General features: G+C 47.7%; 51 protein-coding genes and 2 tRNA genes (2 of these 53 cut by a window edge). 43 read left to right on the top strand and 10 right to left on the bottom strand.

All coding sequences use genetic code 11. The annotated features are described in order from the left end of the window. The 12 genes from Q8L79_RS01850 to Q8L79_RS01795 all read left to right on the top strand — a co-directional run. Positions 1–144, top strand: the end of a protein-coding gene (locus Q8L79_RS01850) for an efflux RND transporter periplasmic adaptor subunit (protein ID WP_305267524.1). Its footprint begins 942 nt before the window's first position; the window shows 144 of its 1086 coding nt (coding positions 943–1086); its start codon lies off the left edge, out of view; the stop codon is at positions 142–144. Further along, a complete protein-coding gene (locus Q8L79_RS01845) occupies positions 144–3389 on the top strand; it encodes an efflux RND transporter permease subunit (protein WP_305267522.1) in 3246 nt (1081 codons plus the stop codon). The genes Q8L79_RS01850 and Q8L79_RS01845 overlap by 1 nt, the downstream gene beginning before the upstream one ends. 282 nt (positions 3390–3671) lie before the next feature. Then, the gene (gene sdhC, locus Q8L79_RS01840; protein WP_305267519.1) at positions 3672–4061 is read left to right on the top strand and encodes a succinate dehydrogenase, cytochrome b556 subunit; all 390 of its coding nucleotides are present in this window, start codon (positions 3672–3674) and stop codon (positions 4059–4061) included. After that, complete coding sequence (sdhD, locus tag Q8L79_RS01835; protein WP_305267517.1) at positions 4051–4431, top strand: succinate dehydrogenase, hydrophobic membrane anchor protein; 381 nt, start codon at positions 4051–4053, stop codon at positions 4429–4431. Before sdhC ends, sdhD begins: the two co-directional genes overlap by 11 nt. 3 nt (positions 4432–4434) lie before the next feature. After that, positions 4435–6219 carry a succinate dehydrogenase flavoprotein subunit gene (sdhA, locus tag Q8L79_RS01830; RefSeq protein ID WP_305267516.1) on the top strand — a complete coding sequence of 595 codons (1785 nt, stop codon included), beginning with the start codon at positions 4435–4437 and terminating at the stop codon, positions 6217–6219. Further along, positions 6219–7004 (top strand): succinate dehydrogenase iron-sulfur subunit, encoded by a 786-nt coding sequence (locus Q8L79_RS01825; RefSeq protein ID WP_305267514.1) that lies wholly within the window; start codon positions 6219–6221, stop codon positions 7002–7004. The genes sdhA and Q8L79_RS01825 overlap by 1 nt, the downstream gene beginning before the upstream one ends. Then, positions 7004–7234 carry a succinate dehydrogenase assembly factor 2 gene (locus tag Q8L79_RS01820; RefSeq protein ID WP_305267512.1) on the top strand — a complete coding sequence of 77 codons (231 nt, stop codon included), beginning with the start codon at positions 7004–7006 and terminating at the stop codon, positions 7232–7234. The genes Q8L79_RS01825 and Q8L79_RS01820 overlap by 1 nt, the downstream gene beginning before the upstream one ends. A 237-nt stretch (positions 7235–7471) precedes the next feature. After that, positions 7472–8056, top strand: coding sequence for a transposase (locus tag Q8L79_RS01815; protein WP_305267510.1), 585 nt, complete (start codon positions 7472–7474; stop codon positions 8054–8056). 97 nt (positions 8057–8153) lie between these two features. Next, positions 8154–8411, top strand: a complete 258-nt coding sequence (locus tag Q8L79_RS01810; RefSeq protein ID WP_305267508.1) for a hypothetical protein — start codon at positions 8154–8156, stop codon at positions 8409–8411. Between the two features lie 205 nt (positions 8412–8616). Beyond that, positions 8617–8895, top strand: coding sequence for a hypothetical protein (locus Q8L79_RS01805; RefSeq protein WP_305267506.1), 279 nt, complete (start codon positions 8617–8619; stop codon positions 8893–8895). Positions 8896–9034: 139 nt separating this feature from the next. After that, on the top strand, positions 9035–9568 hold the full coding sequence (locus Q8L79_RS01800; protein WP_305267503.1) for a copper resistance protein NlpE: 534 nt from the start codon (positions 9035–9037) through the stop codon (positions 9566–9568). Between the two features lie 297 nt (positions 9569–9865). Further along, entirely contained in the window at positions 9866–10717 is an 852-nt protein-coding gene (locus Q8L79_RS01795; protein ID WP_305267501.1) for a GNAT family N-acetyltransferase, read from the top strand. Between the two features lie 80 nt (positions 10718–10797). Here the strand turns inward: Q8L79_RS01795 and Q8L79_RS01790 are convergent, their stop codons facing one another. Beyond that, the gene (locus Q8L79_RS01790; protein WP_305267499.1) at positions 10798–11250 is read right to left on the bottom strand and encodes a hypothetical protein; all 453 of its coding nucleotides are present in this window, start codon (positions 11248–11250) and stop codon (positions 10798–10800) included. A gap of 444 nt (positions 11251–11694) precedes the next feature. On the opposite strand from Q8L79_RS01790, the gene Q8L79_RS01785 reads away from it, so the two are divergent. The 6 genes from Q8L79_RS01785 (at position 11695) to Q8L79_RS01760 (ending at position 19544) form a co-directional block, all read left to right on the top strand. Continuing rightward, positions 11695–12216 (top strand): DUF421 domain-containing protein, encoded by a 522-nt coding sequence (locus Q8L79_RS01785; RefSeq protein WP_305267497.1) that lies wholly within the window; start codon positions 11695–11697, stop codon positions 12214–12216. Between the two features lie 378 nt (positions 12217–12594). Beyond that, positions 12595–13323 carry an EF-hand domain-containing protein gene (locus Q8L79_RS01780; RefSeq protein WP_305267495.1) on the top strand — a complete coding sequence of 243 codons (729 nt, stop codon included), beginning with the start codon at positions 12595–12597 and terminating at the stop codon, positions 13321–13323. A 464-nt stretch (positions 13324–13787) separates the two neighbouring features. Beyond that, a complete protein-coding gene (locus Q8L79_RS01775) occupies positions 13788–15584 on the top strand; it encodes a bifunctional diguanylate cyclase/phosphodiesterase (RefSeq protein ID WP_305267493.1) in 1797 nt (598 codons plus the stop codon). A gap of 85 nt (positions 15585–15669) precedes the next feature. Further along, on the top strand, positions 15670–18060 hold the full coding sequence (locus Q8L79_RS01770) for a methyl-accepting chemotaxis protein (protein WP_305267491.1): 2391 nt from the start codon (positions 15670–15672) through the stop codon (positions 18058–18060). Between the two features lie 488 nt (positions 18061–18548). Then, on the top strand, positions 18549–18845 hold the full coding sequence (locus Q8L79_RS01765) for a hypothetical protein (protein ID WP_305267489.1): 297 nt from the start codon (positions 18549–18551) through the stop codon (positions 18843–18845). A gap of 177 nt (positions 18846–19022) precedes the next feature. Further along, the gene (locus Q8L79_RS01760; protein WP_305267487.1) at positions 19023–19544 is read left to right on the top strand and encodes a hypothetical protein; all 522 of its coding nucleotides are present in this window, start codon (positions 19023–19025) and stop codon (positions 19542–19544) included. An 83-nt stretch (positions 19545–19627) separates the two neighbouring features. Here the strand turns inward: Q8L79_RS01760 and Q8L79_RS01755 are convergent, their stop codons facing one another. Next, on the bottom strand, positions 19628–20272 hold the full coding sequence (locus Q8L79_RS01755; protein ID WP_305267486.1) for a response regulator transcription factor: 645 nt from the start codon (positions 20270–20272) through the stop codon (positions 19628–19630). Then, positions 20269–21615, bottom strand: a complete 1347-nt coding sequence (locus Q8L79_RS01750; RefSeq protein WP_305267484.1) for a histidine kinase — start codon at positions 21613–21615, stop codon at positions 20269–20271. The genes Q8L79_RS01755 and Q8L79_RS01750 overlap by 4 nt, the downstream gene beginning before the upstream one ends. Positions 21616–22140: 525 nt before the next feature. On the opposite strand from Q8L79_RS01750, the gene Q8L79_RS01745 reads away from it, so the two are divergent. From Q8L79_RS01745 to hypA, 7 genes are all read left to right on the top strand, one after another. Then, positions 22141–22217, top strand: a tRNA-Arg gene (locus tag Q8L79_RS01745). Between the two features lie 17 nt (positions 22218–22234). After that, positions 22235–22310 (top strand) — tRNA-Asn (locus Q8L79_RS01740). Between the two features lie 847 nt (positions 22311–23157). Then, positions 23158–24099 (top strand): NADH:ubiquinone oxidoreductase, encoded by a 942-nt coding sequence (locus Q8L79_RS01735; RefSeq protein WP_305267482.1) that lies wholly within the window; start codon positions 23158–23160, stop codon positions 24097–24099. A gap of 2 nt (positions 24100–24101) precedes the next feature. Continuing rightward, positions 24102–25640: a nickel-dependent hydrogenase large subunit gene (locus tag Q8L79_RS01730; RefSeq protein WP_305267480.1), complete on the top strand. Its 1539-nt coding sequence runs from the start codon at positions 24102–24104 to the stop codon at positions 25638–25640. Positions 25641–25643: 3 nt separating this feature from the next. Next, positions 25644–26096 carry a hydrogenase maturation protease gene (locus Q8L79_RS01725; RefSeq protein WP_305267478.1) on the top strand — a complete coding sequence of 151 codons (453 nt, stop codon included), beginning with the start codon at positions 25644–25646 and terminating at the stop codon, positions 26094–26096. Next, the gene (locus Q8L79_RS01720) at positions 26093–28717 is read left to right on the top strand and encodes an EAL domain-containing protein (RefSeq protein ID WP_305267476.1); all 2625 of its coding nucleotides are present in this window, start codon (positions 26093–26095) and stop codon (positions 28715–28717) included. The genes Q8L79_RS01725 and Q8L79_RS01720 overlap by 4 nt, the downstream gene beginning before the upstream one ends. Before the next feature lie 255 nt (positions 28718–28972). Further along, positions 28973–29314, top strand: coding sequence for a hydrogenase maturation nickel metallochaperone HypA (gene hypA, locus Q8L79_RS01715; protein WP_305267474.1), 342 nt, complete (start codon positions 28973–28975; stop codon positions 29312–29314). A gap of 287 nt (positions 29315–29601) precedes the next feature. Here the strand turns inward: hypA and Q8L79_RS01710 are convergent, their stop codons facing one another. After that, the gene (locus tag Q8L79_RS01710) at positions 29602–30429 is read right to left on the bottom strand and encodes an undecaprenyl-diphosphate phosphatase (protein WP_305267472.1); all 828 of its coding nucleotides are present in this window, start codon (positions 30427–30429) and stop codon (positions 29602–29604) included. Between the two features lie 430 nt (positions 30430–30859). Between Q8L79_RS01710 and aceE the strand changes: the two genes are divergently transcribed. The 4 genes from aceE to Q8L79_RS01690 all read left to right on the top strand — a co-directional run bounded on the left by aceE (position 30860) and on the right by Q8L79_RS01690 (position 39310). Beyond that, positions 30860–33538, top strand: a complete 2679-nt coding sequence (aceE, locus tag Q8L79_RS01705) for a pyruvate dehydrogenase (acetyl-transferring), homodimeric type (protein WP_305267470.1) — start codon at positions 30860–30862, stop codon at positions 33536–33538. Between the two features lie 15 nt (positions 33539–33553). Further along, positions 33554–34837 carry a dihydrolipoyllysine-residue acetyltransferase gene (aceF, locus tag Q8L79_RS01700; protein WP_305267468.1) on the top strand — a complete coding sequence of 428 codons (1284 nt, stop codon included), beginning with the start codon at positions 33554–33556 and terminating at the stop codon, positions 34835–34837. 13 nt (positions 34838–34850) lie between these two features. Next, positions 34851–36284 (top strand): dihydrolipoyl dehydrogenase, encoded by a 1434-nt coding sequence (gene lpdA, locus Q8L79_RS01695; RefSeq protein ID WP_305267466.1) that lies wholly within the window; start codon positions 34851–34853, stop codon positions 36282–36284. A 392-nt stretch (positions 36285–36676) separates the two neighbouring features. Then, positions 36677–39310 (top strand): glycosyltransferase family 2 protein, encoded by a 2634-nt coding sequence (locus Q8L79_RS01690; protein WP_305267464.1) that lies wholly within the window; start codon positions 36677–36679, stop codon positions 39308–39310. A gap of 155 nt (positions 39311–39465) precedes the next feature. Here the strand turns inward: Q8L79_RS01690 and Q8L79_RS01685 are convergent, their stop codons facing one another. Beyond that, positions 39466–40119, bottom strand: a complete 654-nt coding sequence (locus tag Q8L79_RS01685) for an SOS response-associated peptidase (protein WP_305267462.1) — start codon at positions 40117–40119, stop codon at positions 39466–39468. Positions 40120–40121: 2 nt separating this feature from the next. Here Q8L79_RS01685 and Q8L79_RS01680 point away from each other — a divergent pair, with 2 nt between their 5' ends. From Q8L79_RS01680 to infA, 4 genes are all read left to right on the top strand, one after another. Further along, complete coding sequence (locus Q8L79_RS01680) at positions 40122–41063, top strand: 1-aminocyclopropane-1-carboxylate deaminase/D-cysteine desulfhydrase (protein ID WP_305267460.1); 942 nt, start codon at positions 40122–40124, stop codon at positions 41061–41063. 48 nt (positions 41064–41111) lie between these two features. Beyond that, entirely contained in the window at positions 41112–43199 is a 2088-nt protein-coding gene (ppk1, locus tag Q8L79_RS01675; RefSeq protein WP_305267458.1) for a polyphosphate kinase 1, read from the top strand. After that, positions 43196–43732, top strand: a complete 537-nt coding sequence (gene def, locus Q8L79_RS01670; RefSeq protein WP_305267456.1) for a peptide deformylase — start codon at positions 43196–43198, stop codon at positions 43730–43732. Before ppk1 ends, def begins: the two co-directional genes overlap by 4 nt. 186 nt (positions 43733–43918) lie before the next feature. Next, positions 43919–44137 carry a translation initiation factor IF-1 gene (infA, locus tag Q8L79_RS01665; RefSeq protein WP_006889822.1) on the top strand — a complete coding sequence of 73 codons (219 nt, stop codon included), beginning with the start codon at positions 43919–43921 and terminating at the stop codon, positions 44135–44137. A gap of 89 nt (positions 44138–44226) precedes the next feature. Here infA and clpA read toward each other — a convergent pair whose 3' ends face one another. Both clpA and clpS read right to left on the bottom strand, forming a co-directional pair. After that, positions 44227–46500: an ATP-dependent Clp protease ATP-binding subunit ClpA gene (gene clpA, locus Q8L79_RS01660; protein WP_305267447.1), complete on the bottom strand. Its 2274-nt coding sequence runs from the start codon at positions 46498–46500 to the stop codon at positions 44227–44229. A 12-nt stretch (positions 46501–46512) separates the two neighbouring features. Continuing rightward, entirely contained in the window at positions 46513–46836 is a 324-nt protein-coding gene (clpS, locus tag Q8L79_RS01655; protein ID WP_305267445.1) for an ATP-dependent Clp protease adapter ClpS, read from the bottom strand. A gap of 200 nt (positions 46837–47036) precedes the next feature. Between clpS and Q8L79_RS01650 the strand changes: the two genes are divergently transcribed. Genes Q8L79_RS01650 through purB form a run of 3 tightly spaced genes read left to right on the top strand, consistent with a single transcriptional unit; the run spans position 47037 to position 49977 of the window. Continuing rightward, positions 47037–47498, top strand: coding sequence for an NUDIX hydrolase (locus Q8L79_RS01650; RefSeq protein WP_305267443.1), 462 nt, complete (start codon positions 47037–47039; stop codon positions 47496–47498). Further along, positions 47491–48582: a tRNA 2-thiouridine(34) synthase MnmA gene (gene mnmA, locus Q8L79_RS01645; protein WP_305267441.1), complete on the top strand. Its 1092-nt coding sequence runs from the start codon at positions 47491–47493 to the stop codon at positions 48580–48582. The genes Q8L79_RS01650 and mnmA overlap by 8 nt, the downstream gene beginning before the upstream one ends. 30 nt (positions 48583–48612) lie before the next feature. Then, complete coding sequence (gene purB / locus Q8L79_RS01640) at positions 48613–49977, top strand: adenylosuccinate lyase (RefSeq protein WP_305267439.1); 1365 nt, start codon at positions 48613–48615, stop codon at positions 49975–49977. Between the two features lie 162 nt (positions 49978–50139). Here the strand turns inward: purB and Q8L79_RS01635 are convergent, their stop codons facing one another. Next, the gene (locus tag Q8L79_RS01635; protein ID WP_305267437.1) at positions 50140–50361 is read right to left on the bottom strand and encodes a hypothetical protein; all 222 of its coding nucleotides are present in this window, start codon (positions 50359–50361) and stop codon (positions 50140–50142) included. A 220-nt stretch (positions 50362–50581) separates the two neighbouring features. Between Q8L79_RS01635 and Q8L79_RS01630 the strand changes: the two genes are divergently transcribed. From Q8L79_RS01630 to Q8L79_RS01605, 6 genes are all read left to right on the top strand, one after another. Then, the gene (locus Q8L79_RS01630) at positions 50582–51352 is read left to right on the top strand and encodes an O-antigen ligase (RefSeq protein WP_305267435.1); all 771 of its coding nucleotides are present in this window, start codon (positions 50582–50584) and stop codon (positions 51350–51352) included. 218 nt (positions 51353–51570) lie between these two features. Further along, positions 51571–51906 (top strand): small metal-binding protein SmbP, encoded by a 336-nt coding sequence (gene smbP / locus Q8L79_RS01625; RefSeq protein ID WP_305267433.1) that lies wholly within the window; start codon positions 51571–51573, stop codon positions 51904–51906. Positions 51907–52222: 316 nt separating this feature from the next. Continuing rightward, entirely contained in the window at positions 52223–53062 is an 840-nt protein-coding gene (locus Q8L79_RS01620; RefSeq protein ID WP_305267431.1) for a dihydrofolate reductase family protein, read from the top strand. A 24-nt stretch (positions 53063–53086) separates the two neighbouring features. Next, positions 53087–53788, top strand: a complete 702-nt coding sequence (locus Q8L79_RS01615) for a rubredoxin-like domain-containing protein (protein WP_305267429.1) — start codon at positions 53087–53089, stop codon at positions 53786–53788. A gap of 30 nt (positions 53789–53818) precedes the next feature. Then, entirely contained in the window at positions 53819–54829 is a 1011-nt protein-coding gene (locus Q8L79_RS01610; RefSeq protein WP_305267427.1) for an ornithine cyclodeaminase, read from the top strand. A gap of 125 nt (positions 54830–54954) precedes the next feature. Then, positions 54955–55290: a 4a-hydroxytetrahydrobiopterin dehydratase gene (locus tag Q8L79_RS01605; protein ID WP_305267426.1), complete on the top strand. Its 336-nt coding sequence runs from the start codon at positions 54955–54957 to the stop codon at positions 55288–55290. On the opposite strand, the gene Q8L79_RS01600 is transcribed toward Q8L79_RS01605, so the two are convergent. Next, complete coding sequence (locus Q8L79_RS01600) at positions 55285–56151, bottom strand: arginase (protein ID WP_305267424.1); 867 nt, start codon at positions 56149–56151, stop codon at positions 55285–55287. The two genes, Q8L79_RS01605 and Q8L79_RS01600, sit on opposite strands and share 6 nt — an antisense overlap. A 29-nt stretch (positions 56152–56180) precedes the next feature. On the opposite strand from Q8L79_RS01600, the gene Q8L79_RS01595 reads away from it, so the two are divergent. Further along, complete coding sequence (locus tag Q8L79_RS01595; protein WP_305267421.1) at positions 56181–56552, top strand: thiol-disulfide oxidoreductase DCC family protein; 372 nt, start codon at positions 56181–56183, stop codon at positions 56550–56552. Here the strand turns inward: Q8L79_RS01595 and acnA are convergent, their stop codons facing one another. Further along, positions 56553–57671, bottom strand: partial view of an aconitate hydratase AcnA gene (acnA, locus tag Q8L79_RS01590; RefSeq protein WP_305267419.1) — the final stretch only. It continues 1683 nt past the right edge of the window; 1119 of the gene's 2802 nt are visible here — the last part of the coding sequence; the start codon falls outside the window, past its right edge; the stop codon is at positions 56553–56555. It lies immediately after the preceding gene.

Raw genomic sequence — 57671 nt, 5'->3', positions numbered from 1 at the left:
CTGGAAGTGGTCAAGGTATTATCGGAAGGCCGACAGCTGATGCGCCATATCAGAACCGGCAAAACCTTTGGCGACCGGATTGAGGTTATTTCCGGTCTGCATGCCGGTGAAACCGTCCTAATCCATCCGCAGCAGGCACAATAATGGACGACCTGCAAAACCAAAGCCCCAAGCGTGGATTGACGACCAAAATTGTCGAAATCTTTACCACCTCCCAACTGTCCATCCTGTTCCTGATCATTTCGCTGTTGGCGGGAGCGGCGGCGCTGATCCTGACGCCCCGCGAAGAAGACCCGCAGATCGTCGTGCCGGTGATGGACGTGCTGGTTGAATATCCGGGCGCTTCCAGCGAAGAAGTCGAAAAACTGGTCGCCACGCCGCTGGAAGTTTTGCTCAAACAGCTTGAAGGCGTCGAATATGTATATTCCGTCTCCAAACCCGGTGCGGCGCTTGTTACCGTGCGTTATTTCGTCGGCCAGGATTTTGAGGACAGCCTGGTCAAGACCTGGGACAGGCTGATGTCCAACCAGAACCTGATTCCGCCGGGCGTAACGCACTGGAAAGTGTCGCCGGTTGAAATCGATAACGTGCCCATCGTGTTGCTGACGCTGTCCGCGCAGAATGAATTGTACGATTCGATGGCCTTGCGTCGTATCGCCGACGAGCTGATTATCTCGCTGAGAAGTGTCGGCGATGTCGGTAAAAGCTGGGTTGTCGGCGGCGAACAGCGGCGGGTTTCTATCTATGCGAATCCGGCCGCACTGGCTGCGCACGGCGTAACCTTGCTTGAAATTACCCAGGCGCTGGCTAATGCCAACGTCAATCTGCAAGTCGGCAATATTGAACGCGGCAACCGTGAAATCCTGCTGGAAGCCGGGCCGCATTTTGAGTCGTCGGACGAAGTCGGCGCGACCGTCATTAAAAGCGTTGCAGGGCGGCCTGTTTACCTGCGCGATGTGGCGCGCATTGAAGACGGCCCGGCCGATGTCGATCATTACACCCGCATCGGCTTCGGCCCTGCGGTTGATGAGATGCCGACGATAGGCCACGCCACCGGCAACAAGCCGCAAGTCGGGCAGGAGCGGCAGATGGTCACCCTTGCCGTCGCCAAGCGTAAAGGCAGCAATGCGGTGAATGTCGCCGAAGCGGTTATCGCCACCGCAGAAAAACTGCACGGCACCTTGATCCCCGAGGATGTTTTGCTGAGCATCAGCCGCGATTACGGCGAAACCGCCAACCACAAAGTCAACGAACTGGTTAAGCATTTGAGTTTTGCGATCGTGATTATCGTGGTGCTGCTGGCATTTTCGCTGGGGCTGAAAGAGTCGTTTATCGTGTCGATCGCGGTGCCGATGACCCTGGCGCTGACCTTGTTGCTGGATTATATCTCCGGCTACACCATCAACCGGGTCACCCTGTTTGCGTTGATTCTGTCGCTGGGTCTGCTGGTCGACGACCCGATCGTCGATGTCGAAAACATCCACAGGCACTATAAATTACGCAAGGAATCGCCGCTTCAAGCACTGTTGACCGCGGTCGATGAAGTCAGGCCGCCAACCATTCTGGCTACTTTTACTGTCATAGTGTCATTTCTGCCGATGTTTTTTATTACCGGCATGATGGGGCCGTACATGGCGCCGATGGCTTTTAACGTGCCGATAGCGATGATTGTTTCCCTGATCGTTGCCTTTACCGTGACGCCTTGGGCGAGTTTCAAACTGCTGCAAAGCGAATATCACAACCACAGCGACGAAGCGCCGTTAGAGCTTAAACAGACTTTTATCTATCGGACTTATCGCGCGGCGCTCGGGCCTTTGCTGGCGACTTCGGGACGCGCCAAGTTATTCTTGCTGATCGTACTGATAGCCTTTGTCGGCTCGACCCTGCTGGCTGTTACCCGCGCCGTTCCGCTCAAGTTATTGCCGTTCGACAATAAAAACGAACTGCAAATCATGATCGATATGCCGCGCGGCTCGACGCTTGAGCAAACCGATGAAGTCGCGCACGCCTTGGGCAGCTATCTTGCCACCGTCAACGAAGTCACCGATTATCAAACCTATACCGGTTTGGCCGCGCCGATGGATTTTAACGGTATGGTTCGGCATTATTATTTGCGTAGCGGCGGCTATGTCGGTGAAGTCAGAATCAATCTATTAGCCAAAGACCGGCGTGAGCAGCAATCGCACGAAATCGCTCTGCGTATCCGGCCCGAAATAGAACGGCTCGGTAAGCAATACGGCGCAAACCTTAAAATTGTGGAGATTCCGCCGGGGCCGCCGGTGCTTTCCGATCTGGTTGCTGAAGTTTATGGGCCGCCTGAAGCCGGCATTGACAGTTTGGTCGCCGTATCCAAACGCGTCCGGGCCGATATGGAAAAAACCGAAGGCGTGGTCGATGTCGACGATTATTCCGAAGCGCAACATGACAAGGTGCATTTTCATCTGGATCGGGAGAAAGCCGCCTTGTCCGGCATCAGTGTCGCGCAAGTTGCAGAAACACTGCGCATTGCCGCCGCAGGCCAGACGGTCGGCATTGTTCATATCGACAGTGAACGCCAACCGCTGGAAATCACCCTGCAACTGCCGCGCGCGCTACGCTCGTCCGTTGCCGATTTATTGGCGTTGCGGGTTAAAACCGGGCAGGGTGATCTGATACCGTTAAGTGAAATAGGCAGCGCGAATATAGAAACCGAAGACCAGCCTATTTTTCACAAGAACCTGCAACGGGTAAATTATGTTGTTGCCGGAATGGCCGGGCGAAGCCCGGTAGAAGCGGTTTTCGATCTGAATGAGGTGCTGGCCGAGCGCCCCTTGCCGGAAGGTTATAGCGCCGAGTTAGCGGGAGAGGGCGAATGGAAAATCACCGTCGATGTATTTCGCGACCTTGGCTTGGCCTTTGCGGCCGCGTTGGTGATGATCTATGTGCTGCTGGTCGGTCAAACCGGATCATTGAGCGTGCCGTTGGTGATGATGATCGCCATCCCGCTGACCGTCATCGGCATCATGCCGGGCTTTTGGGTGCTTAATCTGTTTGCTGCGCCTGTTGCAGGCTACCCGAACCCGATCTATTTCACCGCCACGGCAATGATCGGCATGATCGCCTTGGCGGGTATCGTAGTACGCAACTCGATTATCCTGATCGATTTTATCGAACGCATCCGCGCCCGTGCCGATATGTCGCTTGCAGAAGCCCTGATTGAAGCCGGTGCGATTCGTTTGCGGCCGATATTTCTGACTGCCGGAGCGGCCATGTTCGGCGCGTTTGTGATTATCCTGGACCCGATCTTTTCAGGGCTGGCGTGGAGCTTTATCTTCGGCATTTTTGCTTCGACCTTGTTTTCATTGCTGGTGATTCCGGTGGTTTATTTTTTGATTAATAAAGAAGAGTGATTTTTTATCGCATTGTGTATTTTGAGGGGTATTAGCAATATTTTTCAGATTTACAGGTTGAATTCACCGGCTATAAATCCCGGTTTTTACCTTAGCGGGCATTTGCAATATGTGGTACAACATAATCCAGCTGATGCACGTAGTAATGTAGTTTAATAGCCTTCGTTGCCGCAACGGGCAAAGAAGGCTAAAACAAGAGCTGGAGTCTCCTCAGCGCTACGGTTATTGCATCGATTTTTGATTTGGAAGATCATTGGGTAAACACAACAACCGGATAACACTATGGCGATAAATACTAACAGACCCACATCCCCGCATCTGCAAGTCTACAGATTGCCTTTAACAGGCATTATTTCCATCACTCACCGCATGACCGGCGTTATGCTCACAGCCGGTTTGATCTTATTTGTTTATGTTATCTCGGCGCTGGCAGGCGGTGCGGATTCGTACGCCGCAATGCAGGAAGTCATGAATCTGTGGCTGCTCAAACTGGTGTGCTGGGGCTTTGTTTACGCGCTGTTTTTCCATTTGTGCCATGGCGTTCGGCATTTGATTTGGGATGCAGGCAACAGCTTTGAACTTGAAACGCTAAACCGATACGCGATGATTGAACTGGTCGCTTCACTGACACTGACTTTGATGACTTTTGTGTGGGGGTATTATGGATTATAGAACGCCTTTATCCAGGGCTAAGGGCTTGGGTTCTGCAAAAAGCGGAACCGGTCACTGGTGGATGCAGCGCGTCACTGCCGTAGCGCTGATTCCGTTGTCTTTTTGGCTGATCAAATTTCTGGGGCTGAGCTTGACGGCTCCCTATCAACAAACCTTAGATTGGCTGACATCGCCGATTAATAGTATCTGCATCGTGGTGTGGATCATCGCCGCTTTCTACCACGCCGCGTTGGGTTTGCAGGTAGTAATTGAAGATTATGTCGCCGCCGAAGGCCCCAAAATCATCTCAATCTGGGCCGTAAATCTGTTTTTTTTGTTTTTGGCGATTGCGGCTTTGCTGGCCGTGTTTCGCATTGTATCGATAGGGTGATTCATGTCCGCAGACTATAAAATTATTGAACATGCTTACGATGTGGTTGTAGTAGGCGCGGGCGGCGCAGGGTTGCGCGCTACCTTGGGGATGGCGGAAAAAGGCCTTAAAACCGCCTGTATCACCAAGGTCTTTCCAACCCGCAGCCATACTGTCGCAGCTCAAGGCGGTATCAGCGCGGCGCTGGGCAATATGGGCGAAGACGACTGGCGTTTTCACATGTACGATACGGTCAAAGGCTCCGATTGGCTGGGCGATCAGGATGCGATTGAATACATGTGCCGCGAAGCCATCCCCGCCGTGATCGAGTTGGAACATTACGGTGTGCCGTTTTCACGTACCGCCGACGGCAAAATCTATCAGCGCGCGTTCGGCGGCATGACCACACATTTCGGCAAAGGCCAAGCGCAACGCACTTGCGCGGCGGCCGACAAAACCGGTCACGCCATTTTGCATACCTTGTATCAGCAGTCGCTAAAACATAAAGCCGAATTCTTCGTTGAATACATCGCGCTGGATTTGATTATGGAGGACGGCGAATGTCGCGGGGTGTTAGCCTGGTGTCTGGATGACGGCTCCCTGCATTTATTTAAATCCCAAATGACCGTATTGGCGACCGGCGGCTACGGGCGCACGTTTTTTTCCTGCACCTCGGCGCATACCGTGACCGGCGACGGCAACGCGATGGTATTACGCGCCGGTTTGCCGTTGCAGGATATGGAGTTCATCCAGTTTCACCCGACCGGCATTTACGGCGCAGGTTGCTTGATCACCGAAGGCGTAAGAGGCGAGGGCGGTTATCTGACCAACTCGCAAGGCGAGCGTTTCATGGAACGCTATGCGCCATCCGCCAAAGACTTAGCTTCACGCGATGTGGTCAGTCGCGCAATGACCATTGAAATTCACGAAGGCCGCGGTGTAGGCCCGCTGAAAGATCACCTCTATTTGCATATCGAGCATCTTGATCCTGCCATTATTCACGAACGCTTGCCGGGGATTTCCGAAACCTCGCGGATTTTTGCCAATGTCGATGTGACCAAACAACCGATTCCGGTGCTGCCAACCGTGCATTACAACATGGGCGGCATTCCGACCAATTACAAAGCCGAAGTTGTGACCTTGAAGGGCGACGATCCCGATAGCGTAGTGCCGGGCTTGATGGCGATTGGCGAGGCGGCCTGCGTTTCCGTGCATGGCGCGAACCGCTTGGGCTCAAACTCGCTGCTCGATCTGGTGGTGTTCGGTCGTTCCGCCGCGATACGCTGTGCAGAACTGATCAAACCGGGATCAAAGCAAAAACCGCTGGCGAGCACTGCTTGCGACAAAGCCATCGCCCGTTTCGATAAAATCCGCAATGCCAACGGCAGCCGTAGTACCGCCGATATTCGCTTGGACATGCAAAAAGTCATGCAAGCCAAAGCGGCGGTGTTCAGAACCGGCGCCACGCTGACCGAAGGCGTCAACGCAATGGCGGACGTCAGAAAAACCTTTGCCGACGTCAAAGTGTCCGATAAATCGTTGATCTGGAATACCGATCTGGTCGAAACGCTGGAGCTGGATAACCTGCTCAGCCAAGCCACCGTGGCGATCAACGCGGCAGGCAACCGAACCGAGAGCCGAGGCGGCCATGCACGGGAAGATTACCCGAAGCGCGACGACGAAAACTGGCTGAAGCACACCCTGACCTGGTTAATCGACGATCAGGTTAAAATCGATTACAGGCCGGTACACATGTATACATTAACCGACGATGTTGACGTAATTCCACCAAAAGAGAGGGTGTACTAATGGCTGAATTTACCCTGCCGAAAAACTCGGTTTTAATCGAAGGAAAAACCTTTAAAGCGCCTGTCAGCGCAAAAAACATCCGCCGGTTTGAAGTGTATCGTTGGGACCCCTCCTCCTCAGAAATCCCGCGCATCGATACGTTTGAGTTGGATATGGACAGTTGCGGCCCGATGGTGCTGGACGCTATCCTGAAAATCAAAAACGAAATCGACAGCAGCTTAACCTTCCGGCGTTCTTGCCGCGAAGGGGTGTGCGGCTCCTGCGCGATGACCATCAACGGTAAAAACTCGCTGGCCTGCACCAAAGCCATCGACTCTTATACCGGCACCATCAAAATTTATCCGTTGCCGCACATGTCGGTTGTTAAGGATCTGGTGGCGGATATGACCCATTTCTTTGCTCAATACGCCTCGATCAAGCCGTGGATAGAAACCCAAACCCCGCCGCCTGCCGACGTCGAACGTCTGCAAAGCAAGGAAGACCGGGAAAAACTGGATGGATTATACGACTGTATTCTGTGCGCCTGTTGCTCAACCAGTTGTCCCAGTTATTGGTGGAACAGCGAGCGTTACCTGGGTCCTGCGGTCTTGCTGCAAGCTTACCGCTGGCTGGTCGACAGCCGCGATGAAAACACCGGCGAGAGGCTGGACGAACTGGAAGACCCGTTTAAATTGTACCGTTGCCATACGATTATGAATTGTACCGATACCTGTCCCAAGGGCTTGAATCCGGCCAAGGCGATTGCCGAAACCAAGAAACTGTTGGTTCAGAGAAAGTTGGGCTGATGGACGAGCTGGCTCGATTAAAGTGGCAATGTCGGCGGGGGACTAAGGAGCTGGATTTTCTGTTGAACCGGTATTTGGAAACGGGGTATTTGGTGGCGGATCAAGGGGAGAGGGAGTTGTTTGTTGAGTTGTTGGGGATGGAGGATGATATGTTGATCGCGATTTTGATGGGGAATTGGAAGTTGGAAGCGAAAGAAATGGAAAGTTTTGTTAATAGAATAACTAAGTAAGATGGACATGGAGCATCCTACTTGACTGCGATCTAAGCCGGGTAGGGGGCGCATCGCGCCCCATTTCGGAGCCCAATCGCACTGGGGATTTTGATTTCCAAAATGGCTTGTCCGTTGAAATGATTAAAATAACCGGGGCATTTTGTTATTTGTAAATGGGGCGCGATGCGCCCCCTACAGATGTCTCGATTATCCTGTATTTGGGTTTGTCTAAAACTACATTGGGTGGGCTGAATTATGTCGAATTACCGGCGGTGTTTTGTTCCTGGCGGCTCTTATTTCTTCACTGTGGTGACTGAACGGCGGGCAAAGATTTTGGGGAACGATCTTGCCAGGGATTTATTACGCGCGGCTTTTCAGGACTGCTTTCAACGTTGGCCGCCGTTTCAGGTGGATGCGATGGTGATGCTGCATGACCACATGCACGCCATCTGGACATTGCCGCCCGGTGACGCCGCTTATCCAAAGCGCTGGGGCGCGATTAAAAAACATTTCACTCAATCCTGGCTCACGCTGGGCGGCGCGGAACAATCCCGCTCGTCATCCCGCATTGCCCATCGTCGGCGAGGTGTCTGGCAACGTTACTATACAGAACATACCTTGCGCGATGAAACAGACTACCAACGGCATTTTGATTACATCCATTACAATCCTGTAAAACATGGCTTGGTAGAAAGTCCTCGCTATTGGCCCTATTCGACTTTCCACCGCTGGGTAAAACGTGGCGTGTATAACGCTGTAAGGCGGATTCGCGCTAACGCTGTAAGGTGGATATTTGTAGGGTGGATTCGCCGCGAGGCAATCCACCGCAACTTCGACTGACTGTCATCGGCGTTGTGCGTTGATTGGCGGTTTGCTGAAGCGAAACCGCCCTACCATGCTACGATTTACCTTTTTATCATGCTGATGCGGAGCGGGTATGCCCAACTATCGACGCAACTTTGTGGCGGGCGGTTGTTATTTTTTCACCGTTAGCCTGTTGGAACGGCAACGTACCTTACTAACCGATCATATTGACTTACTGCGCGACTCGGTACGCCGGATGCGCCGCTTGCATCCATTCCATATTGATGCCTGGGTGGTGTTGCCCGATCACATGCATTCGACTGCATGGACAGGAAATGATCCCGTCATTTCTCTGCATTCCCCACATCCCTGTGGGTTATGCAGGAGGTAGAGCAACGCAGGGCAGAAAAATGCTCCTGCATTTTCTGCATTCATTACATCCATGTAACTTAGCAGTTGCCGAGCATCTGGACATTGCCTCCAGATACGGATGATTTTCCGATGCGTTGGCGTCTGATTAAATTACTTTTCTCCAAAGGTTTACCGCCCATCGAACGCCTGTCGGCGACACGGCAACGGCGCGCCGAACGGGGCATTTGACAGCCGCCATCCATGGCAGCTGCCCTGCGGGTGCTACGCATCCAAATTCGTTCCAGACGGATTTGTGGCAACGCCGTTATTGGGAACATACCATTGTTACCGAACGAGATTATGCCCAACATATTGACTATATTCATGTGAACCCGCTCAAACATGGCTATGTGCAACGGGTTGGCGATTGGCCGCATTCAACTTTTCATCGCTATGTTGCCGATGGCATTCTGCCGGACGATTGGTGCGGCAATATTGCTGATTTATCCACTGTTTCGGAATGATTGACAAGTCGGGTAGAGGGCGCATCGCGCCTTTTTTCGCGCCAAAAAGCACCAAGTCTTGTATTATGCATTTTCGTGACCGTTCAGGTCGTTCGGCAAACATTGAACGTGAATTACGCATTAAAAAAGAGGTATTTATATGCAAACATTAAAAAAACAATTAAAACAAAATCTGACTTTGATTTTTTTCAGCATTCTGCTGTTGGCTTTACACCCTGCAATCGCAGAAACAGACCAAGCAGCTCAAGAAAAATTGCTTAGAGCGCGTGTGATGAGCAATCGGCAAAAAACAGATCACGCAGCCCATCTAACCCCCGTAGATAAGGCTCTGGAGTTTCATGGTGTTTTTTACGGTTATCTCCCTTGCAACGATTGCAATGGGATTAAAGCGACGCTGTCTTTAAAACAAAACAACAATTATCTGTTGGTGACTCAGCCGGCAAAAGAATCTTCAAAGGAGTTTTATGAAAAAGGAAAATACGGCTGGAATGATGAAAAGCATATCGTTATTTTAACACCGCGTAACGAACCCACCACACGGCAATATTATATTGAGGATGAAGGGACGCTCATTCAGCTTAACAGTGATGGATCTAGGATCGCGGGCGACGCAGATAGCTATACTTTACGCAGAAGCGATACGGTAAAGTCACGTGAGGTACATATTCACTAGGATTGATATGCTCCGGTTTTCTCGTTTCCATGCATCACCTACTATCATGCATTCGGATTTGTTCCATTAAAGCTGGTGCGCAGTCAGTCTTGTTATGTCGTGTAAAACTTGTTTAGCTCAGCGTAAATCCGCTCATCCTTCGACAGGCTCAGTACGAACGGATTTACTTTTACCCGTCAAAATAGAATTGACTGAGTACTCGATTGAATGGGCTGAACCATGTCGAATTTCCGGCTGTGTTGCGTTCCTGGGGAATAATATTTTTTACAGTGGCGATCACAGCGAGCAAGGAAAATCATGCAAAAAAGTGGCTACACAATAAGAACGATGACCCGGCAAGAAGTCAATATCGCGATCGACTGGGCAGCCGAAGAAGGCTGGAATCCTGGGTTGTACGATACGGATTGCTTTTACGCTGCCGATCCAAACGGTTTTCTTGTCGGGTTGCTTGGCGATGAGCCCATTGCAACGATTTCAGTCGTGAAATACGGCAATTCGTTTGGCTTTCTCGGGTTTTACATGGTTAAGCCGGAGTATCGCGGCAAGGGCTACGGTATTCAGATATGGAATGCCGCGATGGCATTACTTAGCGGTCGCACCATCGGTCTTGATGGTGTAGTCGCCCAACAGGATAATTACAAGAAGTCGGGGTTTACGTTAGCCTATAGCAATGTCCGGTATCAGGGGGTCGGCGGCGGGCATTATCCGGCTGATTCCGGCATCGTACCGTTGCCCATGCTGGCATTTGATGATATTTGCGCATACGACCAGCCTTTTTTTCCTGACAATCGCAGGGAGTTCTTGAGGTGCTGGATCAATCAGCCGCAAAGTACGGCATTAGGCATTTTGCGCAACAACAAGCTGGCCGGTTATGGGGTTCTGCGCGTCTGCCGCTCCGGATACAAGGTGGGGCCGTTGTTTGCAGACAGCCCGGAGTATGCTGAACAGCTTTTCCTGGCTTTAAACTCACATGCTCTGGAAGGTGCGCCTGTTTTTCTGGATATACCGGCAGTGAATGCGGCAGCAGTCGATTTGGTCAATCGGCATAATATGACTGTCTCGTTCGAGACGGCTCGCATGTATACAGGGCAAAGCCCCGATTTGCCGATAAACCGGCTATTCGGCGTGACCACTTTTGAGCTTGGATGATCGGAATTCGTTGGGCTTGGGCATTACGTAAATGCCCTTTATATTCAGCGAGTAGCCCGGAAATCGTGGAACTGGAAGCCTTAATTTTCTTCGTGTTCCGTATCTTCTTGTTTGGGAGCTTCCAGTTTAGGTACTTCCTGTTCAGGAGTCGCCTGTTCCTGGCTTTCGGCTTTGAACAGTTCGGAGATAAGCTCAAGATGGGGCGCTAATTGAGGTATTTCAGGAATGCTCCAGGCCTTTCCAGTGATACGGGCCAGTATATTGCTCAACCATATCCGGTTCGATTCCGCTTTCTGAATGATTAATTGGTAGGCTCCGTCATTGTTAATGATGGCAAAATCCTCCACCCAGACATCAATCGTCTCAACTTCACCGACAAGCTGAATTTGAACGTATGCTGTTCGCGGTTCTAGGTCAAAACTAAAATCCTTTAATTCTGCAATGCCCTTCAGCACTATATTCGCCACCCATATAACCATAAAATTGGGTGTGCATTTTATTGCCATTTTTATTAAACCGGTTTTGAAGCTCATATTTATCCTTATAAGTTATGTAGTGAATTTTCAAATCTAGTCGTTCTTTGTTTTGGCGTCATTTAAGCACAATCAAAAAAGGTTGCCAAACTCTCCTGCTCCGGAATGTCGCATCTTCTATCAAATAGCTTGTCGGTTGACTCTGGGTTTATCGGAGTTAATCATGAATTTCCGTAAAAACCGGCTATAGCCTAATCAATAATCAAAGAGCGGATATGATGCAGCATAAAAACATAGCCGGCCTTTTGTTATCTCGGCAATAATGGATCAATCGAACATAATCTGCCGTTGGCTATAGCTCAGCAGTCAGAAGGAAATAGTAAGTCCCGGCATTCAGTTTGGCAGCTGCGCTTAATTGAATGAGGCAATGTCTTGCGTTTAGGATGGGATTTTTTATGCAAGAGATAAGGGGCATCATATAGATCATCTTAAAGGAGGTGCTTTATGAATATTGATTGGAAAGCTATTTTTTTACCTGATATTCCTTTAATCGAGATCGTATTACGCGGATCGATAATGTATCTTTCGCTCTTCATTCTGTTACGTATCATTCTTAAACGACAGTCCGGAACACTCGGGATAAGCGATTTGCTTCTGATCACTCTTCTTGCCGATGCTTCACAGAATGGCATGGCTGGAGATTACAAGTCTCTTCCCAATGGCATAGCGCTGGTCGCTACGATTATTTTTTGGGATTTCGCGCTTGATTGGTTGAGTTATAAATCTCCTGGATTCCAGCGTCTTATTGAATCGCCGCCGCTTCTTCTGATAAAAAACGGTCAGTTATTGCGCAGAAACATGAGAAAGGAATTAATAACCGACGAGGATTTGATAGGGCAACTGCGTAAACAAGGAATCTCCGATATTTCAAAAGTGAAAGAGGCCTTCATGGAAAGCGATGGACAGATAAGCGTCGTTGAAAACGAGAAAAAACATCATCAAAAGGTAGAAAAAAAGAATGGTTGAAAGTTAACTGCGGCGGGCTGTTGATGTCAACCAGAGCCTGGCCCGTTGTACGAGCCATGTATCATCGGCAGTGTGGGTTGGTTGGCGCGCAGTATTCCAGCGATTGTGTGGTACCGCACCGACTTAAAACACTTTTCCTCTATATTATTAGTCCAGCTTGAATCCGCTATTTTCTGGATTCGTGCTTAAGTCGAACTCAGTTGAACGTGGCCACGATGTCGTTTTCTATCTTATCGATAATCGCATGCCATCATTAACATCCGCAAACTATGGACGTTTAATTACATTAAATAGGCAGTCAAGCAACCAGATATTAGCGCTGAACTATTTTCACAATAAAGCTGATCTTTATAACCATCCAAATATAAGGAAACCATTATGAAAATCAAAAAAAACATTTATGAAATATCTGACGTCATAAAAGTTAACCCGTTAGATCAGACAAACTTAAATTTTTTTAAAATTTTCAGTTTACCCCTTTGGCTGGTTATTATAAGTATCAGCCTTGGTTTTGCATCTAAATCGGTAAGGGCCGGAACTGAAGATGCCGATTTGTATTATCGATATGTTCCTTATCAAGGCCCGTCAAGTGCGACGGGAACCGGTAGCCAAACCCCTAAGCAATCGTCAGGGGCGAGTGAGACTGAAGTAAAAAAAGCTGAACAAGCCACAACAAGCCCAAGCGAAAAGGGTGGAGAGGCTAGCCAAGCCCCTAAGCAATCGTCAGGGGCGAGTGAGACTGAAGCAAAAAAAGCTGAACAAGCCACAACAAGCCCAGGCGAAAAGGGCGGGGAGGCTAGCCAAGCCCCTGCCGGCCAAAGTACTGAGCAATCCAACGCACCGAAGACTGAAGATTCAGCAGCAAGTGAACATAAACTTCCTGTACAAAGACCTGAAACAGGGACTGGGGAATTTCCTTCGCCAACGATTCCCTCATTTACTGAAATTGATGTCAATGGCGATCATTATGTGACTAAAGATGAATTGCAAAATTTCCCTGAATTGCTGCGAGTCTTTGACAAGATCGATGCCGGAAAAGATGGCAGGCTGGAACAGCATGAGTTCGCAAACCTGGAAATGGAAACTTCACGGGAAGGAGAAATCTAATGATCGGAGTTAGGAGAAAAAAAATTCTGAATAGCTGCAGTTGTTAAATAGCGCGAATATTATGGGGTACAAGTGAAGTTGATACCCACTCGCGCATCAACTAAAACCACGAAGATACGAAGAACGCAAAGCCTTTACCTGAATTTTTCATTATGTTCCGAGCTTTGCAATTATTAGTGTCTTTGTGGTTTTACGCCTTAAATCGATGGTCCAAAACAAGCAGCATCAAAAGTGGACAGACCTTCCCCGATTCTTGCCTTATATCATGTTGCGCCCCAATTCAAAAAGCCCGTAAACAGCGCGGAGACACTGGCGATCAGTTACCGGGCTTAAGTATCAGTCGATAGTCCAACGCAGTGCCGGCGCGTCCTGGCTGTCACATTACCATAATAAACCTGTCACATTGCTGTAACAAGATTGTCATATTCTGGTCGGAATACTTATACGGGTAGTCGGAATATTACATGTCAATCTTATACGATGAACTAACAAGAATTCTCAATGGCAAGCAATTAACGCCCCATTTTCAGCCGATTGTTTCTTTATATAAAAAGCAAATAATGGGCTACGAAGCCTTAATTCGCGGACCATCCGATAGTCCGCTGCACAGTCCGTTCAATTTGTTCGATACGGCTGAGCGTTTTGAGTTAAGCACAAAACTCGAATACATCTGTCGGGAAATCACTATAAAACGCTACGCGAGCCTGAATGTTAAAGAGAAGCTGTTTATTAACGTAAGTCCTTCGGTACTGTTGCAACCGGACTTTAAAAAAGGAGAAACGCTTAAGCTTCTGGATCAATTTGGTGTTGACCCCCGTTCTGTCGTTATCGAGTTAACAGAACATCAACCCACTGATGATTTTCAATTAATGCGCGAAGCGATCATTCACTACAGAAAGATGGGGTTTGAAATAGCAATTGATGACCTGGGTGCAGGCTATTCAGGATTAAGGCTCTGGTCGGAATTGCAGCCTGAATACGTAAAAATAGACATGCATTTTATACAAGGCATCCATAACGACCCCATCAAACTTAATTTTGTTCGCTCCATTCAAAATATTGCAAGCTCACTCAATTGCAATGTTATAGCGGAAGGCATCGAAACAGAAGATGAATTTAAAGCCGTGGAGCAACTTGGCATTACTCATGCGCAAGGCTATTACTTTGCCCGGCCAACGGCTATTCCTTTAGAGACAGTCGATAAGTCATTATTTATTTTCAGCACTCAACCCAATCAATTTAACGCGACGAAAGCAGCTCATATCGTTAAATTTATAAGCCCTGTTTCATCAGAGACCGCTATCAGCGACGTCATGAATTTGTTCCATCATGACAGTGACTTAACCATTTTGCCTTTGGTTGATAACAATGTGGCTTCAGGGATTGTTTTTCGCGACCACTTTCTATTCAAGCTGTTTTCAAGTCGCTATGGTATTGAGTTATATGGAAAGAAACCTATAAAAATGTTCGTAGACAAAACGCCGTTAAGTTTTGATCAAAACACAGCGATAGAATTAGTCAGCAAGCAGCTGACATCGACCATGCGAAATGATCAGGCTTTTATTATTACCAATGACGGGGAATATACAGGTATAGGAACGATACTGAAATTGCTCGAAGAAATCACCCGTCAGCAAATTCACAATGCCAAACACGCTAATCCTCTTACCCTGTTGCCGGGTAGTGTTCCGATCAATGATCAGATCGACCAATTATTGGCAGCCAAAGCAGCTTTCAGTTTCGGCTATTTCGATCTGGATCACTTCAAACCTTTTAATGACGTTTATGGTTACAGTGCGGGCGACGATATTATTAAAGCAGTTGCCAATACACTGACTCAGCACATTCCCGTAGAGAGCGGTCTGGTTGGTCACATCGGCGGAGATGATTTTATAGTGATTTTTACCGGCAATGACTGGTTGAAGTGCTGTGAAAATATTTTGAGCGACTTTAAAAAAGCCGTTCCAGGCTATTACAAAGATGAAGATATAAAAACAGGCGGTATTCATACTGAAAACAGAGCGGGAGAAACATGTTTTTTTCCTTTGATAAGTCTGTCAGTCGGTTTGGTAGACGCGGTTTCAACCAGTCAGTGTCAATCGCATGTCGATATAGCCGATTTAGCATCCGAAGCAAAAAAGCAGGCCAAAAAGACTGAAGGCAACAGTTTGTTTATTAACCATCGAATAGCGGCAAAAAGTCAGGAAAACCTTCAACCTTTTACTTATAGATCAGTCGCAAAGCTGCACGCGGTTAATTAACCGTTAACAGGCAGATACCCCATTTCTTCTTATTTCCACAGAACAGCGTGGAAACCGGTAAGTAATATCTAAAAAGGCTCTTAAAATGTTTGGTTATATAAGCTTCAAAGCCCGCATAATGTTCGGTTTTCTCGCCGTCATCAGTTTGATGACAGGCATTGTTGCGATAGGTTTGGTTAATTTTTCTCAGACTCAGCGCGACGTGGCGAAAGTGGATGATACTTTCCTGCCCAATGCGCTGCTGGCAGAGCGAATGGCGGTTTACACCGTACAAGTACAGCAACTTCTTACTCAAGCTTCAATCAGCCGGGATCCTGACAGCTTTCAGGATGCGGAGCGGGCTGCCGAAGACTTTAAACACGGCATCGCACAGTTCCGCGAGCGCCTGGCCGGGGAAGACGCGGCAAAAATCACCACAGAATTAGCGGCTATTAAGAACGGCCGCGTTGCAACGCTGGATAACGTCGCTTCGTCGGTAGTAAAAATGACAGAATTGACAGCGCTTGAAACCGGCTTTGACTGGTATTACAGCGAAGGCAAGCGCATGACTACGGTTTATGCTGCCGAGGGCGTCGAGGCCGGCAATCTGGTCATGAAAGATTTCAATAAATTGGCGAAAAACTTACGGACACAACTGAATCGGATTAAAAACCAGGGGGTGAACGACGCAAAAAATAACGCCCATGCCATCACCGAATCAACCAAGCGTGCGTCAATGATCATGCTGTCCATATCTTCGATCGGCATCAGTCTGGGGCTAGGCATTGCCGTCTACTTAACACGCTATCTAGACAAGCGGTTGGGCATTGATCCTTTCTTTGCGAAAGGGATTGCCATGGAAATCGCCGAAGGTAATTTGACTCGGAGTATTCAGGTTAATGAGAACGATACCAGCAGTTTGTTATATGGCATGAAGCATATGCAACAACAATTACTGGAACGCATAACGGCAGAACGCAAAGCGGCTGACGAAACCCTGCGCGTCAAGATTGCGCTGGACAATGTCAGCACCGGCGTCATGATTGCCGATAATGACCGCAATATCATTTACGCTAATCAGGAAGTGATCAATATACTCGACAAGGCCGAAATGGAAATCGGCCGCCAATTGTCAATACGCTCGATTAATAACCTGATCGGCGCCAACATGGATGATTTTCATGAAAACCCATCGCATCAGGCAAAAATGCTCACCTCTTTAACCGGCAGCTATGAGGCCGCCATGATGGTGGGTAGCCGCTCGATGATAGTGATCGCCAGTCCGGTAATTAATGAGCAAGGCCAACGATTGGGTACCGTGGCCGAATGGCACGATCGCACCGACGAGGTAATGGCTGAGAATGAAGTCGCCATCATTGTGGAAGCCGCTGCCGGAGGCGACTTCAGTATGCGTTTCGATCTGGAAGGCAAGGAAGGTTTTTTGCGTCACCTGGGAGTCGATATCAACCAGCTTATGCAAATCAGCGAAACCAGCCTCAATGAAGTCGTGCGCGTGCTCAATGCATTGTCCCGTGGCGACCTCACGGAAACCATCAGCAATGACTATTCCGGCATCTTTGGGCAACTCAAGGATGACTCCAATACCACGGTAGAAAAACTTAAAGCTATTATCAGCCAAATCAAGGATGCCATTGACGGCATTAACATCGGAACTAAAGAAATCGCTTCAGGCAATAATGACCTGTCACACCGCACCGAACAGCAGGCCGCCAGCCTGGAACAAACCGCCGCCAGCATGGAAGAGCTGACTTCCGCCGTGCAGCATAATGCCAAAAACGCCCAACAGGCCAACCAGCTCGCCGTTGATGCATCCAACATCGCGGGCAGAGGCGTTGAGGTAGTTGGGCAGGTCGTGATGACCATGGATGATATCAACAAATCGTCAAGAAAAATCGGGGACATTATCTCGGTGATTGACGACATCGCTTTCCAGACCAATATACTTGCTCTTAACGCTGCGGTAGAAGCCGCCCGCGCCGGAGAGCAAGGCCGTGGCTTTGCCGTGGTGGCCGTAGAGGTGCGCAACCTTGCGCAACGCGCGGCAACGGCTGCCGGAGAAATTAAAGACCTGATTAGCGATTCGGTAGATAAGGTTTCAGACGGCAGTAAGCTGGTAACTCAGGCAGGGCTGACGATGGAAGAAATTGTCGCCTCCATCCGCGGCGTTACCGATATGATGGCCGAAATCACCGCCGCCTCCTCTGAACAAAGTTCCGGCATAGAACAGGTTAATCAAGCTATCGCTCAAATGGACGATGTAACCCAGCAAAATGCCGCGTTAGTAGAGCAAGCCGCGGCAGCGGCGGAATCGCTGGAAGAGCAGGTGCAAAACCTGGTGGTCACAGTGAGCAGTTTTAAGGTGGATGACAGCTCAGTCAGCACTTGCCATTCTGTCCCTGGTTCGACAATACCTACAAGCAAATATAACAAGAGTCCATTGCTAACCACTGAAGCCGGTAACTGGAAGGAGTTTTAAGGAAGGATCGATAATCTCAATCTCACAAGCGCATTAACGAAACTTTATCGTATTGTTAATGGCAATAGAAAACTAACAAAAGAGTCTTGTTGGTGCAAGGTAAAGAGTGCATGCACAAGAATGAATTGCTTGTATGGGTCGAATGTAGGTAATCAAACAAGCTTGACTCAATAGCGAATACTGTAACCAATTGTAATTATTGTATAAATATTAAAAATTATTTTATTGGTTATTTGGGCGCAATATTTGCTTTAAATACAACAGGCATTCCTAAAATGAATCGCGGCAGTATGAGATTCAGCGGTTTATGAATATAAATGCGACCCGAATCGGCTATTTTTTAGAAGTGTCTTACGTTGTCATGAAATCGTCAACAAATATTCATGCCGTTGTTATATAGATAAGTTTTAATCTGTATCTGAAAACCAAAAACACCGTTTAAACGAAAATTTACGTTTTTTTACATGGTTTCTCCAGGAGAATAAAAAATGAATCTACTCAATTTTATCCAAAAAGAATTCTACGCATCATGGCATGAGGCCACCTGCCCACTATTTCCAGAGGGTTACGGTGAGAGTGATTATTTTTATACGGAACTGTCTAACTACTACCACTCAATCAAAGGCAAGACCATCGATACAAATAGCGGTGAGTCGCTATTTGCAGCCGGCAATGCTCCTTCTATTAATAGCAATCACTTGTCCATAGCTAAAGTACGGCGTCTGACTCTGCCTGAAGTATCAGTTCCGGCTGGTTTCCAGGCAAGAAATTGGAAGCCCGTTTGAATCCATAAGAATCCGGGTCTTACATTAAAGCAAGGCTCGGATTTCAGGCAAACATCAAACCTTAAGTAGGGCTATCGGTAGATGTCATGCCAAGATGTTCGTTTTACCAAGGATGGCTTGAGCGCCATAATCCAGTATACTTTGTAGCGACAACACTATGAATTAGTAGGAGGATTTATGAAGCGCACAATTTTATTTACGGCAATGCTGGCCTTGAGCAGTTTTGCAATTACCGGTTGCGAGCAAGAGAAAAAAACGGCAAAAGCGAGCCAAACCGCGGTAAAAAAATATGCCCAAGCGACTGTTTTGGAAGGCGTGGTCAGCAATGACAAAGGCGTGATTAAAACCGGCACGGTGGAAGTGAGCGATGAAAGCGGTCGTTTAATTACCCGTGCGACTGTAGACAGCGGCCATTACAGCGTCGAAGTTCCAGCCAATACCATTTTACCCATTCTGTTGACCTTTGCTTCCGAGTCGGGCACGGAGAAATTAGTCACCGCAGTCATTCATGACACGATTACGAAATATGAGATTAATCCATCAACGACGTCGATAGCTAGAGCTGCAAAAGCGATGGGCGGTTATACGCATGCCAATATGACCCGCGCGGCGGCAGACACCATACACACGCCCGATGCCAACAAGACCACAACCGGCTGGCGGGGTGATCCGACCACGCAATACGGCGGTTGGCATTAAGGGATATTTGATGAAGCCCTTCGGTCGCAATAGTTAGGTTTTGGGCGGCAGCCGCATAACGCGATGCCTATCTACCTAATTGCTCAATTCTTCATTATTCCCAGAACTATCGCAATATGTGCCAGCTCGGCGACAGTTGAGACTTTAAGTTTGCTTCTTATTTGCGTGCCGTAGTTGGCGACGGTTTTATAGCCCAGACAAAGTTCGTCGGCGATTTTATGGGCGGTTAAACCTTTTGCCAGCAGCAGGAATACGTCAAACTCTCTGGGGGACAGGGTATCGACAATGGTTTGGTAGTCGGTCTCGCTATTTTGCAGGGGCATGTTTTTCATCAAGCCCTGTTCGATATAAATCTCACCCCCGGCTATTTTCTGTATCGCTGTTACCAGAATGCCGGGAGCGCTGTTTTTGGTGATATAGCCTTTTGCGCCGGCATTCATGGCTCTATCGACATAAACCATTTCATCATGAACGCTAAATACCAGTATCTTGGCGTTACTGTCGCGGTTGCAAATGCGGCGTATGCTTTCCAGTCCGCCGATGCCGGGCATGGATAAGTCCAGCACCATCACATCCGGTTGTTGTTCCAGGTACAGCTGGCAGGCCGCTTCGCCCCGTTCGGCTTCGGCGATGACGTCAATATCGGCTTCGGTCGATAGCAGCATCCGGAAACCGGCGCGCACTACGGCATGGTCGTCAACCAGAATGACTTTTATCTTGTCTTTCATGGCAGTGGAATAGTCGCAATGATGCTCATGCCCTGGTGCGGCCGGGTCTGTATAATGAGTTCGCCGCCCAAACTGTTGATTCGTTCTCTCATACCCAATAATCCAAAACCGGTTTTGATTTTGTCGACAGCGCAACCTTGTCCGTCGTCGGTTACCTGTAGGCGTAACGCTGTTCCTGTTTTGGCCTGATGCTCGATTTCCAGGCTGATGGCGGCTTGTTTCGCTTGTGCATGACGAACAATATTGGTTAAGCATTCCTGCACGACTCTAAATATTTGAATGGTGATTTTTTGCTCCAGATAGTCGACTTCGTCAGGGCAGGTGATGGTGAGCTTTAACTCCGGGTTTCTGATCGACCAGTGGTTTAGCAGGTCCTCCATGGTTGCTTTCAGTCCGAGTTCGGTTAATACCAAGGGGTGCAGTTGATGCATCATGGAACGCACTACGGTCATTAAGTGGTCACAGACATTAATAATGGAGTCGGTCGCTTGTTTAATATCCGCCCTCGTTCCCACAGCTCCCGCTTGGGAACGCCCGGCAGTTACTGCCATGACTTTAATTGCGGTCAGCGATTGCCCCAGTTCATCATGCAATTCCTGCGAGAGTCGTTGTCGTTCGTCTTCCTGTATTTCCAGGGTGTGCTGGGTTAGTGCCCGGTTTTCCTGTTGGCTTTTATCGAGTTCACCGGTCATATGGTTGATGGCTTTGGCGATATTGTCATATTCCTGAATGGAAAAGTTGGGTAGCTTTTGCTGATACCGTCCGGTTTCAATGACTTTTAGCGCGTTAACAATGACGGCAATGGATTTAAGCGCTTTGTTAAAAGCCAGATTGACAGCCAAAAATGTAAATAGTGTCAACATAAAAAGCGAGCTAAAAAAGGCAATGCTCTCTTGCCAGACTTCAGTGATTTCATCTAGTGGGTTGGCCTGAATAATCAGGGTGATTTGTTCGCCGTTGAAGCTGGTGATTTGATGTTCAACTTTGGGATAGTGAACTGCAACCCGATTAATAAACCATTGCGGCGGTTTTTCGTCATTATTGGTTTGTTGATTTTTGTGGGCAAAACTAATTATTTGCCCTGAGGGTTCTTTGAGTTGAATACTTAAATGTCGGGTTTGATTCAGTGAATTAAACTTCGGCAACCAATCGGTTTCATTAAACGGAGTTTGTGAGGCTTGTGAAAAACCGAATGTTATTAACTGTACAGCCAGATTGATGGATGACTCGACTTCTTTATTTACCGCATCGCGTGCCTGCCAGATGGCTATCGATCCGCCCAGCATCAGGGCACATAGGGAAGAGATCAAAATTCGTATGTTGATTTGGTAACGCAGACTCATAGGTTTTGAAAACTCGGATCACTGCAACATCGGGCTGATGGTACGAAAAAACAGACCATTATTCATTCGCGCAGCATTATTCGCTATAGGAAAAATTCTTTTTTTCTGTAATATCGAAATTGTTTATTAAAAATCAGTTAATTATGCCATCTCGCTATGTTTGAGTAGCAATGATGGCTTACGGTAAGGGCAGTTATCGCCAGCACTGAAAGAGCTACCAAAATAAGCGGCACCCTCGTTGTATGCTATTCAGATACGTCGTTAACGCCGGCTTAACAAAACTATCAAGCCTGATTCTTCATGTCCGATTCTTCCGAAACTGCCAATTCGCACCGGAAGCATGACTCAATACCGTTCTGAGAAGTTTTCAATATTTAAGCCTTTTCTAAAGACTTTGGGGCTCCTATTGAGTGCTGAACGCAAAAACGAATAGCCAAAATATCCTTTCATCCAAATATTTAGAAATTGAGTAAATTTACAGTTGACAGGATGGGGAGTAAAAAGCATAATAAGCGTCTCAGTACGGCGCCTGTAGCTCAGCTGGATAGAGTACTCGGCTACGAACCGAGCGGTCGGGAGTTCGAATCTCTCCAGGCGCACCATACTGAACAAAGATTATTCCCCTGTAGCTCAGTCGGTAGAGCGGATGACTGTTAATCATTAGGTCGGCGGTTCGAGCCCGTCCGGGGGAGCCAAGTAAATAAAAGCCTTACATGTAAATGTAGGGCTTTTTTTATGCATGCTGTTTTTCAGTGGTCACTTTCAAACGGTCTACTCCAAAAGCCATTCTCAAAATTACTCTTAAGTATTGTATCGACAAAATGCGCGCTTATGATGTGTTAACACTTCAAGTTAGGCGGATTTTAGCTGCATTTCGTAGTCCACTGACGACAAATAGGTATTGGCGGAATGAAACGGCTCACGATTATAAAACACCTCGAACTACTCAAATAGATCCTGTTTAGCCTTGGCTCTGGTTTGATAGCGCTGATGATGAACCTATTCTGTTTTCAGCATATGAAAGAAGATTTCTGAGACACCATTATCCCAGCAGTTGCCTTTATGCTTTTTTTAACAAGCCACGTTTCTCTACTTTTTCCGGTAGCTCAGCTTTGCTCTTGCGTTTCAGCATGACTGGCTCGCACTTATGGGGGCCTATTCAGCGCTCATCCATCGCCCGATAGCACTACCTCATCTCTAATAATATTATAAATAGTGTTATGGAACCGCTCTGACTCAACAAGCGAATTTGACGACAACTGAAGAGATAGGGGGTAACATAGCGTCCTGCTTTTACGCCCGGACAGGGTGGTAACATCAGGGTGGCTGCTTTTGACTGTTTGATTTATCGGGGAATCAATCAGTAATATGCTTTTCTCGCAAATTGATTCCAATAGTTTATGTGTATGTTTTTGAATTATTTATTATTTTAATGCTTTCACCGGTAGCAACATGCACCGGTTAAGTGATAGCTTTCATTTAAGAGAATACGCATTTATTCAACAACATCCTCATGAGCTACGATACATCACTGAGGTTTTTATGACGACACTACTTTGGCTGCAAACCGGTTCCTGCGGCGGCGACACCATGTCGATTCTATGCGCGGACAGTCCATCACTGGAAGAACTCATTGATGAATACAGCATCGAGATGCTCTGGCAACCGTCCCTTTCCATAGAACCGACGAGCAAGCTGGATACGTTGATCGAGGCGATCATCGCGGATCAACAAGCCCTCGACATTTTATGCATTGAAGGCAGCATCATTACCGGGCCCAATGGCTCAGGCATGTACGATCCGTATCGGGGGCGTTCCAAAATGAGTCTGGTCAGTGAGCTGGTCGAAAAAGCCGGATATGTAGTCGCTCTGGGTACTTGTGCATCATACGGCGGTGTCCATGCCGCGCCGCCTAATCCGACCGACTGTCTCGGCTTGCAGTTCGATAAACAATCTCCGGGCGGATTATTACCGATCGAATGGCGATCTCGCAAAGGCCGGCCGGTCATCAATATCTCGGGTTGCCCCGCTCACCCCAATGCGATGACCAAAACCTTGGCCATGCTGGCTTCAGGGCTTCCACTGGAACTCGATCATCTTAACCGTCCCAAGGCCTTTTTTAATAGCACCGTGCATCAAGGCTGCACCCGCAACGAATATCATGAGTACGACGTGGAAGACACCGAGTTCGGCGATAAGGCCTGCATGTTCTTTAACCTGGGTTGCCAAGGGCCGGTCACGATGGCCATTTGCAATACCGAGCTCTGGAATGGCCGCAGCAGCAAGACCAGGGCAGGGGTGCCGTGTTTCGGCTGCACGTCCCCCGACTTTCCTCTGGATCAGGATCTGTTCCTCACCGAAAAAATCGGCACCATTCCGGTAAACCTGCCTCTGGGCGTAGAACGGGCCAATTACATGGCTTATAAAAGTCTGGCCCACGATGCGGCTCCCGACCGGGTGCTGAACAAGACGATGGATCCTTAACCATGACCAGAAGAACCATTCAAATCGACCTTAACCGGGTCGAGGGCGATCTCGATTTCCAATTGGAACTGGAAGACAACAAAATCGTCGATGCCCGTTGTATCGGCTCCCTCTATAGGGGGTTCGAACAAATCCTCGTGAGCCGTAAGCCCAAGGACTCGCTGGTGATCACGCCTCGTATCTGCGGGATTTGCGGCACCGCGCAATTAAATGCCGCGGTGCTTGCACTGGAACATATCGGGCAAATCCCCGTGCCGCCAACGGCCATTCGCATCCGCAATCTGTGTTTGATGGCCGAGACGGTGCAAAGCGATCTGCGGCAATCTTTTATGTTTTTCACTGCCGATTTTTGCCATTCCAAATATATTCATCGGCCGTTTTATGAAAAAGCGCGGACTGCTTTCCTGCCGTTTAAGGGCTGGGTTCATCGCGGCGCTCTTGAACATTCACGCCATGTCGTCGAAATTATCGCCCTGTTTGGCGGCCAGTGGCCGCACTCGTCTTATATGTTGCCGGGCGGAGTGACTACTCCTGCGAATAGTCGTCATATTATCGACAGCTTGTCCATCCTCAACAAGTTGACCCGATGGTTTGAACAGACCATTATCGGAACAGATCTGGATGCCTGGCTGGCGATGCAATCCGCCGACGAATTCTTTACCTGGCTGACGGCGAAGGATGCTCATGCCGACAGCGCCATCGGACTGTTTACGCTGATGAGCCGCGACATAGGCCTGCAACACGTAGGATTCGGCACTCCGCATATGATCAGCTATGGCGCTTATGACGACCCGGACGATGCCGGGACTTTTCCTCCGCATCGCAAGCATTTGTTCAGGGCTGGTTTCCTTAATGGCGATACTGGCGACATCGAGCCTTTCGAACAAGCCGAAATCACCGAGCATGTACGCTATTCATGGTTCCAGCCATATCAGGGCGGACGCCATCCGTTTCAGGGACAAACCATCCCTGATTACCAACCCCATTCAGATCGCTATACTTGGTGCAAAGCGCCCCGCTATCAGAACAAGGTCGTGCAAACCGGCCCGCTGGCAGATGCGCTAATCGACGGCGAGCCGCTGATCCGCTCGTTATATCAGGCGGAGGGGGGCAATGCCTGGCTGCGCCAGTTCGCGCGCTTACATCGCACCGCCCGGTTATTGCATAAAATGCGGGAAACGCTGCACGAACTGGCCGCACAGCCTAACGAGCCGCATATGATCTCTCCCGACGAGAAAGAAATCCCCGATGGAGAAGGCTTTGGGCTGGTAACGGCGGCGCGTGGCGCATTGGGTCATTGGGTGCAAATCACCGACGGTGTTATCAGTCGCTATCAAGTTGTTACGCCAACCGCATGGAATGCATCGCCCAAAGACAGCGAAGGCCGACACGGGCATTGGGAAAGCAGTTTGATTGGCTTGACTGTCGAGGATCCGGACGACCCGGTGGAAATCGGCCATATTATCCGCTCCCATGATCCCTGTCTGGTTTGTACCGTGCATCTACTCGACACCGGCAAACGCATCACCGTATGGCCCTAAGCTATGGGTACACGCCACATCGTTTGTTTTGGTAATGAACTGCACGGGGATGACGGCTTCGGGACCCGCATTTACGCAGAGCTTCGCCGGTTGACGTGGCCGGAAGATGTCGAAGTGTTCAATGCGGGCATCGCCGGACTCAATGCACTCCGATTTCTTGAGGATTGCAGTCAGGCGATTTTGGTCGATGCCTTGGCCAATTTCGGGAATGTCGGCGAGGTCTGCCTGCTAAGGCCGGAAGACTTGGCCGACAGGCCTGAGCAGCTCACCGGCCACGGCTTGGGAATTCCGTATTTGCTGGAGGCACTTAAAGTCATCAGGGAACCACTACCGGATATTCTGATCGTGGGTGTCGAAATAGCCGCCCTCAAACTCTTTTCTCCCGGCCTGTCCGATAAAACCGAACAGGCTGTAGCCAAAACCGTCCAATTGATACGAGGTCTTTTGTCGGAATGATCGGTCAAAGTCAAAATCTTCGCGATGCCATCGTCGAATCGGTAACATTTTTCGACTTGGCTACTCCGCCGCGCTGGAAAGGCCGCTTACGCTTACCCGGCGAGCATCATGCTATCGATATTCTGATTTTTAACATTCAGGGTGAATTTCAGGCTGTCCCGGCTCTCTGTCCTCATGAGGGTTGCGATCTGACGCATTGTCCGCTGCTCAATGAAAATATCCTTGTTTGTCCGGCGCACAGTCGACGCATCGATTTAAAAGGTTCCGAATTCCACGTCAAAGAACGCGACGGTCAATTTTTGGTATCCCTCAATGAAACCAACCTGTTTGGAGCAGCCGGGAATCGGCCTGAAATTATTTCCGGCAGCGAGGGTTCCGAAACAGTGCTTCAACTGCGGGATGAGATCGATAAGCTACGACTGGCCAATCAAAAACAGGAAAAGAAAATTCGCGTCATCACCCAAAGTATGGATGTCATGCTCAGCGAATCGGAACAGCAAAAGATAAAGCTCAAAGAAAAGGTGCTTCAGCAGCAGACCTTTAGCCGTTTTGTTGACCGCGTTATGGATACTATTGACGATCTCCTGATCGTCATTGATACGGAAGGCCGAATTCTCCAGCTGAATACGGCGGTGGAGCGCGAACTTGAGCTTACCGATGCTGAATTACTGGGAACCTGCATCGACGACTTGCTGACGGCTCTCGAACAACAGTATCTTGCGGCGCAATTGCCGGGTTTGCCCTGGCCTATCCGATCCGTGCTGCTGGAAACCATCCGGCTTAACGGACATTATACCGGGGAGCATGAGCTCTTGGGCAAAAACAGGGACAACATAAAATCCATCTATTGGTTGAAGAGCAGTTTGCTGCATTCGGAGCAGGGAAAACTGGAAGGGGCAGTTGTGACGGCCTTGAATGTCACCGAATTGAAAAACAGGGAAACTCAGCTGCAACTGAGTACCAAAGTTTTTGAAAATAGTACCGAGGCAATTTTTATCACCGATCCGCAGGGCATCATCATGGAGGTTAATGCAGCCTTCTGCGCAATTACCGGCTATGAGCGTTCCGAAGTGCTTGGCCGAAACCCCCGGATATTGAAATCAAAACTGCACGATAAGCTGTTTTACAAACACCTATGGCAATCGCTGTTAAATGAGGGGAGCTGGAAAGGGGAAATATGGGATCGCCGAAAAAATGGCGAATTCTGCCCGATGTTGCTTAGCATCAACGCCGTCACTGACAAACGGGGCCGGTTAACTCATTATGTGGCGATCTCCACGGACATCAGCCACCAGAAACAAACGGAACGGGAACTCAAACAGCTGGCGTACTACGATGTACTCACCAGTCTTCCCAACCGGTCTCTGTTCAAGGATCGGTTTGAGCACGAAATCTGTCTGGCAGAACGTAATAATACCCGTCTCGCCTTGTTTTTTCTTGATCTGGATCATTTCAAGAATGTCAACGATACGCTCGGCCATTGGGCTGGCGACTGTTTATTGCAAAGCATCGCAACGCGTATTCAAAACTGCTTACGAAAAACGGACACCGTTGCCCGAATGGGCGGAGACGAGTTTACCATCATCCTGCCCGGTTTAACCGGCATTACCGATGCCACCGAGCTTGCCCGAAAACTGATTGATGTCATGACAAAACCGGTGCAAATTAAAGACCACACGGTTTTCGTTGGCGTCAGCATCGGTATCGCCATCTTTCCCGATGACGGCAATGATTTCTATACTCTGACCAAGCATGCGGATACTGCCATGTATGCCTCCAAAGCAAAAGGCCGAGGCCTGTTTCAGTACTATGAAGCTGGCATGAACGAGGCGGCACATCAGAGACTATCACTGGAAAACGCATTGCGATTGGCCATAGAACAGGAAGAGTTCCAGCTTTATTACCAGCCCAAAGCCGACAGCCATTTAAGCCGGATAACCGGTGCCGAAGCGCTGATCCGCTGGAAGCGCCCCGGTTTCGGAATTATACCTCCGGACCGCTTCATCTCTATCGCCGAGGAAACGGCTTTAATCATTCCGTTAGGAAAATGGATACTGAAGACAGCGTGTTTGCAAGCCAAGGCCTGGGTCAATCAACTGGCAGATTTTAGAGTCGCCATTAATCTCTCGCCGCTGCAACTTCTGGCAGATGATTTTATTGTTGTTCTCGACCTTATTCTGACCGAAACCGGCACCAAGCCCGAATGGATTGAGTTGGAAGTGACCGAAGGTCTGGTCATGCTCGACATCGTAAAAGCGACCGAACGATTGCATCAAATCCGGTCGCGCGGTATCCACGTCGCGATGGACGACTTCGGTACCGGCTATTCATCTTTATCCTATTTGCAAACATTACCCATCCAGACGCTTAAAATAGACAAATCGTTCGTTCAGGCTTATACCGATGACCCCGCCTCGAACGAGGCGGCATTTATCAAGACCATCGTATCCTTGGGGCAAGTTTTGAATATGAAAGTTGTCGCCGAAGGCGTAGAAACCGAATCCCAGTTGACGCTATTACAGTCTTACGGTTGCGATGAGATTCAGGGATATTATCTCTCGCCGCCGGTGCCTGCAGATGAATTTCAGAGGCGCTGGATTGATCATGGCGTTGTTGGATGAATCAAAGAATGGAGTTCTGGCGCATTAAGTGCAGAAGGCTGGAACCGGTTCGCTGCTTTGCTTTGAATGGCTGATGTGAAACTGTGATTTATCCCTATCGTGCTGTTGACAAGCAAGGGCGGGAGGTTACTTTCCTGTTGACGGGAAAACGCGACCAGGCCGGACGGGAAATAATACCCTTGAAAAAAATCACCATTAATAACCTTGTCCCACTCATGTGGATAATAATTCGAAAAGTGGCGGGCAGGGATAGTCATGCATGAATTATCGCTACTTGAGAGTGTGCGGGAAATTCTCGAAAAAAATGCACTGAGCCAACGATTCAGTAGGGTAACCAAAGTAACCTTGGAAATAGGCAGGTTTTCCAATGTTGAGCCGGACGCATTACGTTTCTGTTTTGATGTCGTCATGAAAGATTCGTTGGCGGAAAATGCCGAGTTGATTATTTCCGAACTTAATGGGCTCGGGATTTGTCAGCAATGCCAACAGCAATCAGAAATGAAAACGTTATACGATACTTGTGTTTATTGCGGCAGTCCTTTTGTTAAAGTCATTCAGGGTTCAGAAATGAAGATTAAGGATTTAATTGTTATCTGATTTCGTGCGAAACGAAACACTCTTACAGGTTTTATTGATCCATGTGGGGTGTCAATATCTTTCCGGGCGCAGATCTTAACGCCATCTTGTAGTCCACCGGCGGCAATTCGTTTTACTGTTAATCATTCGGACCCGTCCGGGGAAGCAAGTCAATAAAAAACCTTATATGCAAATATAAGGTTTTTTATTGTTCAGACTAAGGCAAAGGAGTGTTTGAGTTGTAATCGGCTTGTCGAATACGCCAGTCGGGCTTAGTAAGAAGTCATGCCTTTTTTAAATAGCCGATATTAATCGACTGTCCATTGCACCAGACCGCTGTATGACGTGGCAATAACAAGTAAGCCAAAGACTATCCGGTACCATGCAAAAATAATGAAATCATGATGACTGATATAACGCAATAACGCCTTGATTGCCAACAGCGCGCTGATGAATGCGGCGACCAGTCCTGCGGCGAAATAGGGGGCATCGGTTGCCAAGTCTAATAAATCGCGGTGTTTATATAAATCATAAATACTGGCGACAATCAGTGTGGGAATCGCCAGAAAAAAAGAGAATTCAGTTGCGGCCTTGCGCGAAAGCCCGAATAACAAGCCGCCGATGATGGTTGCGCCGGAACGCGAAGTTCCCGGAATCAACGCGAAAGCTTGTGCGATACCCAGTTTTAACGCATCCAACGGGCTTAAATCTTCGACCTCAAGAATGCGGATTTTATGTTCCCGTTTTTCCGCCCAAATAATTACGAAAGCGCCAACGATAAACGCAAGAGCCACCGGAATAGGCTTGAATAACACGGCTTTGATGTATTTGCCGAACAGCAAGCCCAGGCTTGCTAAGGGTATGAAGGCAATCATCAGGTTAAAGGCGAATTTTTGTGCCGACTTCTGATTGGGCAGGCCCATGATAACGGTAGCGATTTTGGTACGGTATTCCCAGCATACTGCCATGATAGCGCCGACCTGAATAACAATTTCAAATAACTTACCCTTGTCATCATTAAAACTCAGCAAGTCGCCAACCAGGATCAAATGCCCGGTACTGGAAACCGGCAAAAATTCGGTCAGGCCCTCAACAATGCCAAGAATGATAGTTTTAAGCGTTAATATTAGATCCATATTTTATCTGTAAAGTGAGTGAATCGGGGATGACAGTCCGTCTGCTCTGGTTGGAGGCAGCTTTATCTATAATAAACTGCCGAGCGGCAAAAAAACAAACATCCGATCAGTAAAACTCGAATTCGTCATCCCGCTTTCAACAGCAAGATGACTAAAACGGGTGCATTGCCTCCCTGGCATTGTTTATACTATGCGCAATAATTAGAGCATTTCTGGCCTTGCTTTCACTATTTCAGTAAAATGTCAGGTTACGACTGCATGGACATATATTTGCTCCTGCAATACCTGCATTCCCCACGTCCATGTGGGTTATGCAGGATAAAGCGCCCATAGGCGGTACATGAAGCAATTGCCGATGCTACGCTCTTGTGCCCTATGGGTACAACCTACATTTTTAATCTGTGCATATCCGCCGTAACAGGATCAATCAATGACCAATAGTTTAATCTCAAAAATCACCGGACAGAATGACGTCGATCCAGCAGAAACCAGGGAGTGGATTGAAGCGCTGCAAGCCGTGTTGGAACAGGACGGCAGCGAGCGTGTACACTTCCTGATTGAGCGGTTGGTTGAGGTCACCCGACATGCGGGATTCGACATCCCTTTCAGCGCCAATACCGCCTATATCAATACTATTCCCGTTGAACAACAGGCGCAGTTTCCCGGTGACATCGATATAGAACACAATATTCGCGCTTATGTACGCTGGAATGCGATGATGATGGTGTTAAGGGCGAATAAGCACACCAACGTCGGCGGGCACATCGCCAGTTTTGCTTCGGCGGCTACTTTATATGATGTGGGTTATAACCATTTCTGGCGCGCGGCTTCCGATCAGCATGACGGCGATCTGATTTATACCCAAGGCCACTTAACGCCGGGTGATTATGCCCGCGCTTTTTTGCTGGGACGATTGACGCTGGAACAGATGGATAACTTTCGCCAGGAAGTGAACGGCAATGGTTTGCCGTCTTATCCTCATCCCTGGCTGATGCCGGATTTTTGGCAGTTCCCGACGGTTTCTATGGGGCTTGGGCCGATTATGGCTATTTATCAGGCGCGTTTTATGCGCTATTTACAGGATCGCGGTTTTGCCGATACTTCAAACCGTAAAGTCTGGAGCTTTCTTGGCGATGGTGAAACTGATGAGCCCGAATCTTTGGGCGCCATCGGTATGGCCGGACGGGAAAAGCTGGATAATCTTATTTTTGTTATCAACTGCAATCTGCAACGTCTCGATGGACCGGTGCGCGGCAATGGCAAAATCATTCAGGAACTGGAAAGTGAATTTCGCGGAGCCGGTTGGAATGTGATCAAGCTGGTTTGGGGGCAGCGTTGGGATGCATTGTTGGCTCGTGATAAAGACGGGCTGCTGGTGGCTCGTATGATGTCCTGTGTCGATGGCGATTATCAAACGTTTAAAGCTAAGAACGGCGCTTATGTGCGTGAACATTTCTTTAATACCCCGGAATTAAAAGCCATGGTTTCCGACTGGTCGGATCGTGACATCTATGAACTTAATCGCGGCGGACATGATTCGGTTAAAGTATTTGCCGCTTTCCATGCGGCGGTAAATCATCAAGGGCAACCTACCGTCATTCTGGCTAAAACTATTAAAGGTTACGGCATGGGCGATTCTGGAGAAGCCCAGAACATTTCTCATCAACAGAAAAAAATGAGCCCCAGTTCGTTGAGTAACTTCCGTAGCCGTTATGCGTTGCCGGTTAGTGATGAAGAGCTGAATGACCTGCCTTACCTCAGCTTCCCTGAAGGCTCAAAAGAATTGGCTTACATGAAGAAGCGCCGTAGCGAACTGGGCGGCCATTTGCCCGCCAGAAGGGCCAAATCTTATGCATTGGATGTGCCGGTATTGAGCGATTTCAAGCCGTTACTGGAAGCCAGCGGCGAAGGTCGGGAAACTTCCACTACCATGGCTTTTGTACGCCTGCTTAACATTCTGACTAAAGACAATAATATCGGTAAACGCATCGTACCGATTGTTCCCGACGAATCCAGAACATTCGGTATGGAAGGCATGTTCCGGCAACTGGGCATCTGGTCTCAGGTTGGGCAGTTGTATACCCCGCAAGATGCCGATCAGTTGATGTTCTACAAGGAAGACAAGCACGGACAGGTATTGCAGGAAGGCATCAACGAAGCGGGCGGTTTGTGCGACTGGATTGCGGCGGGTACCTCGTATTCAACCCATAACGTGCCGATGATTCCGTTTTTTATTTACTATTCGATGTTCGGTTTTCAGCGGGTCGGCGATTTAATCTGGGCGGCCGCCGATCAACGCACCCGAGGCTTCTTAATGGGCGGCACCGCGGGCAGAACCACGCTGAACGGCGAAGGTCTGCAACATGAAGACGGACACAGCCATTTGATGTCGGCAACCGTACCCAACTGCGTGTCCTATGATCCGACTTATGCCTATGAACTGGCGGTGATTATTCAGGACGGTTTACGGCGCATGTATGTCGAACAGGAAGATGTTTTCTATTACATCACGGTGATGAACGAAAACTACGCCCATCCTGCGATGCCTAAAGGCGTGGAGCTGGACATACTGAAAGGCATGTACAGCTTCAAGAAAGGTGCTAAAAAGAAAGCGCCGCGCGTCCAGTTGTTAGGTTCAGGAACGATTTTCCGTGAAGTCGAAGCAGCGGCCCAATTGCTGAGCAGTGACTGGGGCGTGGAAGCCGATTTATGGAGTTGCACCAGCTTTACCGAGCTGGCCAGAAACGGTCAATTCTGCGAGCGCTGGAATCGTTTGCATCCCACCGAAACGCCTAAAAAATCGCATGTCTCACACTGTCTTGCCGATGCGCAAGGTCCGGTAATAGCCGCCAGCGATTATACTCGCGCCTTTGCCGAACAGATTCGCGGTCTTATTTCCGCTCCTTATACAGTGTTGGGTACCGATGGTTTCGGCCGTTCCGATACGCGCGAAAATTTGCGCCGGTTTTTTGAGGTAGACCGCTACCATGTCACGATTGCAGCGCTAAAGAGCTTGGCAGACTTGGGGCAGTTCGATGCCGCCAAAGTGGATGTGGCTATTGCCAAATACGGCATAAACCCCGATGTAACAGCACCCTGGCTAATTTAAGGAAGGAATTGAAAAATGGCTGCTCTAATTGAAATTAAGGTTCCTGATGTCGGCAATGTTGCGGATATTGATGTAGTCGACGTATTGGTTAAACCGGGCGACGTGGTGAAACTGGAACAAACCCTGGCGGTACTTGAAACCGACAAAGCCAGTATGGATTTACCATCCAGCGCGGCGGGTACGGTGCAGGAATTGTTTATCAAGCCCGGCGATAAAGTCTCTGAAGGGACGTTGATTGCGACGGTATTGGCAAATACTGAAGTGGCTAGTGCCGTACAACCGGAACAGCCGGTACAGGAAGCAGTTGCGCCTGCACCTGCACAGGTCGAGTCCGCCAGTGAGTCGGCCGTTGTTAAACCCGAACCATTGCCGGAAATCTTGGCTGATAACGGTTCAGCAAGGGCGGCCCACGCCGCACCCGGTGTCCGGCTTTTTGCCCGAGAGCTGGGCGTTGATATACACAAAATAACAACCGGCAGCGGTCGCAAGGGACGCATTTTAAAAGACGATGTGAAAAACTTCGTCAAGAAGGTTATGGTTGAAGGCGTAGCGCAAAGCGGCGCAGGAATTCCGCCCATGCCGACTGTCGATTTTTCAAAATTCGGTGAGATAGAAGAGCAGAAACTCAACAAAATCAAGCGACTGACCGGGCAGAATTTGAGTCGAGTGTGGCTGAATCTGCCGATGGTGACGTACCATGACGAAGCGGATATTACCGAAATGGAAGCATTCCGCAATGCGCTGAATGCCGAAAAATCCAAGGATGACATTAAAATTACCGGCTTGATATTTATTATCAAGGCGCTGGTTGCCGCCCTGGAACAGTTTCCGCAATTTAACGCGTCACTGTCTTCCGATGGCGAAAAACTGATATTAAAGAAGTATTTTAATATCGGTATCGCGGTCGATACGCCCAACGGTTTAGTGGTGCCGGTGTTACGCGATGTCAACCGTAAAGGCATCAACGAATTATCCGCCGAACTGGCTGAAACAAGTAATAGAGCCCGTCTGGGCAAGTTGATGCCTGCTGAAATGCAAGGCGGATGCATCACTATTTCCAGTCTCGGCGGTATCGGAGGCACGGCTTTTACGCCTATCGTCAACGCTCCCGAAGTGGCTATACTCGGTGTCACCCGATCCAAAATGCAACCGGTATGGGACGGCAAGGAGTTTGTGCCGCGCCTGATACTGCCGCTCGATCTGACTTACGACCATCGGGTGATTGACGGTGTAGAAGGCGCGCGCTTCATGGCCGCCATTAAACAGTATTTGGGCGATATTCGCCGCTTGTTACTTTAATCAGGAGCATAATATGGAGGCTAATCCAGCGATTAACGAGTCTGTGACACATGCAGACGTTCTGGTATTGGGCGGCGGTCCCGGCGGTTATACGGCGGCATTTCGCGCTGCCGATTTAGGCAAGCAAGTGGTGTTGATCGAGCGTTATCCGGGCCTTGGCGGAGTGTGTCTTAATGTCGGCTGTATTCCGTCCAAGGCTCTGCTGCATGTTGCACAGATCATTCACGAAGTCGATGAGTTCGAACAGCACGGCCTCAATTACGGCAAGCCGACTCTTGATATAGGCAAGATTCGCGCCTGGAAAGAAAGTGTTACCAATACGCTGGTTGATGGGCTTGCCCGTTTGGTAAAGCAGCGCAAAATAACCTTGATTCAGGGTACGGGACGATTTACTACGGACCACATGGTCGAGGTGAAAACCGAAACAGGTATACAAAACGTCAGTTTTGATCAGGCGATTATTGCTGCCGGATCGCATCCTACTAAAATTCCTGTTTTCCCAAATGATGATCCGCGTTTATGGGATTCGACCGATGCGCTGGAGTTAACAGAAATCCCCAAAAAACTGTTGATAGTCGGTGGCGGCATTATAGGCTTGGAAATGGCCACGGTTTACCATGCGTTTGGGTCGGAAATCAGTGTGGTTGAACTGATGGATCAAATCATTCCGGGCTGCGATAACGACTTGGTTACCCCTTTGTACCGGCGTATTAAAAAGCAATATAAAAACATTTGGCTGGAAACTCGGGTTACCTCAATTGAAAAACACAACGACGGTCTCAACGTTTCTTTTGAAGGTAAAGGCGCGCCGGATTCGGCTATATTCGATGCGGTGTTGGTAGCCGTAGGACGTAAACCTAACGGTAAATTGATCGGTGCCGAACTGGCAGGCGTTAATGTCGATGAACTCGGTTTTATTGCTGTCGATAAGCAGCAGCGCACCAACATCCCGCATATTTTTGCCATTGGCGATATAGCCGGAAATCCCATGCTGGCTCACAAGGCTTCTCACGAAGGTAAAGTTGCCGCCGAAGTTGCATCCGGTTTAAAAGCGGGCTTCGATGCCTTAACCATTCCATCTGTTGCCTATACCGATCCGGAAGTAACCTGGATGGGTTTGACTGAGAATCAGGCTAAACAGCAGGGCATAGATTATGACAAAGCCGCTTTTCCTTGGGCGGCCAGCGGACGCTCATTAAGTCTGGGGCGCAAGGAAGGCTTGACAAAGATACTCTGTGAAAAGGAAACCGGCAGAATTCTCGGCGCAGGCATGGTCGGTCCCAATGCCGGCGAATTAATTGCCGAAGCGGTACTGGCTCTGGAAATGGGTGCCGATGCTGAAGATATCGGTTTGACTGTCCACCCACATCCAATGTTATCTGAGACTTTCGCCTTCGCCGCCGAAATGATCACCGGTTCGATTACCGATCTTTATATTAAAAAATAAGGCTTAAAAGTATTAATCCGAGGTTACTTACATGGATGTAGGTAAGGAGTTCAGGCTCTTTAATATTGAATATTGCCTTTAACAAACAGTCGGGTTTAAAGGTCGAGATAAGGCTGGATTTTCAATGGTCTTGAGAAGTAAATAAATCCTTATTGGCTTTGGAACCTGTGTAAAATATCCGCCAAGTCTGCATCTTATTGCTTAATTCTGAAAAATATGAATTCCTCTTTGCTATCGAAGTGAGAGTGATATTTTTTTGGATATATAATGCCTTGCTTACAGGATCGTAGGTAAAAGGACGTGAGCAGAAGTTTGCAGTATGAGCCGTACAAATTTTTAATCCTCAATCAAATATTATTTTTCTTAGTCCAGCGGAATAACCGAGCACCCAAATGAAAACCAAGATAGTTACTATCGTTGCACTCGCTCTACTCGTCTTCATTAATTTCAGTATTTGGAGTTATGTTAACAATCCTTTGCAATTGCAGCCTTGGACCAAAACCACTATGGGCGTCACCTTCGATCCCATGAGAAAGCAGGACACACAAAAAAGCAATACCTTTCCCAGCGAAGCCGATATTGACCATGACTTGAGCTTGCTTGAGAATAAAGTTCACGCCGTTCGTACGTATAGTGTACTTAAAGGGCTCGATAAAGTTCCTGAATTGGCCGCCAAGCATAATTTGAATACCACAGTGGGTGCGTGGCTTGATGGCAATCTTGAAAAGAATCGACAAGAAATAGAAACCTTAATTAATGTCAATCGGCAGAATAATCCCAACATCGTTCGCGTTATGGTGGGCAACGAGGTTTTACTCCGCGGCGATATGACCGCAGAACAACTGATCGAATATATCCGGGAAGTAAAGCGAAATACATGGCGGCCGGTGAGCACCTCCGAAACATGGGATATATGGCTTAAACATCCTGAGCTTGTTGGCGAAGTCGATTTTATAGCCGTGCATATTCTGCCTTATTGGGAAGGCATTGCAGCCGAAGATGCGGTTGATTATGTTTTTGACCGTTATCATGCCGTACAACAAGCATATCCTAATAAACCTATTGTCATTACCGAGGTCGGCTGGCCTTCAGACGGTCAGCCTTTTAAACACGCGACTGCATCGGTATCCAATCAGGCGAAATTTCTGCGCGAATTCCTTAATCGGGCCGATGCGGAAAAAGTCACTTATTATATTGTAGAGGCGTTTGACCAGCCCTGGAAAATGTCTTTGGAAGGTTCAGCCGGAGCTTATTGGGGGATTTTTAATGCGGATCGGCAACCTAAATATCCAATGGATAGCGATGTTATTGCTATGCCTAACTGGGAGCATTGGGCAACCGGCGCGGCCGTTTTCAGTGTCGTCTTAATGGGTTTGTTTTTATTTACCCGCAGCAGCTTAAAGTTACCTGGTTTACTGTTTTTCGGTTTGATTGCCAATCTTGCGGCATCGACGATTTTCTGGTCTGTGTCGATTGGCGCCCAGCAATATCAAACCAACCTTACCATGGTCTTTTGGGGCATCCTTATTCTGATGCAGGTCATGGCGGCAGTCATCTTGTTAATAGAAAGTCTGGAAATAGCCGAAGTCATCTGGCACCGAAAAACGGCCAGGACTTTTCAGCCGCTTAAGCCATCCCCGGACTTTAAATATCCGAAAGTGTCTTTGCATTTGCCGATCCATAATGAGCCCCCCGATATGGTGCGCATGACACTGGAAGCTTTGGACAAGGTGGATTATCCAAATCTGGAAGTGCTGGTAATGGACAATAACACCAAAGATCCGGCTGTTTGGGAGCCGGTGCGTGAGGATTGCGAACGCCTGGGACCAAAGTTTAGATTCTTCCATCTGGAAAACTGGCCGGGTTTTAAAGCGGGCGCGATCAATCATGCCCTTGATCAAACGGCTCCCGATGCCGAGATTATTGCTGTTATCGACAGCGATTACATTTTGTCGCCGGATTGGCTTAACTGCATGGTGCCTTATTTCGACAATGAAAATGTCGGTTTTATACAATCGCCTCAGGATTATCGCGACCGCGACCAAAGCGCTTTCAAGTCCTTTTGTTACTGGGAATATGCCGGTTTTTTCAATATCGGCATGGTGCAAAGAAACGAATACAACGCCATTATCCAGCATGGCACCATGACCATGATCAGAAAGTCTGCGTTGCTGGAAGTGGGTAAATGGTCGGAATGGTGTATTTGTGAAGACAGCGAGTTAGGGCTGCGTTTGTATGAAGCAGGCTATGATTCGGTTTACGTCAAGGATTCATTCGGAAAAGGCGTTATGCCCGACACTATGTCCGGCTACATGACTCAGCGCTATCGCTGGGTTTATGGTGCCATGCAAATTATCAAGGCACATTGGCGCAGCTTTTTGCCCTCTAAAAAGCCTACGCTGACACCCGCCCAGAAATATTATTTTATTGCCGGATGGCTGCCGTGGTTTTCGGATGCACTGGCGTTGCTATTTACCATCACCAGCTTGATCCTAACTGCCGTTATTCTGTACGATCCGATACACAGTGAACTTCCTGCCAATGCCTTTTTATTGCCGACGGTGGGAATATTCAGTTTTAAAATTATCCGTGGCTTATGGTTATATCAGGCCCGTGTACCGTGTTCCATCTGGCAATCATTGGGTGCATCGCTGTCAGGATTGGCTTTAACTCATACGGTCGCCAAGGGTACTGTGCAGGGGTTGTTTACCTCGGGAAAACCGTTTATGCGTACCCCCAAGTTTGAAAAGCACAGCCCTTTATTCGTTGGGTTGGTCACCATCCGGCAGGAACTGTTATTGTTGATATTATTGAGTGTGGCTATCGGGATGATGGCTTCTTTGGAGCATTTTGACAATTTTAGCGGCAAACTATGGATAGCCATTCTTTCGGTGCAAGCAGTTCCTTATGTTGCGGCTTTGCTGACATTATTAATCAGTATTGCGCCAGACTATAAATCCTATAATCCCGAGTTGATTGTCGAAGAAGCAGTTGCTAAATCCACGTCTAAAAAGAAAAAGGCTTAGTCTGTAAATAACGCCGATAATTTTTGCCGCCTGCATTGCCTATATTCGCGAGGGTAATGCAGGAGGAGGGCGCGTAGTTATTACTTGGCTCATTCTTCATGCCATCATGATGTTATGTTTTAGAATAATGATTATGGGCAATGCTTTTCTTTCACCTAACTTAAACAGCTTTTATCATTATGCAGAGGATTGTTGACTCGCGTACTGATCGGGGTAACCTGCATGTCCCGGTAGGCATCGACGGCTAAAAAATCAGTTATCTCGACACTTGCGGTTTTCTTGTCCAACCAACGACTGTAATCATCGGGTGTAACAATCATAGGCATTCTGTTGTGAATAGGCGCTATTTTGTCGTTGGCAGCGGTGGTAATGATAGTGCATGAATAAACCGTTTCCTGATCATGTTCCCAATGTTCCCAAATACCTCCAAAAGCGAACAAAGTGTTATCCGGTTTGTGTATATGGTAGGGCTGTTTACCGGTTTCGGTGGATTGCCATTCAAAGAAACCGGTAGCAGGAATCAGGCAGCGTCGATGTTGGTAAGCCTTTTTAAACGACGGTTTTTCAGTCAGGGTTTCCGCCCTGGCGTTGATCAAATGACTGGAAATTGCACGGTCTTTCGACCAAGATGGAATTAATCCCCAGTGCAGATTAACGGCTTTATTGCTGCCGTCGTCCAGTTGCACGATAGCGAGAATTTTTTGTCCCGGCGGAATGTTGTAGTCAGGATTATGTACGGGTAAACTCAGCAATCTGAAATAATCCATAATCTGCTGCCCGGTTGCGATTAAGTTATAACGTCCGCACATACATGCACCTCGAACTCATAAAGCTGGAAAAAACCTTCAATCAGTCGATTCTAACAAAGATTGATGATCCGCTGCTTGCGCAATACCAAATCGAACTGTGGATGAAACGGGATGATTTGCTGCATCCTGTGATTTCCGGCAATAAATGGCGAAAACTTAAATATAGTCTCGAGCATGCACTGTCGTTAGGCACGGATACCCTCATCAGCATGGGTGGTGCTTATTCCAATCATTTGCATGCTTTGGCTTATACAGGTAAGGTGTTGGGATTGAAAACCATCGGCTTTGTTCGCGGCGAACAACCGGAAATATTGACTCCAACTTTGCGGGATATGAAAAAGTGGGGGATGGAGTTGGAATTTGTATCCCGCGCCGATTACAGGTTGCTCAGGCAATATAAAGAGCCGCAGCTCCCGGCTGATTTGCGACATACACACGATCCCCTGCGATATTTGCCCGGCTTAAAGCCAGGGCAATACTGGTTGCCTGAAGGCGGGGCGCAGATATTGGCGTTGAAAGGCGTAGCTGAACTGGTTGTCGAAACAGGAATCCCATACGATACGCTTTGCGTACCCTGTGGAACGGGGACGACTTTGGCGGGTATTATTGAAGCAGTGCCGGAGCAAGTGTCAGTGCTGGGATTTGCGGCGTTAAAAAATGCAGGTTTCTTAACGGCGGAGGTTGAAGCCATGCTGTCACAATCCCGTAATAACTGGCAGATAAACTTGGATTACCACTTTGGCGGTTTCGCCAAAATTAATACCGAATTAAACGCATTTATTGAAGACTTTGAATTAAAGACCACAATCCCTCTTGAACCGGTCTATACCGGCAAAATGATGTACGCCATCTACGATTTAATCAAAAAACACTACTTCAGGCCCGGTGAGCGTATTATTGCAGTACATACCGGAGGTTTGCAGGGAAAAAGAGGTTTTGATTGATGAATCCAAACAAACATAATAGCCACTGACTTTGAATCTGAGCACAACATGGACATAAACGAAGCAGAAGAGATCATCGATCTTCAAAAACCGGAACTTTATATTAATCGTGAACAGAGCCTGTTGGAGTTCAACAAGCGGGTTCTGGCGCAGGCGAAAGATGAGAAAGTGCCGCTGCTTGAGAGGCTTAATTATTTGTGCATTTCCTGTTCCAATCTTGACGAGTTTTTCGAGGTTCGTGTTGCCAGTGTTATCCAGATGGCGGCCATCGATCCAAAAGCCGTCGGCCCCGATGGGTTAACGCCTAATGAGCAGCTGGAACTGATTGCCGTCCATGCTCATCAACTGGTTGATGAGCAATATAAAGTCCTTAACGAGATTTTGATTCCAAAACTGGCGGAGGAAAATATTCGTTTTATTCGCCGTAATGAATGGACCGAAGCGCAGCTAAAATGGTTGGAAGCTTATTTTAACAATGAGCTGTTGCCGATTTTAACGCCGGTTGGACTGGATTCGGCGCACCCTTTTCCGCGCATTCTCAACAAGAGTTTAAATTTTATTATTTCATTGACCGGAAAAGATGCTTTCGGCAGAAATAGCGGCCGGGCCATTTTACAAGCGCCCCGAGCGTTGCCCCGTATCATTCAATTACCTGCTGAGGAAACCGGTAGCGGGGCCTCGGATTTCGTGTTTTTATCATCAATTATTCATGCTTTTGTAGATCAGCTGTTTAATGGTATGCATGTTAAAGGCTGCTATCAATTCAGGGTCACCCGGAATAGCGATTTTTTTGTCGATGACGATGCTATTGACGATTTGTTGCTTGCTGTGGAAGGCGAGCTGGCCATGCGTAATTACGGCGATGAAGTTCGTCTGGAGATTGACGCCAAATGTCCGGATGAAACAGTCACGTTTTTACTGGATCGCTTTGAAATGAGCCGTGATCGTTTGTTTTTGGTTGATGGTCCGGTCAATCTAAACAGAATTCAGGAGATTAATGATCTGGTCGGTCGGCCGGATCTTAAGTTTCCCTCTTTTAAGCCTGTTGTCCCACAACAATTGGAACGTAGCAAAGACATATTTGCTGCGATTAGACGTCACGATATTTTACTGCATCATCCGTTTGAATCTTTTTCACCAGTCGTTGAGTTTGTTCGTCAGGCGGCGGTTTCTCCTGATGTGTTGGCTATCAAGCAAACGCTCTATCGTACCGGAGCCGATTCGCCTATTGTCGGCGCCTTAATCAAGGCGGCGAGAGCAGGCAAGGTGGTAACGGTGGTTATCGAGTTAAGGGCGCGATTTGATGAAAAAGCTAATATCGATTTGGCCTCCAAATTACAGGAAGCCGCAGTGCATGTGGTTTACGGCGTAGTAGGCTATAAAACCCACGCCAAAATGTGCCTGGTTTTAAGAAGGGAAGGTAAGGAATTGCGTAATTATGTGCATCTGGGTACCGGCAACTATCATCCCAAAACAGCGCAGATTTACACCGATTACGGTTTGTTTTCCTGTGATAAAGAATTAGGCGAAGATGTTCGGCGCGTATTTGCCCAGCTGACCAGTTTGGGCAAGGTGACCAAGTTGAACAAATTGCTGCAATCGCCGTTTACCTTGCATCGCGGCTTGATGGAGAAAATTGATCGCGAAATACGCCATGCTAAAAACGGCAAGCCGGCAAAAATCATCATCCAAGTGAATGCTGTTGTTGAGGAGCAATCTATCCGGGCGCTTTACCGTGCGTCACAGGCTGGGGTTGAAGTTAAATTAATTGTCCGGGGCGTATGCTGTTTAAAGCCTGGGGTTCCAGGCGTATCTGAAAATATAGAAGTGCGTTCCATTATCGGACGATTTTTGGAGCATGCTCGGGTATATGCGTTCGAAAATGGCGGTGATAAGGAAGTCTATGCGTCCAGCGCAGACTTAATGAATCGCAATATGTTCCGGCGCGTCGAAATCTGTTTTCCGATTGAAAACAAGAAATTGCAAAACCGGATCTTGCAGGATCTGAATTTGTATTTAAAAGACAATACTCAGGCTTGGCTCTTGCAGTCGGATGGCCGTTATCAACGGTTGCAAAAAGCCGAAGCTGAGGAACCGATTCAAGCTCAGACTGTGCTTATGCATGAATTACAATGACTATGATGCGTGAAATTGCTCAACTAGGAGCCAAGGTGCTCAGACAAAAAGCCGAAGCCGTTGCTGATGTTCACGATGTTGAAACTCGGCAAATAATCGAAGCCATGCAAAGCACCCTGGCAATGACTTCGGGCGTTGGTATTGCTGCGCCCCAGATCAGCGAATCGAAACAGATTATCATTATTGCGTCGCGGCCTACGCCCCGTTACCCATCAGCGCCACTGATGGAACCGACGGTGATGATTAATCCTTGTTTTCAGGTCTTGTCGGAAACTCAGGAAAAGGGCTGGGAAGGCTGTTTGAGTATTCCGGGGATACGCGCTTTAGTGCCGAGGTATCAGGAAATAATGATTCGCTATACCGATCAACAAGGTGGTTTGGTGGAATCAAAGTTAAGCGGGTTTGTGGCGAGAATCTTTCAGCATGAAATTGATCATCTGGAAGGTAAAACTTATTTGGACCGAGTTGAGAATAATGCGGATATTTTTGCAGAAAGTGAGTATGTTAAATTGGGTGATGACATGCATGCGTGAGAAAGTTTCAGTATCTTCGGCATTAAAGTAGCCCTGTCTCCTGCATTCAGGCTCACGGCCTTTACCGGAATTTATATAGGCGCGGTGGCCTATAAAAAACAAATGTACCATGACCCCTACACACCTCTGTTGTTAAAAACGCGATTATGTTATTATTAACCGTTTTAATTACCTGGATTATTATAAATGGCTAAAGAAGATCAAATTGAAATGGAAGGGAAGGTGATTGACACTCTTCCTAATACCATGTTTCGCGTCGAATTAGAAAATGGTCATATTGTGACGGCACATATCTCAGGAAAAATGCGCAAGCATTACATCCGTATTCTTACCGGAGACAGTGTTAAAGTTGAAATGACTCCTTACGATTTAACCAAAGGTCGTATCACATTCCGTATGCGTTAATCCTGTATCAACAGGATTAACGCAAGTTCCTTGAATTGCTAGTACGGCTCGAACGCCGTATTAAAAACCAGTCACTGCACTCTGCCGAATTAAAAATTGGCTTCAGGAACAATCAACTCAGTGCTTTCGATAGCGAAGTTTAGTTCATTGTCCTTCACGTAAATTCGCACATGTCCGCCGTGCGCCAATTCGCCAAACAGTAAGTCGTTAGCCAGAGGTTTTTTGATTTTCTCTTGAATGAGTCGCGCCATCGGTCTGGCTCCCATTTTTGGGTCGCAGCCGTTTTCAGCCAGCCACAGCCGGGCATCGGCATCCAATGCCAGCGTTACATGTTTGTCTGCCAGCAAGGCTTCCAATTCAAATATGAATTTATCAACCACGTGTCCGACAATTGAAATATCCAATGGCTTAAATTGAATGATGGCGTCCAGACGGTTACGAAATTCCGGAGAGAAGCCTTTTTCGATAACTTTCAAGCTGTCGGTGGCATGATCCTGATGGGTAAAGCCAATAGAGGCCCGGCTGCCTTCTTCCGCTCCTGCATTGGTGGTCATCACCAGAATGATGTTACGGAAGTCCGCCTTGCGGCCGTTATTATCGGTCAGTGAGCCGTGATCCATGACCTGCAATAACAGGTTAAATACATCAGGATGGGCTTTTTCCAATTCGTCCAGCAGCAATACTGCATGGGGATGTTTAGTGACCTGTTCGGTTAATAAACCGCCCTGATCAAAACCTACATAGCCCGGAGGCGCGCCTATCAGTCTGGAAACGGTGTGCCGTTCCATGTACTCGGACATGTCAAAGCGAATCAATTCAACCCCCAACACCTTGGCCAATTGCCGCGTCACTTCGGTTTTGCCTACGCCGGTAGGGCCTGCAAAAAGAAAAGAACCAATGGTTTTTTGCGTATCCCTAAGGCCTGCACGCGACAATTTTATGGCTGAAGCCAGCGCCGAAATCGCTTCGTCTTGTCCAAAAACCAGCATTTTCAGGTTTTTTTCCAGATTGCCCAGCTTTTCGACGTCGTTGGAAGATACCGATTTTGCCGGTACTCTGGCTATTTTTGAGACTATTTCTTCTATTTCGGCAACATCAATCAGCTGTTTGCGATCCGCTTCAGCGGTCATGCGTTGTTTTGCACCTGCTTCATCGATAACATCAATCGCTTTATCGGGCAAATGCCTGTCGGTAATATAGCGATCCGATAATTCCGCCGCCACGCGTAATGCCTCAGAGGAATATTTAACATCATGATGTTCTTCAAAACGTGATTTAAGCCCTTTTAGAATCAGGATAGTGTCTTCAACGGAAGGTTCAAGTACATCAACTTTTTGAAATCTCCGCGCCAAGGCGTGGTCTTTTTCAAAGACGCCGCGATATTCCTGATAGGTGGTAGACCCTATGCAGCGTAACTGCCCGGAAGCCAGTGCCGGCTTAATCAAATTGGACGCATCCATCACTCCGCCGGAAGCTGAACCAGCCCCGATAATGGTGTGAATTTCATCAATAAACAGGATCGAATCAGGTTCCTTGTTGAGTTGATTTAACAGCGCTTTAAGCCGCTTTTCAAAGTCCCCCCGATACTTCGTGCCGGCAACCAGTGCGCCCAAATCCAGCGAATAAATCACGCTATTCATCAGAACGTCCGGCACTTGCTCTTCAACAATCCGTTTCGCCAAGCCCTCTGCGATAGCCGTTTTGCCAACACCCGCTTCACCGACCAGTAAAGGATTGTTTTTGCGACGACGGCAAAGCGTCTGGATAGTGCGCTCAACCTCCATGTCTCTGCCGATTAACGGGTCGATTCGACCTTTCAAGGCTTCTTCATTGAGATTGGTGGTGTATTTATCCAGTGGACTGCCCGAAGCTTCGGCGTCAGGATTGCCTGATTCCGATGACCGGCTATTTGTCGAATCATTTTCAGGATCAATTTTTGAAATGCCGTGAGCCAGGTAATTGACCACATCCAGCCTTGAAATGTCCTGCTTATTTAACAGATAAACCGCGTGGGAATCCTGTTCACTGAATAAGGCTACAAATAAATTGGCGCCGGAAACTTCTTTCTTGTCAGATGCCTGTACATGAAAAACAGCGCGTTGAAGCACTCGCTGAAATCCCAATGTAGGTTGAGTTTCCCGCTGGATGCCCATCGGAATTAGTGATGTGGTTTCATCGATAAATTGCGTCAACTGGCCGCGCAGTGCCTTAATATCACAACCGCATGCTATCAAAATCGGCTGAGCAGACGCATTTTCGAGTAATGCCAGTAGCAAATGCTCAACCGTGATAAATTCATGCCGTTTATCATGCGCATTTTTAAAGGCATTATTTAACGTAATTTCAAGTTCTTTACTTAACATAAGCTCTCCAACCTACACTTCTTCCATCGAGCACATCAACGGATGGTGGTGCTCTCGTGAATAGTCATTAACTATATATACTTTGGTTTCAGCAACATCTTTAGAGTACATCCCGCATACGCCAACCCCTTGGGTATGTACTTGCAGCATCACCTGAGTCGCCTTTTCTTCAGACATGGCAAAAAAATCCATCAAAATCTCAATTACAAAATCCATGGGCGTAAAATCATCATTTAACAAGATAACCTTGTATAAAGGCGGTCTCTTCAGTTTGGGTTTGGCTTCCTGAGTAGCCAAACCGCCATCTCTATCTTTGAATGGATCAAAATCGGACATAAAATTGTAATAGTAAAATATTTAAGCCTCTAACATAGTGCCAATCTTGGTGAATTTCAACTCTTATGTTTACAACAAAATAAACAGGATTTATATAAAAGTTTAACAAGCCCCTTGTATCTTCCTCCCTTTGTCTTTTTTACCAGCATAATATCTCCAAATCTAGTAAAATATTAAACTTTTACAGTTGGAATTCAGTAATGGTTTGGAAACCACATGTTACAGTTGCCGCAGTTATTGAACAGGATCAGCGGTTTTTATTCGTAGAAGAAGAAACCTGCAATGGACTTCAATTCAATCAGCCGGCCGGGCATCTTGAAGAAGGCGAGGATCTGATTGCCGCTGTAAAGCGCGAAGTACTGGAAGAAACCGCCTGGCAGTTTGAGCCTGAGCACATTGTTTCCATCCAGCTTTGGCGAAAAAATCCTGACTTTCCCAGCTTTGTCAGAGTCTGTTTTTCCGGTCGCTGCCATTCGCATAATCCGACGCAACCCTTGGATGACGGTATCGTCGCCGCTCACTGGTTAACGCGCGATGAGATTGAAGCAGAGCGGCATCGTTTGCGTAGCCCATTAGTACTTATTAGTGTAGACGAATATCTCAGCGGGCAACGCTACCCCTTATCCTTGCTTAAATCATTTATCGATCTTGACCATGAGTAAAAAAGTAGTCGTTGGCATGTCCGGAGGTGTCGATTCTTCGGTAACCGCTTTGCTGCTTTTAGAGCAGGGTCATCAAGTTACCGGTTTGTTTATGAAAAACTGGGAAGAAGATGATGGTACCGAGTACTGTACGGCGATGGAAGATCTCGCTGATGCCCAGCAGGTTTGCGATAAACTGGGTATTGAATTAAAAACCGTAAATTTTGCCGCCGAATACTGGGATGAAGTATTTGAAGTATTCCTGTCTGAATTTAAAGCAGGCCGCACACCTAATCCCGATATTTTGTGCAACAAACACGTTAAATTCAAAGCTTTCCTGAATTATGCCATTGAAGATTTGGGGGCAGAATATATCGCCACGGGTCATTATGCTCAAGTAGCCGAGAAAGACGGCGAATACTTTTTGTTAAAAGGCTTAGACCCTAATAAAGAACAAAGTTATTTTCTTTACACATTGGGACAAAAACAGTTATCGCGTACTCTGTTTCCGATAGGCCATTTGCATAAACCGGAAATCCGGGCTATGGCGGATAAAGCCGGTTTCGCCAACAGCCGTAAAAAAGACAGCACCGGCATCTGTTTTATCGGCGAGCGCAAGTTCACTGAATTTCTGCAACGCTATCTGCCCACCCAACCCGGCGAAATGCGCACTCCGGAAGGCCAAACTATCGGTAAACACCACGGCTTGATGTATTACACGTTTGGTCAGCGTCAGGGTTTGGGCATTGGAGGCGTTAAAAATGCGCCGGATGAGCCGTGGTATGTGTTGGAAAAGGATTTGGAAAATAACATTCTGGTCGTTGGCCAAGGTCACGATCATCCGTTGATGTTACATAATACACTGGAAGCCAGCCAACTCGATTGGTGCAGTAACAGGCCGTTGACCAAGCCGATACGATGTAGCGCTAAAACCCGCTATCGTCAGGCAGATCAGCCTTGCTATTTGGAACCCATAGGTAACGACCGATGCAAAGCTGTTTTCGATCAACCGCAAAGGGCTATTACACCCGGACAATCAGTCGTTTTTTACGACGGTGAAATATGCCTGGGTGGCGGGATTATTGAATCCAAAGCCAACGAATAACAACATACACTAAAATACTCGGATAACCCCATGACTAATTTCGCCTTAACCGCTATTTCCCCTATCGACGGCCGCTATGCTGACAAAGTGGCTTCATTGCGTCCAATTTTCAGTGAATATGGTCTGATTCGTTTTCGCGTGCTCGTTGAAGTACGCTGGCTGCAAGCCTTGGCTAATCATCCGCTGATTATCGAGGTCAGCCCGTTCAGCGACGCAGCAACGCAACTCTTAAACAAAATAGTCAGCGATTTTTCAGAAGCTGATGCGCAACGCGTTAAAGACATAGAAAAAACCACCAATCACGATGTCAAAGCAGTCGAATACTTGCTAAAAGAAAAAATAGCCGGTTGCGCCGAGCTGGAAAAAGTCAGTGAATTCATTCATTTTGCCTGCACCTCGGAAGACATCAATAACCTGTCTTATGCGTTAATGCTTAAAGAAGGGCGCGAAGTGATCCTGTCACAAATCAGCGATTGCATCACTGCGCTAAAGACCATTGCCGTGGAAACTGCCGACCAGCCGATGTTGTCGCGAACCCATGGACAATCCGCTACGCCCACCACCACCGGCAAGGAGTTCGCCAACGTTGCCGCGCGCATGCTGCGCCAGAAAGACCAACTGCAAACCGTAGCCTTATTAGGCAAAATAAACGGCGCAGTAGGCAACTATAATGCGCATTGCGTTGCCTATCCTGATGTGGATTGGGCGGAATTTGGCCGAAACTTTGTCGAATCTCTGGGACTGCAATTTAATCCCTATACCATCCAGATTGAACCGCACGACTATATTGCCGAGTATTTCCACGCCCTGTCGCGCTTCAATACCATTTTGCTGGATTTTGACCGCGACATCTGGGGCTATATCTCTCTGGGTTACTTCAAACAAAAAACCATCGCCGGTGAAATCGGCTCTTCCACCATGCCGCACAAAGTCAACCCGATTGATTTTGAAAACTCGGAAGGCAATTTAGGCTTAGCCAATGCCATATTCGGCTTTTTAGCCGAAAAATTGCCGGTATCCCGCTGGCAGCGGGATTTAACCGATTCAACCGTATTGAGAAATATCGGCGTCGGCATCGCCCATACCAGCATCGCCATTCAGGCTAGTTTAAAAGGCATATCCAAATTGCAGATTAACGTTGAAGCGATTGAGGCAGATCTTAATGCCAATTGGGAAGTGTTGGCAGAACCCATACAAACTGTAATGCGTCGCTACGGCATTGAAAAACCTTATGAGAAATTAAAGGAACTGACCCGCGGTCAGCGCATTACCCCTGAACAAATGCAGGCGTTTATTGAAAAACTGGGAATTCCTGGTGAAGCCAAGGCGATTTTGCTGGAACTGACACCGCGCAATTACACCGGTTACGCCGAAAAACTGGCCAAAGAAATTTAGGACCCCTTTGTGAATCATCATTATGAGATAGCTTAAAACACTTGGTCATATATTTATGTAAAATCAATAGGTTAAATGTCATGGAGAGAGCGTTGAAAACAGCGAAAATATCAAGCGTAAGTATATTTATTAACTGTGGCGGTAGAGTTTAGTTATGTTGTCTTATTCAGTTATTAGCGAAAAATCGCTGACTCTTTGTCGCTGGTTGGCCATTATCACCGCCATAGCCTCGCCTATATCTACGGCTTTAACCAGCGTTGCCAGCATTGCCATGTTATTGACCTGGTTAATTTCAGGAGAACTATTCCGTAGTTTAAAAATATCCGCCGAACAGCCCACAGGTAAAATGTTGTTGTTGTTTTTTGCGTGGTTATTAATAGGCACTGTCTACGCAGATACTAATTGGATAGAAAAAATTGAGACTTTATCAAGCTGGAAAAAATTAGCTTTCACCTTCGTATTACTAGGCTTGTTTTATCAAACCCATTGGAAGCGCTTGTTTGTTGGTAGTTATTTAGCTGTCATGGCCATTGCCGGATTGGTCGCAATACCGCTATGGCTGGCTGATTTGACGGTAAGGCAGGGACGAGAGCCCGGTATTTTTATGACCAATTATGCCTCGCAAAGCATGGCTTTTATTGCAGCGATTATCTGTTGTATTTTTTTATTAAAACAGCAGCTTTCTGTAAAAAAGAAATACTTGCTTTATGGTGTCATTGCCTTATTTATATTAAATATTTTCTTTGTCAGCCCGGCGCGCAGTGGTTACATGGCATTTCCATTTGCAGTGGTATTCGCAGCCAGCTGCGTTTATGGGAATAAAAAGCTCCTGCCAATAATTGCCGTTACCGGTAGCGTAATGCTTGTGGCGATACTCTGCTCATCGACCTTACAACAACGGACACAGATGGGATTAACGGAAAAAGCCGCGTATCAAACCAGCGGAGAACTGACCTCTATAGGAGTAAGGGTTATTTTTGCAAAAAACACACTTTCGCTAATTAAAGAGCATCCTGTGTTGGGTTACGGCACTTCATCGTTTAAAAGCACCTATGGCCCTTATGCAGCCGCGCAATATTCAGATTGGCGTGGAAGTTCCACGTCAGACCCGCACAATCAATATCTGTTTGTTTGGCTGGAAAATGGGTTGATAGGATTGTTGTTATTTTTGGCCTATATTTATACTGCCATCCGTCAGGGATTGAACAATCGACCCTATGGCGCAATCGCTGCGAGTTTTCTAGTCGCCGTGTGTGCCTCCAGCTTATTTAACTCCCATTTTAAAACTTTTCCTGAAGGCAACTTGCTCGCATTTTTTGCCGGCATTCTATTGGCGCAATATAGCGCTGAATCTAAGGAAAATAGCGATTCATAGTGTTTAAGAAGATCTTTTCATAATGTCGTATTTGTTGATATTTCAACTGTTTTTTAATGCATTTGCCTGTATTAAATTTATGGGTATTGCAAAATAAATTACATGAGGTAAAAATATAAGCGTCGATCCATAAGCGTTTTTTAAAACAAAAATAAATAATTTTGAAAGCGCGGTATCGACAATAAAATATAGACAAACATTGATATGAGGAGAGAATTATGAAAAAACTAGCATCCGTATGTGCAGGCTTATTACTTCTTTTAAGTACTTCTGTTTTCGCTGAAGAAAATGCCGCTTCAGCATTGGAGCATGCCAATGCGGCGGTTGTTCACGGTAAAGCCGGGCATACGCCGATTTTGGTCGAACACGCAAAGGCGGCATTGGAAGATGCGCTGTCAGCCTCCATAATAGCCAAGGGCGTGTCAAAAAACCATTTAGAAGCCGGTGCTAAAGAGCTGCAAGAAGCTATCGATCACGGTACATTAGGTCATGCAGGCAAAGCGACTACACACGCTGAAGCCGCTGTAGAGCACCTTAAGGCCGGCAACAAATAATATCAATACAGCTTCGTAACGCTGGGAAAAGGGGCGGATAATTCCTCCCCTTTTCTTTATTACACAAGAAGCACATCAGGTTTTTATGTTTTCTTCGTTGTGAAAATTTCCTGGCTATTGCACAGCATCGGTATTTAACGCGATGGAATCCATCCGTCTTTGACAAACGGTTATTAATCGCTCTAATTAGCCAGGATTTTCTGGTAATTATTCCAAACTGATTGATATACTCATCACATATCAAAATCCGGCAGTTGGGCGGGAGCTGTTTTTGCTCTGAACTAAAACCGAATTTTCAAGCGCGAAGGGTATTTCTATGAAAAAGAACCTATTACGGTTTTATCCCGATCCCTGCGAAAAAGTCTCCATTAAAGGCCTGTATCTTGCCCATCAATTGCATAAATTGGGTAGGGCCGAATCGCCCTTTGTTTATGCCAACTTCCTGTCGAGTCTGGACGGGCGCATTGCCGTTGAAGATACTGTTCAAGGCACTACATCTATTCCCAAACATATAACAACAGCTTCCGACTTTGGCCTGTTCATGGAACTGCATGCGCAGGCAGACTGCATTATTACCCATGGCGGCTATATGCGGGCATTGGCTGAAGGACGCCTGGGCAACATATTGCAGGTTAAGGATGAAGCCCTTGTTGAATGGCGCCGGAACAACGGTTTAAAACCTCAGCCTGCCGTGATCATCGCCAGCGCCAGCCTGAATTTTCCGGTTCATGACAGTATTCAAGAGCATGCGCAAACCGTCTATATAGCTACCGGAAGCAATGCCGATCCGGACCGCATCCGATACTGGCAAGACTTGGGATACTCCCTTCTTTTTACCGGTGACGGTCAAACGGTTCGCGGCGCACCGTTGGTTCATGAATTAAGCAGCCTGGGTTATAAAGCCATTTATCTGGTTGCGGGACCGCAAATGCTGGACACTGTTATCAGGGAAAAGCAGTTATCAAGGTTATATCTGAGCATGACTCACCAGTTAATAGGCGGCAAAGATTTCCGTACCTTGCTGACCGGGTCGATGCTGGGACCGGAAGGTAACCTGATACTTGAAGCGTTGTACTACGAACAGGACTCGCCGCCCGGATCCGGCCAATTTTTCATGCAATTCGGTTTGGAGCGATTCAGTAACATAAACACTTAAATTTAATTTTTTAAGGGGGAGCACATGAAACAATGGGTCTGCACAACCTGCGGTTATAACATGATCGGCGATCCTCCCGATGTCTGCCCCTTCTGCGGAGCCCATCGCGATAAATTTCTCAGTTGGGAAGAAGCCGAAAAAGCTTATCGCGTCACCGCCACTCAAATCAATGACAGCGTTAGCCAACTGGTCTCAATGCCCAAACTGGGACTGGAACATGCGGCCTACCGGATTGAAATGGAAAACGAGGCTGTCTGGATCGACTGTCCTTCCGCATTTAACCGCACGCTGGAACCGGTGTGGAAAATATTCTTTACTCACCCACACTTTATGGGTGCATCCAATCAATACCGTGAGCTCTGGAATGCAAAAATCTACCTGCATGCCTTGGATGCAGAAAATCCTTTAATCAAAGAATTTCCGGTCGATGAACGCTTCAGCAATGACTTTACGATTGACGGGTTGGCCGCGTATCACATAGGCGGTCATACGCCGGGCTATACGCTTTATATTTACCAGGACGTGTTATTTATCTGTGATTACGCATTTCCGCCCGGACCGAAAATGCGCTTAAACCCATTCGGCCCCCAAACCGAAACTTTACAAAAAGCCGAACGGATATTGACCATTATCAGCAGCCGCTCTTTAAAAACCGTCTGCGGATATAACTATGTCTGCGACTTCAAAGACTGGTTGCCGGATTTTGAACGTGCCATTAAACATTAACACTTTCAGTTACCTAACCGATTGCAGATAATGAAAATTCTTACCGTCACTGACGTCCTGAAACTGATACAGATCATTAACCTGGAAAATTTCTTCAAGCGCGTTATTACCGCTTTAGAAGAAGATTTCGGTCGTTGGAACGAGTTTATGTTATCGCCGCGTCACGGAACCTATTATCGGGGTGGCGTCATTGAATTGATGCCCTGTGCAGACCGGCAGTTTTATACATTCAAATATGTTAACGGCTATCCCGGCAACCCGCTTAAAGGCAAACTCAACGTTGTCGCCATAGGCGTCTTAAGCGATGCCGATAGCGGTTATCCTCTGATGATCAGCGAAATGACCTTGTTAACCGCATTCAGAACAGCGGCAGCAGGTGTTCTGGCCGCAAAATATCTCGCCCGTGAAGATGCAAAAACATTAGCCATTATTGGCGCCGGAGCACAGGCTGAATTTCAGGTGTTGGCATTCGCCGGTTTTTTTAAATTGGAGAAAGTTCGCTTTTTTGATACCGATCCGCAGGCGATGATCAAATTCTCAAAAAATCTGGCCGGACAAAAATTTAACTTAATTGCTTGCAGCAATATCGTCGAAGCCGTGCGCAATGCCGATATTGTGATAACGGCCACCGCCGCCAAAAAACGGCAGTCCTTGTTTGAATTTGAGGATATTGCACCGGGCGCATATATCTATGCGATGGGCGGCGACAGTCCGGGGAAAACCGAGTTATCGGCAGCGTTTCTGAAACAGGTCAAGCTGGTGGTCGAATATAAACCCCAAAGTTTGGTAGAAGGAGAGGTGCAACAATGCGGAGCCGATCTTATCTATGCCGAATTATGGGAGCTGGTTTGTAAGCATAAGCCCGGAAGACAGAATAATCAGGAAATTACGCTTTTTGATTCGGTCGGTTTTGCGTTGGAAGATTATTCAATACTTCGGGTTGTTTATGAACTGGCCAAAGAATATCACTTGGGTACAGAGTCAGTTTTAATACCCGAACTCAATGATCCCAAAAACTTGTTTGGCTTATTGAGCTCTTAAAATATCACCTGGATTCAACTCACAGTCGCAGTGATCTCCACTCGACTGGTGGTACTACCTATTGATTCAAGATATTGCTTTCTCTAACCTGTGAACATTCAAAAAGCAGCATTTGGAAAACATCTATGACTGAACTGACCCGTAAAACATGCGAAGTATGCAGAATTGGCGCACCGTTGGCCACTCAGGCGGAAATTGACGAATTTATGCCGCAATTACAAGGCTGGGGACTTGTTGAGATAGACGGCATCAAGCGCTTACAAAAAACCTTCAAGTTCGATAACTTTGAAAATGCCTTGTCGTTTACCAACAAAATCGGCGCGCTTTGCCTGCAAGAAAACCATCATCCGGCCATTTTAACGGAATGGGGCAGGGTGACTGTAACCTGGTGGTCTCACAAGATAAAAGGATTGCACGTTAACGATTTTATTATGGCGGCCAAGACCGACGCCTTGCTATGACATTTCGCCATAGAACGCCTCGATAATAGCTTTCATCAACTGCAAGGTCTTATTTTCAGAGTCGTTTTCCGGATTAAATTCGCTGATTTCCAGACCGCATATTTTCGGGTGCCGATTAATCAACGAAAGCGCTTCGAGCAGTTCTCCGGCTTTGATACCGCCCTGAGCAGGGGTTTCAACGCCGGGAGCGTCGTCGGGATCGATAAAATCCAAATCAATGCTGATGCCGATAACCTGGCAAGACAGACTGAGCTTATCGATGGCTTTAATCAACACTTGGGCCAGTCCATCAATCTGTCTGGCAAAAACAATGTCTACCGCTGCTTGCTTTAACAGATCGTATTCCTCAGGTTCATAACTTCGGACGCCTATTAAAATGAGGTTTTCCGGTTTAATAAAATCGGAAGAGGGATACAGGGTCGCCAGTTTTTTGTCCGCTCGTCCAAGCAATGCAGCCAGCGGCATGCCATGAATATTGCCGGATGGCGACGTAGCAAAAGTATGCGCATCCATGTGTGCATCCAGCCAGATCAGGCCTAGTTTACCGGGCTGCTGCAATCCGTTCAGCACGCCGCCCCAGGTTCCCAAGGCGCAGGAATGATCGCCGCCGATGACCAGAAAAGCTTGGTTTTGCTCCGTCCAGTATTGGGTAAAGCGGCTTATCGATTGATTCAGCCGGGATAATTTTTCGTGCTTTGATCCGTTATTTTCAGGATAAACCATATGCCACTGGAGCTCCAGGCGTTTTTGTTCGGGTTGTTGCCGGGCAAATTCATCTCGCAGCATTTCTGCCGCATAGCCGCATGTACGCATCGGCCCACCCAAACATGATGCTATGCCTAAAGTTGGTAATGGTGTCATATCACTCTCGCCAATCGGAGCCAATAAACATGAATCAGGATAAAGCAAAAATTAACGTTTATTACGATGGAGCCTGTCCAAAATGCGTCAAAGACAGGTCGACCTATGAAAAACTCGCCGGTAAAGCGGGCGAAAACGTCTGCTGGATCGACATCACCGGTCGGGAAGAGCAGTTGCGTCTTATCGGCATCGATCCTCACAAGGCGCTAACCGAACTGCACGTTCAGGACGAAAATCAGCGAATTCTGTCCGAGATGGATGCCTATATCCTGCTGATGAGCAAAGTGCCTGTGTTGAAGCCGATAGCCTGGCTGATCGGCTTGCCGCTGATTCGCCCGTTGCTTGCCAAAATCTATCATTGGCAGGTTAACCGAAGGCTGCGGCGTAGCGGACGGTTATGATCAATCGACCAACTTTTTCAAAACCGTGCGCAAAATACCGCCATCCCGATAATATTGAATTTCTATCGGCGTATCGATGCGGCTGACGGCCTTAAAAGCCGTGACGGTTCCGTCAGGCGCGATCGCCGAAACGTTAATTTGCTGTTGCGGCGCTGTTGTATCGGAAATGCCGATAGCAAATGTTTCCTTTCCGGTTAATTTCAGGCTTTTAGCCGATTCACCGTCGATAAATTGCAGCGGCAAAATACCCATGCCGATCAGGTTGCTGCGGTGAATTCTTTCGTAACTCTCGGCGATGACCGCTTTTACATTTTGCATAAACGGGCCTTTTGCGGCCCAATCCCTGGATGAGCCGGAGCCGTATTCTTTACCGGCAAGAATGCACAGCGGTATGCCGGCTTCTTTGTATTTCATCGCGGCATCGAAAAACGTCATCCGTTCGCCGGTCGGATGATAAATCGTCACGTTGCCTTCGACACCGGGAACCAGCCGGTTGTGAATTTGGCTATTCGAAGGCATGTTTCCGCTCATCACTTCGTCGTTGCCGTGGCCCGGCTGGTTGGCCGTCACCTTGTCTTCGGCGCCGATAACCAGCTGGTTGCGAATTCGGATATTCGCGAACGTGCCCCGAGCCACGACTTGATCGTTGCCCCGGCGTGAGCCGTAACTGTTCCAGTCTTTTTGTTCCACGCCTTTACTCAAAAGATATAACGCAGCCGGAGAGTGTGGCGCGATCTGGCCGGCCGGTGAAATATGATCGGTGGTGACGGAATCCCCGAACAGTGCAAGCACCTGCATGCCGGTAAGAGGATGTATCTGTTGCCGAGCTGTCGTCATTCCTTCGAAAAACGGCGGTTTCCTGATATAAGTCGAGTTCTCGTCCCAGGCATACAACTCGGTACCGCTGACCTCCACCTGCTGCCAGGCTTGAGTGCCGGTGAACACATCGCGATATTTTTCCCGGAACATTTCCGGCGTCACGAACTGCCTGATGACCTCGGCTACTTCCCAGGGCGTAGGCCAAATGTCCTTCAGGTAAACCGGATTGCCGTTTTGATCTTCGCCCAGCGGCTCGCGGGTAATATCCAGCGCCGTCGATCCCGCCAACGCATAGGCAAC

The organism is Methylobacter sp., from assembly GCF_030680395.1.
Taxonomy (GTDB): Bacteria; Pseudomonadota; Gammaproteobacteria; order Methylococcales; family Methylomonadaceae; genus Methylobacter_A.
Note: the sequence above shows the minus strand (reverse complement) of the source record. Positions and strands in the feature narration are given on the sequence as shown.

Coding starts and splice junctions, on each gene's coding strand:
- Q8L79_RS01600 (WP_305267424.1), bottom strand. CDS start 56,151: ATGACACCATTACCAACTTTAGGCATAGCATCATGTTTGGGTGGGCCG.
- Q8L79_RS01710 (WP_305267472.1), bottom strand. CDS start 30,429: ATGGATCTAATATTAACGCTTAAAACTATCATTCTTGGCATTGTTGAG.
- Q8L79_RS01610 (WP_305267427.1), top strand. CDS start 53,819: ATGAAAATTCTTACCGTCACTGACGTCCTGAAACTGATACAGATCATT.
- Q8L79_RS01825 (WP_305267514.1), top strand. CDS start 6,219: ATGGCTGAATTTACCCTGCCGAAAAACTCGGTTTTAATCGAAGGAAAA.
- Q8L79_RS01620 (WP_305267431.1), top strand. CDS start 52,223: ATGAAAAAGAACCTATTACGGTTTTATCCCGATCCCTGCGAAAAAGTC.
- Q8L79_RS01820 (WP_305267512.1), top strand. CDS start 7,004: ATGGACGAGCTGGCTCGATTAAAGTGGCAATGTCGGCGGGGGACTAAG.
- Q8L79_RS01690 (WP_305267464.1), top strand. CDS start 36,677: ATGAAAACCAAGATAGTTACTATCGTTGCACTCGCTCTACTCGTCTTC.
- smbP (WP_305267433.1), top strand. CDS start 51,571: ATGAAAAAACTAGCATCCGTATGTGCAGGCTTATTACTTCTTTTAAGT.
- infA (WP_006889822.1), top strand. CDS start 43,919: ATGGCTAAAGAAGATCAAATTGAAATGGAAGGGAAGGTGATTGACACT.
- aceE (WP_305267470.1), top strand. CDS start 30,860: ATGACCAATAGTTTAATCTCAAAAATCACCGGACAGAATGACGTCGAT.
- Q8L79_RS01730 (WP_305267480.1), top strand. CDS start 24,102: ATGACCAGAAGAACCATTCAAATCGACCTTAACCGGGTCGAGGGCGAT.
- def (WP_305267456.1), top strand. CDS start 43,196: ATGACTATGATGCGTGAAATTGCTCAACTAGGAGCCAAGGTGCTCAGA.
- hypA (WP_305267474.1), top strand. CDS start 28,973: ATGCATGAATTATCGCTACTTGAGAGTGTGCGGGAAATTCTCGAAAAA.
- Q8L79_RS01800 (WP_305267503.1), top strand. CDS start 9,035: ATGCAAACATTAAAAAAACAATTAAAACAAAATCTGACTTTGATTTTT.
- Q8L79_RS01680 (WP_305267460.1), top strand. CDS start 40,122: ATGCACCTCGAACTCATAAAGCTGGAAAAAACCTTCAATCAGTCGATT.
- clpS (WP_305267445.1), bottom strand. CDS start 46,836: ATGTCCGATTTTGATCCATTCAAAGATAGAGATGGCGGTTTGGCTACT.
- mnmA (WP_305267441.1), top strand. CDS start 47,491: ATGAGTAAAAAAGTAGTCGTTGGCATGTCCGGAGGTGTCGATTCTTCG.
- sdhA (WP_305267516.1), top strand. CDS start 4,435: ATGTCCGCAGACTATAAAATTATTGAACATGCTTACGATGTGGTTGTA.
- Q8L79_RS01795 (WP_305267501.1), top strand. CDS start 9,866: ATGCAAAAAAGTGGCTACACAATAAGAACGATGACCCGGCAAGAAGTC.
- lpdA (WP_305267466.1), top strand. CDS start 34,851: ATGGAGGCTAATCCAGCGATTAACGAGTCTGTGACACATGCAGACGTT.
- Q8L79_RS01735 (WP_305267482.1), top strand. CDS start 23,158: ATGACGACACTACTTTGGCTGCAAACCGGTTCCTGCGGCGGCGACACC.
- Q8L79_RS01755 (WP_305267486.1), bottom strand. CDS start 20,272: ATGAAAGACAAGATAAAAGTCATTCTGGTTGACGACCATGCCGTAGTG.
- Q8L79_RS01785 (WP_305267497.1), top strand. CDS start 11,695: ATGAATATTGATTGGAAAGCTATTTTTTTACCTGATATTCCTTTAATC.
- Q8L79_RS01780 (WP_305267495.1), top strand. CDS start 12,595: ATGAAAATCAAAAAAAACATTTATGAAATATCTGACGTCATAAAAGTT.
- Q8L79_RS01810 (WP_305267508.1), top strand. CDS start 8,154: ATGCCCAACTATCGACGCAACTTTGTGGCGGGCGGTTGTTATTTTTTC.
- Q8L79_RS01650 (WP_305267443.1), top strand. CDS start 47,037: ATGGTTTGGAAACCACATGTTACAGTTGCCGCAGTTATTGAACAGGAT.
- Q8L79_RS01615 (WP_305267429.1), top strand. CDS start 53,087: ATGAAACAATGGGTCTGCACAACCTGCGGTTATAACATGATCGGCGAT.
- Q8L79_RS01815 (WP_305267510.1), top strand. CDS start 7,472: ATGTCGAATTACCGGCGGTGTTTTGTTCCTGGCGGCTCTTATTTCTTC.
- Q8L79_RS01750 (WP_305267484.1), bottom strand. CDS start 21,615: ATGAGTCTGCGTTACCAAATCAACATACGAATTTTGATCTCTTCCCTA.
- aceF (WP_305267468.1), top strand. CDS start 33,554: ATGGCTGCTCTAATTGAAATTAAGGTTCCTGATGTCGGCAATGTTGCG.
- Q8L79_RS01605 (WP_305267426.1), top strand. CDS start 54,955: ATGACTGAACTGACCCGTAAAACATGCGAAGTATGCAGAATTGGCGCA.
- Q8L79_RS01790 (WP_305267499.1), bottom strand. CDS start 11,250: ATGAGCTTCAAAACCGGTTTAATAAAAATGGCAATAAAATGCACACCC.
- Q8L79_RS01770 (WP_305267491.1), top strand. CDS start 15,670: ATGTTTGGTTATATAAGCTTCAAAGCCCGCATAATGTTCGGTTTTCTC.
- Q8L79_RS01760 (WP_305267487.1), top strand. CDS start 19,023: ATGAAGCGCACAATTTTATTTACGGCAATGCTGGCCTTGAGCAGTTTT.
- Q8L79_RS01685 (WP_305267462.1), bottom strand. CDS start 40,119: ATGTGCGGACGTTATAACTTAATCGCAACCGGGCAGCAGATTATGGAT.
- Q8L79_RS01765 (WP_305267489.1), top strand. CDS start 18,549: ATGAATCTACTCAATTTTATCCAAAAAGAATTCTACGCATCATGGCAT.
- Q8L79_RS01845 (WP_305267522.1), top strand. CDS start 144: ATGGACGACCTGCAAAACCAAAGCCCCAAGCGTGGATTGACGACCAAA.
- Q8L79_RS01630 (WP_305267435.1), top strand. CDS start 50,582: ATGACCAATTATGCCTCGCAAAGCATGGCTTTTATTGCAGCGATTATC.
- Q8L79_RS01595 (WP_305267421.1), top strand. CDS start 56,181: ATGAATCAGGATAAAGCAAAAATTAACGTTTATTACGATGGAGCCTGT.
- purB (WP_305267439.1), top strand. CDS start 48,613: ATGACTAATTTCGCCTTAACCGCTATTTCCCCTATCGACGGCCGCTAT.
- clpA (WP_305267447.1), bottom strand. CDS start 46,500: ATGTTAAGTAAAGAACTTGAAATTACGTTAAATAATGCCTTTAAAAAT.
- ppk1 (WP_305267458.1), top strand. CDS start 41,112: ATGGACATAAACGAAGCAGAAGAGATCATCGATCTTCAAAAACCGGAA.
- Q8L79_RS01725 (WP_305267478.1), top strand. CDS start 25,644: ATGGGTACACGCCACATCGTTTGTTTTGGTAATGAACTGCACGGGGAT.
- Q8L79_RS01720 (WP_305267476.1), top strand. CDS start 26,093: ATGATCGGTCAAAGTCAAAATCTTCGCGATGCCATCGTCGAATCGGTA.
- Q8L79_RS01775 (WP_305267493.1), top strand. CDS start 13,788: ATGTCAATCTTATACGATGAACTAACAAGAATTCTCAATGGCAAGCAA.
- sdhD (WP_305267517.1), top strand. CDS start 4,051: ATGGATTATAGAACGCCTTTATCCAGGGCTAAGGGCTTGGGTTCTGCA.
- sdhC (WP_305267519.1), top strand. CDS start 3,672: ATGGCGATAAATACTAACAGACCCACATCCCCGCATCTGCAAGTCTAC.